73 protein-coding genes and 1 tRNA gene (2 of these 74 running past the window's edge) are annotated in these 54,322 nt (G+C 31.0%); 36 read left to right on the top strand and 38 right to left on the bottom strand.

Annotated features, from left to right (window positions below):
• Positions 1–849 carry the 5' portion of a potassium channel family protein gene (locus AC6EIZ_RS02165; protein WP_498511989.1) on the bottom strand. It extends 192 nt beyond the left edge of the window, so 849 of the gene's 1,041 nt are visible here — the first part of the coding sequence; it begins with the start codon at positions 847–849; its stop codon lies off the left edge, out of view.
• 151 nt (positions 850–1,000) lie between these two features.
• Here AC6EIZ_RS02165 and AC6EIZ_RS02160 point away from each other — a divergent pair, with 151 nt between their 5' ends.
• Entirely contained in the window at positions 1,001–1,222 is a 222-nt protein-coding gene (locus AC6EIZ_RS02160) for a hypothetical protein (protein ID WP_498511987.1), read from the top strand.
• Between the two features lie 129 nt (positions 1,223–1,351).
• Here AC6EIZ_RS02160 and AC6EIZ_RS02155 read toward each other — a convergent pair whose 3' ends face one another.
• Complete coding sequence (locus AC6EIZ_RS02155) at positions 1,352–1,537, bottom strand: translation initiation factor IF-2 N-terminal domain-containing protein (RefSeq protein WP_498511985.1); 186 nt, start codon at positions 1,535–1,537, stop codon at positions 1,352–1,354.
• Positions 1,538–1,685: 148 nt separating this feature from the next.
• Here AC6EIZ_RS02155 and AC6EIZ_RS02150 point away from each other — a divergent pair, with 148 nt between their 5' ends.
• Entirely contained in the window at positions 1,686–1,820 is a 135-nt protein-coding gene (locus AC6EIZ_RS02150) for a hypothetical protein (protein WP_498511984.1), read from the top strand.
• A gap of 51 nt (positions 1,821–1,871) precedes the next feature.
• Here AC6EIZ_RS02150 and AC6EIZ_RS02145 read toward each other — a convergent pair whose 3' ends face one another.
• A complete protein-coding gene (locus AC6EIZ_RS02145; RefSeq protein WP_498511983.1) occupies positions 1,872–2,108 on the bottom strand; it encodes a hypothetical protein in 237 nt (78 codons plus the stop codon).
• Between the two features lie 156 nt (positions 2,109–2,264).
• Between AC6EIZ_RS02145 and AC6EIZ_RS02140 the strand changes: the two genes are divergently transcribed.
• The 3 genes from AC6EIZ_RS02140 to AC6EIZ_RS02130 all read left to right on the top strand — a co-directional run bounded on the left by AC6EIZ_RS02140 (position 2,265) and on the right by AC6EIZ_RS02130 (position 3,383).
• On the top strand, positions 2,265–2,480 hold the full coding sequence (locus tag AC6EIZ_RS02140; protein ID WP_498511981.1) for a Nif11-like leader peptide family natural product precursor: 216 nt from the start codon (positions 2,265–2,267) through the stop codon (positions 2,478–2,480).
• 324 nt (positions 2,481–2,804) lie between these two features.
• On the top strand, positions 2,805–3,137 hold the full coding sequence (locus AC6EIZ_RS02135) for a hypothetical protein (protein WP_498511979.1): 333 nt from the start codon (positions 2,805–2,807) through the stop codon (positions 3,135–3,137).
• A 60-nt stretch (positions 3,138–3,197) separates the two neighbouring features.
• A complete protein-coding gene (locus AC6EIZ_RS02130; RefSeq protein WP_498511977.1) occupies positions 3,198–3,383 on the top strand; it encodes a hypothetical protein in 186 nt (61 codons plus the stop codon).
• Here the strand turns inward: AC6EIZ_RS02130 and AC6EIZ_RS02125 are convergent, their stop codons facing one another.
• Positions 3,384–4,133, bottom strand: a complete 750-nt coding sequence (locus AC6EIZ_RS02125) for an MBL fold metallo-hydrolase (RefSeq protein WP_498511976.1) — start codon at positions 4,131–4,133, stop codon at positions 3,384–3,386. It lies immediately after the preceding gene.
• 309 nt (positions 4,134–4,442) lie between these two features.
• On the opposite strand from AC6EIZ_RS02125, the gene AC6EIZ_RS02120 reads away from it, so the two are divergent.
• The 5 genes from AC6EIZ_RS02120 to AC6EIZ_RS02100 all read left to right on the top strand — a co-directional run bounded on the left by AC6EIZ_RS02120 (position 4,443) and on the right by AC6EIZ_RS02100 (position 7,957).
• Positions 4,443–5,162 (top strand): SDR family NAD(P)-dependent oxidoreductase, encoded by a 720-nt coding sequence (locus AC6EIZ_RS02120; protein WP_498511975.1) that lies wholly within the window; start codon positions 4,443–4,445, stop codon positions 5,160–5,162.
• A gap of 107 nt (positions 5,163–5,269) precedes the next feature.
• Entirely contained in the window at positions 5,270–5,962 is a 693-nt protein-coding gene (locus tag AC6EIZ_RS02115; protein ID WP_498511974.1) for a Type 1 glutamine amidotransferase-like domain-containing protein, read from the top strand.
• Between the two features lie 116 nt (positions 5,963–6,078).
• Positions 6,079–6,255, top strand: a complete 177-nt coding sequence (locus AC6EIZ_RS02110) for a hypothetical protein (protein ID WP_498511972.1) — start codon at positions 6,079–6,081, stop codon at positions 6,253–6,255.
• A gap of 192 nt (positions 6,256–6,447) precedes the next feature.
• Complete coding sequence (locus tag AC6EIZ_RS02105; RefSeq protein WP_498511971.1) at positions 6,448–7,665, top strand: fatty acid desaturase; 1,218 nt, start codon at positions 6,448–6,450, stop codon at positions 7,663–7,665.
• A gap of 109 nt (positions 7,666–7,774) precedes the next feature.
• Entirely contained in the window at positions 7,775–7,957 is a 183-nt protein-coding gene (locus tag AC6EIZ_RS02100) for a Nif11 family protein (RefSeq protein WP_498511970.1), read from the top strand.
• Positions 7,958–7,978: 21 nt separating this feature from the next.
• Here the strand turns inward: AC6EIZ_RS02100 and AC6EIZ_RS02095 are convergent, their stop codons facing one another.
• The gene (locus AC6EIZ_RS02095; RefSeq protein ID WP_498511968.1) at positions 7,979–8,230 is read right to left on the bottom strand and encodes a hypothetical protein; all 252 of its coding nucleotides are present in this window, start codon (positions 8,228–8,230) and stop codon (positions 7,979–7,981) included.
• A 940-nt stretch (positions 8,231–9,170) separates the two neighbouring features.
• On the opposite strand from AC6EIZ_RS02095, the gene AC6EIZ_RS02090 reads away from it, so the two are divergent.
• Positions 9,171–9,314 carry a hypothetical protein gene (locus AC6EIZ_RS02090; RefSeq protein WP_498511966.1) on the top strand — a complete coding sequence of 48 codons (144 nt, stop codon included), beginning with the start codon at positions 9,171–9,173 and terminating at the stop codon, positions 9,312–9,314.
• Positions 9,315–9,333: 19 nt separating this feature from the next.
• Positions 9,334–9,504, top strand: a complete 171-nt coding sequence (locus AC6EIZ_RS02085; protein ID WP_498511965.1) for a hypothetical protein — start codon at positions 9,334–9,336, stop codon at positions 9,502–9,504.
• 28 nt (positions 9,505–9,532) lie between these two features.
• Here AC6EIZ_RS02085 and AC6EIZ_RS02080 read toward each other — a convergent pair whose 3' ends face one another.
• Complete coding sequence (locus AC6EIZ_RS02080; protein WP_498511963.1) at positions 9,533–10,570, bottom strand: NmrA/HSCARG family protein; 1,038 nt, start codon at positions 10,568–10,570, stop codon at positions 9,533–9,535.
• A gap of 216 nt (positions 10,571–10,786) precedes the next feature.
• Here AC6EIZ_RS02080 and AC6EIZ_RS02075 point away from each other — a divergent pair, with 216 nt between their 5' ends.
• Positions 10,787–10,987 carry a hypothetical protein gene (locus AC6EIZ_RS02075; RefSeq protein ID WP_498511961.1) on the top strand — a complete coding sequence of 67 codons (201 nt, stop codon included), beginning with the start codon at positions 10,787–10,789 and terminating at the stop codon, positions 10,985–10,987.
• A gap of 21 nt (positions 10,988–11,008) precedes the next feature.
• Here AC6EIZ_RS02075 and AC6EIZ_RS02070 read toward each other — a convergent pair whose 3' ends face one another.
• Together AC6EIZ_RS02070 and AC6EIZ_RS02065 are read right to left on the bottom strand one after the other, a co-directional pair.
• On the bottom strand, positions 11,009–11,410 hold the full coding sequence (locus AC6EIZ_RS02070) for a hypothetical protein (protein ID WP_498511959.1): 402 nt from the start codon (positions 11,408–11,410) through the stop codon (positions 11,009–11,011).
• Positions 11,411–11,439: 29 nt separating this feature from the next.
• Positions 11,440–11,568: a hypothetical protein gene (locus AC6EIZ_RS02065; protein WP_498511957.1), complete on the bottom strand. Its 129-nt coding sequence runs from the start codon at positions 11,566–11,568 to the stop codon at positions 11,440–11,442.
• Positions 11,569–11,643: 75 nt separating this feature from the next.
• Here AC6EIZ_RS02065 and AC6EIZ_RS02060 point away from each other — a divergent pair, with 75 nt between their 5' ends.
• Positions 11,644–11,865, top strand: coding sequence for a hypothetical protein (locus tag AC6EIZ_RS02060; RefSeq protein WP_011295183.1), 222 nt, complete (start codon positions 11,644–11,646; stop codon positions 11,863–11,865).
• 286 nt (positions 11,866–12,151) lie between these two features.
• Positions 12,152–12,301, top strand: coding sequence for a hypothetical protein (locus AC6EIZ_RS02055; RefSeq protein WP_498511956.1), 150 nt, complete (start codon positions 12,152–12,154; stop codon positions 12,299–12,301).
• Between the two features lie 56 nt (positions 12,302–12,357).
• Here AC6EIZ_RS02055 and AC6EIZ_RS02050 read toward each other — a convergent pair whose 3' ends face one another.
• From AC6EIZ_RS02050 to AC6EIZ_RS02025, 6 genes are all read right to left on the bottom strand, one after another.
• Positions 12,358–12,969: a uridine kinase family protein gene (locus tag AC6EIZ_RS02050; protein WP_498511954.1), complete on the bottom strand. Its 612-nt coding sequence runs from the start codon at positions 12,967–12,969 to the stop codon at positions 12,358–12,360.
• A gap of 60 nt (positions 12,970–13,029) precedes the next feature.
• Positions 13,030–13,212 carry a hypothetical protein gene (locus AC6EIZ_RS02045; protein ID WP_498511952.1) on the bottom strand — a complete coding sequence of 61 codons (183 nt, stop codon included), beginning with the start codon at positions 13,210–13,212 and terminating at the stop codon, positions 13,030–13,032.
• A gap of 57 nt (positions 13,213–13,269) precedes the next feature.
• Positions 13,270–13,497, bottom strand: coding sequence for a DUF2862 domain-containing protein (locus tag AC6EIZ_RS02040; protein WP_498511950.1), 228 nt, complete (start codon positions 13,495–13,497; stop codon positions 13,270–13,272).
• Positions 13,498–13,537: 40 nt separating this feature from the next.
• Complete coding sequence (locus tag AC6EIZ_RS02035; protein WP_269605681.1) at positions 13,538–13,828, bottom strand: DUF1330 domain-containing protein; 291 nt, start codon at positions 13,826–13,828, stop codon at positions 13,538–13,540.
• 186 nt (positions 13,829–14,014) lie between these two features.
• Entirely contained in the window at positions 14,015–14,242 is a 228-nt protein-coding gene (locus AC6EIZ_RS02030; protein ID WP_498511948.1) for a DUF6447 family protein, read from the bottom strand.
• Between the two features lie 45 nt (positions 14,243–14,287).
• Positions 14,288–16,024 carry an ABC transporter ATP-binding protein gene (locus AC6EIZ_RS02025; protein WP_498511946.1) on the bottom strand — a complete coding sequence of 579 codons (1,737 nt, stop codon included), beginning with the start codon at positions 16,022–16,024 and terminating at the stop codon, positions 14,288–14,290.
• A gap of 38 nt (positions 16,025–16,062) precedes the next feature.
• On the opposite strand from AC6EIZ_RS02025, the gene AC6EIZ_RS02020 reads away from it, so the two are divergent.
• From AC6EIZ_RS02020 to folP, 3 genes are read left to right on the top strand one after another with little or no spacing between them, the layout of a single operon-like run.
• Complete coding sequence (locus AC6EIZ_RS02020; protein ID WP_498511944.1) at positions 16,063–16,281, top strand: RNA-binding S4 domain-containing protein; 219 nt, start codon at positions 16,063–16,065, stop codon at positions 16,279–16,281.
• Positions 16,282–16,290: 9 nt separating this feature from the next.
• Positions 16,291–17,031: a triose-phosphate isomerase gene (gene tpiA, locus AC6EIZ_RS02015; protein WP_498511942.1), complete on the top strand. Its 741-nt coding sequence runs from the start codon at positions 16,291–16,293 to the stop codon at positions 17,029–17,031.
• Between the two features lie 40 nt (positions 17,032–17,071).
• Complete coding sequence (gene folP, locus AC6EIZ_RS02010) at positions 17,072–17,851, top strand: dihydropteroate synthase (protein ID WP_498513157.1); 780 nt, start codon at positions 17,072–17,074, stop codon at positions 17,849–17,851.
• 6 nt (positions 17,852–17,857) lie between these two features.
• Here the strand turns inward: folP and AC6EIZ_RS02005 are convergent, their stop codons facing one another.
• Entirely contained in the window at positions 17,858–21,871 is a 4,014-nt protein-coding gene (locus AC6EIZ_RS02005) for a magnesium chelatase subunit H (protein ID WP_498511940.1), read from the bottom strand.
• 113 nt (positions 21,872–21,984) lie between these two features.
• Between AC6EIZ_RS02005 and dapB the strand changes: the two genes are divergently transcribed.
• The 4 genes from dapB to AC6EIZ_RS01985 are packed head-to-tail and all read left to right on the top strand — an operon-like array spanning position 21,985 to position 24,861.
• Positions 21,985–22,833 carry a 4-hydroxy-tetrahydrodipicolinate reductase gene (gene dapB / locus AC6EIZ_RS02000; protein WP_498511938.1) on the top strand — a complete coding sequence of 283 codons (849 nt, stop codon included), beginning with the start codon at positions 21,985–21,987 and terminating at the stop codon, positions 22,831–22,833.
• A 12-nt stretch (positions 22,834–22,845) separates the two neighbouring features.
• Positions 22,846–23,493, top strand: a complete 648-nt coding sequence (locus tag AC6EIZ_RS01995) for a DUF8619 family protein (protein WP_498511936.1) — start codon at positions 22,846–22,848, stop codon at positions 23,491–23,493.
• Between the two features lie 33 nt (positions 23,494–23,526).
• A complete protein-coding gene (locus AC6EIZ_RS01990) occupies positions 23,527–24,639 on the top strand; it encodes an FAD-dependent monooxygenase (RefSeq protein WP_498511935.1) in 1,113 nt (370 codons plus the stop codon).
• Positions 24,640–24,651: 12 nt separating this feature from the next.
• Entirely contained in the window at positions 24,652–24,861 is a 210-nt protein-coding gene (locus AC6EIZ_RS01985) for a DUF2949 domain-containing protein (protein WP_498511933.1), read from the top strand.
• On the opposite strand, the gene AC6EIZ_RS01980 is transcribed toward AC6EIZ_RS01985, so the two are convergent.
• Positions 24,858–25,376, bottom strand: coding sequence for an adenine phosphoribosyltransferase (locus AC6EIZ_RS01980; RefSeq protein ID WP_498511932.1), 519 nt, complete (start codon positions 25,374–25,376; stop codon positions 24,858–24,860). The genes AC6EIZ_RS01985 and AC6EIZ_RS01980 overlap by 4 nt on opposite strands.
• 84 nt (positions 25,377–25,460) lie before the next feature.
• On the opposite strand from AC6EIZ_RS01980, the gene AC6EIZ_RS01975 reads away from it, so the two are divergent.
• The 4 genes from AC6EIZ_RS01975 (at position 25,461) to AC6EIZ_RS01960 (ending at position 27,912) form a co-directional block, all read left to right on the top strand.
• A complete protein-coding gene (locus AC6EIZ_RS01975) occupies positions 25,461–26,057 on the top strand; it encodes a DUF3038 domain-containing protein (RefSeq protein ID WP_498511930.1) in 597 nt (198 codons plus the stop codon).
• 9 nt (positions 26,058–26,066) lie between these two features.
• Positions 26,067–26,675: a DUF4335 domain-containing protein gene (locus AC6EIZ_RS01970; RefSeq protein WP_498511929.1), complete on the top strand. Its 609-nt coding sequence runs from the start codon at positions 26,067–26,069 to the stop codon at positions 26,673–26,675.
• 224 nt (positions 26,676–26,899) lie between these two features.
• Positions 26,900–27,550 (top strand): methyltransferase domain-containing protein, encoded by a 651-nt coding sequence (locus tag AC6EIZ_RS01965; RefSeq protein WP_498511927.1) that lies wholly within the window; start codon positions 26,900–26,902, stop codon positions 27,548–27,550.
• Positions 27,551–27,603: 53 nt separating this feature from the next.
• Positions 27,604–27,912: a TlpA family protein disulfide reductase gene (locus tag AC6EIZ_RS01960; protein ID WP_498511925.1), complete on the top strand. Its 309-nt coding sequence runs from the start codon at positions 27,604–27,606 to the stop codon at positions 27,910–27,912.
• Here the strand turns inward: AC6EIZ_RS01960 and AC6EIZ_RS01955 are convergent, their stop codons facing one another.
• From AC6EIZ_RS01955 to AC6EIZ_RS01945, 3 genes are all read right to left on the bottom strand, one after another.
• Complete coding sequence (locus tag AC6EIZ_RS01955; RefSeq protein WP_498511923.1) at positions 27,913–28,161, bottom strand: hypothetical protein; 249 nt, start codon at positions 28,159–28,161, stop codon at positions 27,913–27,915.
• Positions 28,162–28,190: 29 nt separating this feature from the next.
• Positions 28,191–31,697: a transcription-repair coupling factor gene (gene mfd, locus AC6EIZ_RS01950; RefSeq protein WP_498511922.1), complete on the bottom strand. Its 3,507-nt coding sequence runs from the start codon at positions 31,695–31,697 to the stop codon at positions 28,191–28,193.
• Between the two features lie 62 nt (positions 31,698–31,759).
• Entirely contained in the window at positions 31,760–32,419 is a 660-nt protein-coding gene (locus AC6EIZ_RS01945) for a hypothetical protein (protein WP_498511921.1), read from the bottom strand.
• Between the two features lie 83 nt (positions 32,420–32,502).
• On the opposite strand from AC6EIZ_RS01945, the gene AC6EIZ_RS01940 reads away from it, so the two are divergent.
• A complete protein-coding gene (locus tag AC6EIZ_RS01940; RefSeq protein ID WP_498511919.1) occupies positions 32,503–33,225 on the top strand; it encodes a TerC family protein in 723 nt (240 codons plus the stop codon).
• Here AC6EIZ_RS01940 and fmt read toward each other — a convergent pair.
• From fmt to AC6EIZ_RS01895, 9 genes are all read right to left on the bottom strand, one after another.
• The gene (fmt, locus tag AC6EIZ_RS01935) at positions 33,222–34,232 is read right to left on the bottom strand and encodes a methionyl-tRNA formyltransferase (protein ID WP_498511917.1); all 1,011 of its coding nucleotides are present in this window, start codon (positions 34,230–34,232) and stop codon (positions 33,222–33,224) included. The genes AC6EIZ_RS01940 and fmt overlap by 4 nt on opposite strands.
• Positions 34,229–35,617, bottom strand: a complete 1,389-nt coding sequence (locus AC6EIZ_RS01930) for a TldD/PmbA family protein (RefSeq protein WP_498511915.1) — start codon at positions 35,615–35,617, stop codon at positions 34,229–34,231. Before AC6EIZ_RS01930 ends, fmt begins: the two co-directional genes overlap by 4 nt.
• Before the next feature lies 1 nt (position 35,618).
• A complete protein-coding gene (locus AC6EIZ_RS01925) occupies positions 35,619–37,064 on the bottom strand; it encodes a TldD/PmbA family protein (protein ID WP_498511914.1) in 1,446 nt (481 codons plus the stop codon).
• Positions 37,065–37,199: 135 nt separating this feature from the next.
• Positions 37,200–37,679: a DUF2996 domain-containing protein gene (locus AC6EIZ_RS01920; RefSeq protein WP_498511912.1), complete on the bottom strand. Its 480-nt coding sequence runs from the start codon at positions 37,677–37,679 to the stop codon at positions 37,200–37,202.
• Positions 37,680–37,749: 70 nt separating this feature from the next.
• On the bottom strand, positions 37,750–38,343 hold the full coding sequence (locus tag AC6EIZ_RS01915; RefSeq protein ID WP_498511910.1) for a hypothetical protein: 594 nt from the start codon (positions 38,341–38,343) through the stop codon (positions 37,750–37,752).
• A complete protein-coding gene (locus AC6EIZ_RS01910) occupies positions 38,340–38,948 on the bottom strand; it encodes a flavin prenyltransferase UbiX (protein WP_498511909.1) in 609 nt (202 codons plus the stop codon). The genes AC6EIZ_RS01915 and AC6EIZ_RS01910 overlap by 4 nt, the downstream gene beginning before the upstream one ends.
• The gene (locus AC6EIZ_RS01905; protein WP_498511907.1) at positions 38,949–41,258 is read right to left on the bottom strand and encodes an RNB domain-containing ribonuclease; all 2,310 of its coding nucleotides are present in this window, start codon (positions 41,256–41,258) and stop codon (positions 38,949–38,951) included. It lies immediately after the preceding gene.
• Between the two features lie 84 nt (positions 41,259–41,342).
• Positions 41,343–41,636 carry a TMEM165/GDT1 family protein gene (locus AC6EIZ_RS01900; protein WP_498511906.1) on the bottom strand — a complete coding sequence of 98 codons (294 nt, stop codon included), beginning with the start codon at positions 41,634–41,636 and terminating at the stop codon, positions 41,343–41,345.
• Between the two features lie 16 nt (positions 41,637–41,652).
• On the bottom strand, positions 41,653–42,000 hold the full coding sequence (locus AC6EIZ_RS01895) for a TMEM165/GDT1 family protein (protein ID WP_498511904.1): 348 nt from the start codon (positions 41,998–42,000) through the stop codon (positions 41,653–41,655).
• 308 nt (positions 42,001–42,308) lie between these two features.
• Here AC6EIZ_RS01895 and psb30 point away from each other — a divergent pair, with 308 nt between their 5' ends.
• Positions 42,309–42,392 carry a photosystem II reaction center protein Ycf12/Psb30 gene (gene psb30 / locus AC6EIZ_RS01890; protein WP_071813363.1) on the top strand — a complete coding sequence of 28 codons (84 nt, stop codon included), beginning with the start codon at positions 42,309–42,311 and terminating at the stop codon, positions 42,390–42,392.
• 2 nt (positions 42,393–42,394) lie between these two features.
• Here the strand turns inward: psb30 and recJ are convergent, their stop codons facing one another.
• Positions 42,395–44,284 (bottom strand): single-stranded-DNA-specific exonuclease RecJ, encoded by a 1,890-nt coding sequence (recJ, locus tag AC6EIZ_RS01885; RefSeq protein WP_498511903.1) that lies wholly within the window; start codon positions 44,282–44,284, stop codon positions 42,395–42,397.
• A 61-nt stretch (positions 44,285–44,345) separates the two neighbouring features.
• Here recJ and AC6EIZ_RS01880 point away from each other — a divergent pair, with 61 nt between their 5' ends.
• Both AC6EIZ_RS01880 and AC6EIZ_RS01875 read left to right on the top strand, forming a co-directional pair.
• Positions 44,346–45,092 (top strand): HAD-IA family hydrolase, encoded by a 747-nt coding sequence (locus tag AC6EIZ_RS01880; RefSeq protein ID WP_498511902.1) that lies wholly within the window; start codon positions 44,346–44,348, stop codon positions 45,090–45,092.
• A 3-nt stretch (positions 45,093–45,095) separates the two neighbouring features.
• A complete protein-coding gene (locus tag AC6EIZ_RS01875) occupies positions 45,096–45,425 on the top strand; it encodes a DUF565 domain-containing protein (RefSeq protein WP_498511901.1) in 330 nt (109 codons plus the stop codon).
• A 6-nt stretch (positions 45,426–45,431) separates the two neighbouring features.
• Here AC6EIZ_RS01875 and rpmF read toward each other — a convergent pair whose 3' ends face one another.
• On the bottom strand, positions 45,432–45,611 hold the full coding sequence (gene rpmF / locus AC6EIZ_RS01870) for a 50S ribosomal protein L32 (protein WP_498511899.1): 180 nt from the start codon (positions 45,609–45,611) through the stop codon (positions 45,432–45,434).
• A gap of 168 nt (positions 45,612–45,779) precedes the next feature.
• On the opposite strand from rpmF, the gene ftsH reads away from it, so the two are divergent.
• Positions 45,780–47,507 carry an ATP-dependent zinc metalloprotease FtsH gene (gene ftsH, locus AC6EIZ_RS01865; protein WP_498511896.1) on the top strand — a complete coding sequence of 576 codons (1,728 nt, stop codon included), beginning with the start codon at positions 45,780–45,782 and terminating at the stop codon, positions 47,505–47,507.
• 17 nt (positions 47,508–47,524) lie between these two features.
• Here ftsH and AC6EIZ_RS01860 read toward each other — a convergent pair whose 3' ends face one another.
• A complete protein-coding gene (locus AC6EIZ_RS01860) occupies positions 47,525–48,121 on the bottom strand; it encodes a peroxiredoxin (RefSeq protein ID WP_498511894.1) in 597 nt (198 codons plus the stop codon).
• A 123-nt stretch (positions 48,122–48,244) separates the two neighbouring features.
• Between AC6EIZ_RS01860 and AC6EIZ_RS01855 the strand changes: the two genes are divergently transcribed.
• Positions 48,245–48,655: a hypothetical protein gene (locus AC6EIZ_RS01855; protein ID WP_498511892.1), complete on the top strand. Its 411-nt coding sequence runs from the start codon at positions 48,245–48,247 to the stop codon at positions 48,653–48,655.
• A gap of 146 nt (positions 48,656–48,801) precedes the next feature.
• Here the strand turns inward: AC6EIZ_RS01855 and AC6EIZ_RS01850 are convergent.
• Positions 48,802–48,875, bottom strand: a tRNA-Met gene (locus AC6EIZ_RS01850).
• A 454-nt stretch (positions 48,876–49,329) separates the two neighbouring features.
• Between AC6EIZ_RS01850 and AC6EIZ_RS01845 the strand changes: the two genes are divergently transcribed.
• Positions 49,330–49,506: a hypothetical protein gene (locus AC6EIZ_RS01845; protein WP_498511890.1), complete on the top strand. Its 177-nt coding sequence runs from the start codon at positions 49,330–49,332 to the stop codon at positions 49,504–49,506.
• Positions 49,507–49,697: 191 nt separating this feature from the next.
• On the opposite strand, the gene AC6EIZ_RS01840 is transcribed toward AC6EIZ_RS01845, so the two are convergent.
• The 3 genes from AC6EIZ_RS01840 to AC6EIZ_RS01830 form a co-directional block, all read right to left on the bottom strand.
• Positions 49,698–50,228 (bottom strand): pyridoxamine 5'-phosphate oxidase family protein, encoded by a 531-nt coding sequence (locus tag AC6EIZ_RS01840; RefSeq protein WP_498511888.1) that lies wholly within the window; start codon positions 50,226–50,228, stop codon positions 49,698–49,700.
• A gap of 127 nt (positions 50,229–50,355) precedes the next feature.
• Positions 50,356–50,496 carry a hypothetical protein gene (locus tag AC6EIZ_RS01835; protein ID WP_498511887.1) on the bottom strand — a complete coding sequence of 47 codons (141 nt, stop codon included), beginning with the start codon at positions 50,494–50,496 and terminating at the stop codon, positions 50,356–50,358.
• Between the two features lie 15 nt (positions 50,497–50,511).
• Positions 50,512–50,736, bottom strand: coding sequence for a hypothetical protein (locus tag AC6EIZ_RS01830; RefSeq protein WP_498511885.1), 225 nt, complete (start codon positions 50,734–50,736; stop codon positions 50,512–50,514).
• Positions 50,737–50,852: 116 nt separating this feature from the next.
• Here AC6EIZ_RS01830 and AC6EIZ_RS01825 point away from each other — a divergent pair, with 116 nt between their 5' ends.
• Positions 50,853–51,038 (top strand): hypothetical protein, encoded by a 186-nt coding sequence (locus AC6EIZ_RS01825; RefSeq protein ID WP_498511883.1) that lies wholly within the window; start codon positions 50,853–50,855, stop codon positions 51,036–51,038.
• Positions 51,039–51,471: 433 nt separating this feature from the next.
• A complete protein-coding gene (locus tag AC6EIZ_RS01820) occupies positions 51,472–51,627 on the top strand; it encodes a hypothetical protein (RefSeq protein WP_498511881.1) in 156 nt (51 codons plus the stop codon).
• A gap of 1,183 nt (positions 51,628–52,810) precedes the next feature.
• On the opposite strand, the gene AC6EIZ_RS01815 is transcribed toward AC6EIZ_RS01820, so the two are convergent.
• Complete coding sequence (locus tag AC6EIZ_RS01815) at positions 52,811–53,020, bottom strand: hypothetical protein (protein WP_498511879.1); 210 nt, start codon at positions 53,018–53,020, stop codon at positions 52,811–52,813.
• A 512-nt stretch (positions 53,021–53,532) separates the two neighbouring features.
• Positions 53,533–53,712 carry a hypothetical protein gene (locus AC6EIZ_RS01810; RefSeq protein WP_498511878.1) on the bottom strand — a complete coding sequence of 60 codons (180 nt, stop codon included), beginning with the start codon at positions 53,710–53,712 and terminating at the stop codon, positions 53,533–53,535.
• Between the two features lie 219 nt (positions 53,713–53,931).
• Between AC6EIZ_RS01810 and AC6EIZ_RS01805 the strand changes: the two genes are divergently transcribed.
• Positions 53,932–54,117 (top strand): hypothetical protein, encoded by a 186-nt coding sequence (locus AC6EIZ_RS01805; RefSeq protein ID WP_498511876.1) that lies wholly within the window; start codon positions 53,932–53,934, stop codon positions 54,115–54,117.
• A gap of 10 nt (positions 54,118–54,127) precedes the next feature.
• Here AC6EIZ_RS01805 and AC6EIZ_RS01800 read toward each other — a convergent pair whose 3' ends face one another.
• Positions 54,128–54,322: the 3' end of a tRNA (cytidine(34)-2'-O)-methyltransferase gene (locus tag AC6EIZ_RS01800; RefSeq protein ID WP_498511874.1), read on the bottom strand. The gene runs 306 nt beyond the window's last position; the window shows 195 of its 501 coding nt (coding positions 307–501); its start codon lies off the right edge, out of view; the stop codon is at positions 54,128–54,130.

The following is a 54,322-nucleotide window of genomic DNA, read 5'->3' as shown; positions in this document are numbered from 1 at the left end:
GGTTTTACTATTGAAAATTTCAATTTTATTTACATTTTCTGTGAGCTTGAATTCTTCTATTTCGCAATCAGAACCTGCAAGTAAATCTATAAAATCTACAGCTATAGGCCTTAGTGCAGAGGAGGCCATAGTCCTTCCTGCCGCAACATATGGACTAACTACTGCATCGGCTCCTGCTAGTTTTAATTTATTAGCAGCTTCTTCGTTCGCTGCCCTTGCGATTAATCTACAAGTTTTATTAAGTGCTTTAGCACTAAGAACAACATATAAATTTGCAGCGTCACTTGGAAGTGTCACCACTAAACTGCGACAATTTTTAACTCCAGCTACTAATAATGTTTCGTCCATTGTTGCATCTGCCAATAGTACGTTTAACCCTTTCTCCTCTGCTTCGGTTTTTCTTGAAGAGTCTATTTCTATTATTAGGGTAGATATTTTTTCAGTCTTTAATTGATCAGCAATTTCTTTCCCTGTACGACCGTAGCCACATATAATCACATGATTTTTCATTCTTCTAATTAATCTCCTTAATCTGAGTTCCTCTAATTTTAGGAAATATCCTAATTCAGACAATTGTATAAATCTTTGAAGAGTTAATTGAACGACGAATAATCCTCCTCCGATAATTAAGAAAGTTACTATCCGTCCGGCTGAGCTCAAAACTTCAACTTCACCAAAACCTATTGTTGTAATGGTTATCAATACCATCCACAAACAATCTCCCCAGTCCCAACCTTCAGTAATTCGGTATCCCAAGGAACCGAATAAAAATAAGAATATGAGTAATGAAATTGGAGCTGTCCAGACTTTTAAATAGCCTTTGAATTTATTTGTTTTTATCAGATTCAATTTAGTTCAATTTTCCCAATACTTATAGTATAGAGAAGAGTGAATTAAATAATTTTCTTTTTTATAGATATAAGTCTTTCCATTATATAGTCATCTCATTCAATCATTACTTATAGTATGATTGAATTAAGTATGTTAGTAATTATTAAATATGCAAACTCCTACTTCTGAAGACAAAAAAGAACTATGTAAGGATGCTTTCCAAGATATATCAGCAATTCTTGCAGGTTTACGCGATCAAGGTTTATCTGATTTCGAAATTTTTGAGTTTGGCAAATCTCTAATTGATCATTTTGATCCAATTAAAATGGAAAATTTAAAAAAAGATTCAGATTATCAAGATGCTTTATTTAGAGAAGCTAATGATTTGTAAAAATATTATTATATTCCTTGCTCATCTTCTTTTATATTCTTCGCCTGTGCATCTTTTTTGTTAAAAATGAGAAATTAGCTTTATAAATTTGATAAGTCATAATCGTTTAAATAATTATTTCTCATAAATTTATTCCTTTGTAATTGTTTTTTGAATATAATCAATAATTTTTTTGCTCTGTTCTATTGATAATGACGATAGAGCTGATGAAGCAGGTATTTTTAGAAGTGTGCATGCAGCAATTATCTCTGGCGAATCAACACCAAGGACTTCTGCAAGTTCCTTTACTCTTAATCTTGCCACATTAAAAACCATTTAGATAGATGATCTTATAAAGACCTACGTGTTTATTTTTTTATTTTATTGCTATGTGTTGAATACTAGAGTTGAAATTCATTAAATGAATGATGATAATGATTTGAAGTTGACACTTCGCAAGGTTGTATCGAACGCGGTTCTGCGAATGGAATCTGCCTCAGATGTAAATGTGAGAAGGTGTATATTTCAAGAATATAAGGAGTGGTTGGGAAGTTCTATTGATGATTGGGTTTTGGCATTGCCTAATGATTGGGGTAAGTCTGATGCCAATTTTTATTAGAATAATTAAATACTAATTTGATTTCTATCATTATTTTGTATTTATTGTGAATTAATTAAAGTTTTTTTGTGCACACTCGTAGCCTGATTCTCTAATATCTTTATTTTCATCAATAATTGCTTTCAGAGCACAATCGCAATAATTAGTTATTGAAGCTTTTGAAATCGACTTAGTTGATGGATTGCTTAGAGCGCTAGAAACACAGTCTTTCATTTGCCTGTCAGGATATGCATAAACTGATCTGGCAAAAGAAATCATAACGACAGCAATAATTAGGATTTTTTTCATTTTATTTTAATAGAAAATTAATTATACATTTATGATAGAACTTTAACCTATTTAATTTTAAAATTTTTATCCTTTATTATTAATTTATTCATATTTAAATAATTAGGTCTTTTATAATATAAAGTGTAAAATATGTTTTTCAATTTCATTTCTTAAATGTCTTTAGATCAATTAAGAAGATTTTTAAAGGAAATGCAACATGATGAATCATTAAAAGATCAAGTACTTGCTTCATCAACAGCGGATGACGTTGCACTTATTGCCTTACGGAGAGGTTATGAATTTTCAGGAGATGAATTACTACGATTTTCAGGGAAAAAAGTTGGAAGAGTTACAGTACAAAAAAATGATGTTCCAGGAGAATATAATTAAATGGTCTATTTTCTTTTACTGAGCTCTCTAACTATTCCATCCCACTTCATAGCCGCTTTAAGATAAGCATCTCTTTTTCGTCTGTAGATTAAATAATTGAAAAAGCTTATTGTAGAAATAATTATAATAACTATTACAATAATAGATTTCATTTTATAATATTTTTATTCCTTTCAATTATATAGCTTTTTAACTAATATGTGATTTACACATCAATAAGATATTGCTTCTTAATAATATTAAGTGTTGATACTCATTTTAGCACTATATTTTCCCATATCTTATGACTTTCAACTAGGATGTAAGCTAATTATTACCATATTTATGGATATCACATTAATAGCTATTGCTATTTTTATTTTGATTGCAATAGTATTTCTTGTAATATTTTTGTTTAAAAGTATTAATAAAAAATCATTTACAGCAGAAGATGGTTCTCTTTTTGATAACCAGACTGATCTAGATTTATATCAGAGGCTACTTGACAAGACAAAGCCTTTATTTATGCCTAACGATGAGAATGGCTCTACCAAGCAAATACTAGGATTTGATAAACTTTTCTTGTCAAAATTAACAACAGAAGGTTTTCCAGATTTAAAATCCCTAATAAAATATCGTAAGCAATTTCAGTCTTTATCAGATTTAATTAATACTTAGATTAATTTCGATTTATTATCATTGCTTTATACTAATATAATAATAATTATATTAGTTTCAATGAGTAAAGCAAAGCATACTGACGAACAACTCTCTGAGATGAGAGAAGATGCTTTTGTAAATATCAAAGAGGCGTGTATGAGACTTCAAGAAAGAGCAAAGTGTGGGAACGATGTTGTGATTAAAATGTTAAACGAGGTATCTCAATTTTATATTACGCAAGAAGAAAAAACAAATGATAGTTAACTAAGCCATATCTCGACTTTTTAATTTGTATTCTTTAAATGGTTTAGGATTTATAAAACAAGTACTATTATCCTTGACCAAATTGATATCTTCAGATGAGCCATCTACTTTGATTATATTATTTATAATACCTGTAAATGTAATATCCCCTCCTGTTGTACTTGCCAAAATTGTTGTTGGATTAAATAACTTTAATAATTGAGGAAGTACAGTTTTACCTTTAATAAATTTACCTGCGAGAGGTAATGAAAAATCTACTACTGGTGTTATTAATAAATCTATATTTCTAGCTTTGATATTCTTGTCTAGAAAACCATGTGGCTCGATATAAATTGAATCTAATGCCGAATCGATAATGTAGCCATTTTCAATATTTGGGACTGATGCACCTGATGTGGCTTGAATATTTATGTTCTTACTTTTAAAAGTTTCTCCAGGCTTGAGTGTATGTATTTTGTTAAAACCTATTTGCCTTACAACTTTGCTCGCTGCTTGTGATGCAACAACTGAGATACTTTTATCAATTTTTTCTAGTGTTGGAGGATGTGCATGATCCGGTTGGCCTTGAGTAAGTAACAAAATATCTATATCGCTAGGAACGTCGCTTTCTTTGTCCAATTTCCCTTTTATTAGCCAGTCTCCAGGTGGGAAGGTCAAATCACCATTCAACCAAGGATCAATCAAAATTCTTGTTTGACCCAAATCAACAAGCCAGCCATTTGCTCCATAGTAAGTCGCTTTTATAGCCATTGTTTTTGCTTTCAATATAACTATCGTTATTTAAAATGGTGGATTATTAGAATGTGTTGATTTATCTTTTTTTATATCAATATATTATTATTATTATTATTATTATTAAAATCAATAATATTACAAGTGCAAAGTTTTTCATATATTTTTGAAATTCATACAACCAATCATTTTCCATAGTATCAATACTTTTAATCATTATATACATCCAACTATTATGTTAGATAATTAATATTGTAATACGTCATATTTTCGCAACCCTCGATTCAGAAAATATTTATCTAGTATTTAATTATATCTTTTAATATCATGAAAATTCGAGATTGGGAAGGAGTAGCACTTATTATTGGTGCCGGAGATATTGGTAAATCTATTTCTGAATATTTGAAGACTGTATCACCCAATTTAGAAGTAATTGTCTGTGGTAGAAATGTATTTGATAAAAATGATATTTATTTAGATTTGGAGGATGACCTTTCAATTTCTGCTTTTGAAAAAAAAATTGCCCTTTTTATTAAGCCGCTTCGTCTAGTAATCAATACAAGTGGCTTTCTTCACTCAAATCTTGTTAAACCTGAAAAAAGACTTTCACATATAAATCGCTCTAACATCATTAAAAATTTTTCGATTAATTCTATTGCTCCAATTCTCATTGCTAAAAGTATAGAGCAGTTTATTAGACCAGAACTTCCCTTTTCATTTGCTAGTTTAAGCGCAAGAGTTGGTAGCATTGGAGATAATAGGCTGGGTGGTTGGTATTCCTATAGAGCTTCTAAAGCTGCTCAAAATCAATTTTTAAAAACTCTTAGTATTGAATGGCGTCGAAAATTTCCATTCTCAATCGTATCTATTTTGCATCCAGGTACTTGTGATACGAAATTATCCAAACCTTTCCTATCAGCTGTTCCTAAAGGTAAACTTTTTACTCCTGCTCAATCAACAGAATATATGATTAGAATTATTTCTGAACAACAACCATCTGATTCTGGTAAGTTTTTAGCCTGGGATAAAAGTGTTATCGCTTGGTAAACCTTATGTTTTATCAGTTATAATTATTTTATTTATACGATTTGATTTAATAAACTACTTTATGAATGTTTTTGGATGTACCATATTTTGAGTTTTAAATTAAGTTCTTGAAAAAGCATATTGTTGCAATTGGTGGTGGTGGCTTTGGTAGAAATAATTCATCTAATCTAATCGAAAAATATATACTTAATCTTTCAGGAAAGACTAGTCCAAAAATTTGTTTCCTACCCACAGCAACTGGAGACAATGATACATATATAGTTAGGTTCTACTCAATATTTTCCAACTTAAATTGTAAGCCAAGCCATATTGAATTTTTTAAAAGAACTCCAGATATAAAAAAACACATTATGGAGCAAGATGTTGTGTTCGTTGGCGGTGGAAATACGAAAAGCATGCTTGCAATTTGGAATGAATGGGGGATGTGTGAATTACTTCATAATGCTTACAATGAAGGCGTTGTAATGAGTGGTGTAAGTGCAGGCGCAATTTGTTGGTTTACAAGTGGTATTACAGACTCATGGAAAAATGAATTAAAGATCTTACCTTGTTTAGATTTCATTAGCGGGACTTGTTGTCCTCATTATGATGAGGAACCTTCTCGTATTCCTTATGTAAAAAAAATATTACTTGAAGAAAAAATAACTAATTGCATTTCTATAGAAGGTGGTTCAGCAATTCACTTTATTGACGGTAAACCATTTAAAAATGTAAGTTTTGAGAAAAGTAAAAATACATATAATGTTTTTATCGATAATAATGATGTAGTAGAGAATCCTTTTGATAATATTCAACTATAGATTAATTATCAATAATTTACATTTGTTTCTTTATTTATGAAATCTATTTATATTAAAAAAATTACAATTATTTATTACTAACTAGAATGTCTTTATTTTTATTGTCATTTTCAGAGATGGGTCTAAGTTTACCCCTAGTAATTATATTAATTATCTTTGGTGGTTTTTTCCTTATTAGCTTTTTTATAACAAGTCCTAACATGGATACCAAGGGTTTATTAAGAGTTCTATATTCAAAGCCCGTTAGGAAGGCCGATGGTTCTGTTGAGTATCCAGAAAGTAGAAATAAATAAATTTATACACATTAGCATTTGTTATGAATTTTTCAGGTCCTTTTACCGTTGATTTTCAACGAAAATAAATTGGTTTTAATTAGATTTTATGTATATTAAGGAACTATCTTTTGTGAAAAATAAAAATTCCTATAGCCTCATAGCACTCTTGAATAGTAACGTCGTATATGAACCATAATCATGTTATAAAAATTGAAAAAAAGCTTACTTACTAATTTCGAGACAGTCAATAACGAAAATAATAATAAGACTTTTTTACCATCTGGTTTAAATGGGAAAGCATTAGAAATTTCACTGGATGATATCCCCTCTAGAAAAGAAGTTAGACAAGCAATACCCAAGCACTGTTTTACTCGTCAGACCAATAAATCTCTTTTTTATCTTTCTAGGACAGTAGTAATTCAGATCTTGGTTGTTTTGCTAGGTCTCTCTATTCCTCTAACTAAAGAGATGATTCCAGTTTGGATATTATATGCATTAGTCTCTGGTACAACGTCAATGGGGCTATGGGTTTTAGCTCATGAATGTGGACATGGTGCATTTTCTGATAATCGGAAATTAGAAACAATAGTTGGATATTGTCTTCATTCTTTTTTACTAGTTCCATACTTTTCATGGCAAAGGTCACATTCAGTACATCATGCCTTTACCAATCACATAACTGATGGAGAGACTCATGTTCCTGTTGTGATCTCGGGGGATGGTAAATCTGAGAAACAAGGAGGGGAAAATGAAATGGAGTCATCATTATTTTTTGGAAAGTTTATTTATGGCTTTAATCAACTATTCCTTCACTTGATTCTTGGATGGCCGGCATATTTACTTCTTGGTAAAACAGGTGGACCTCGCTATGGGACCAGTAATCATTTTTGGCCAAAAGCCCCCTTTTCGAAAAAACTATGGCCATCCGTATGGGCAAGAAAGGTATGGATATCTGATTGGGGAATTGGTTTTATGTTGCTTTTATTGTCTTTTTGGTCCTTGATTTTTGGACTAAATTCAATGATTAGTCTCTATTTAGGACCTCTAATAGTTGTTAACATTTGGCTAGTGATTTATACATGGCTCCACCATACTGATACTGATGTGCCCCATCTCGGTGCCAGTCAATTTTCCTACATGAGAGGTGCATTCTTATCTATCGATAGACCCTATGGAAGAATATTAGATTTTCTTCATCACTCAATAGGCTCTACGCACGCTATTCATCATATTGAACCAACAATTCCTCACTATCATGCAAAACTAGCTACAAGAATATTAAAAAATAAATTTCCAAAAGTATATTTATACAATCCCACTCCAATTCATAAGTCTCTTTGGCATATAGCTACAAATTGCGTGGCAGTAAAGAAAGATTATAATATTGATAGATATGTTTGGAAACAACCCAACTTATCTAAATCTTAATAATCATTATAAACATTTTAAATATTACATTTAAGTGATTTGTTCTAGTTATTTTAGCTATTTAGATTAAAAGATAAATAATTTATTTATAATCAATTTTTTATAATAAATGTCAAAACAAGATTTTGAAAGATTCCTCCATAAAATTGATCAATTAAATAAATTGGTTGAGATAATTAATAAATCGCCTGAAAAATATCAATCAATTATTAGTTGTAGGACACATGATGAAGTAGTGGAACTTGCAAAGCAATGGGGATTTGAAATTGGAAAGAGATGGGGAGATTACTAGGCTTTTCCAAAAGTGTAACGACTATTGACCTCCACCGTTACAGCTCCATACCTTTGAGGGGATTCCTTGAGTATTCTTCCCATCGATACGAAATGTTTTCGTTATGCATTCATTTTGTGAGTCTGCCCATGCTGAAATCGGCTCCAAATCTTTTGATATAAGCTTCATAGATTTTGATACTGAAATTATTGATACTGAACTGAATATGAGAGATAAAGTACTTAATCCTGCGAAAACCAAGTATTTGTTATTGTCAAAAAATTCTTTGAGCATCTGTAAAATGGTTGTTTACAAACAACATTACTTAAGAATTAGAGATTAATCAGATTAAGTTATACTTCGAAAATATTAGAGATTGATAAATTTTTATTTAACTGATAGTACTCTATTTTTCATGAAAAGAGTTTAGTTTTTTTTTTCAAAAAGGTCTAAGATCTTTTTTAATCTATCTGTGTTTTCAAAGTTAGGACTTGCTGTAAGAAAAATCACTAAAACTATCATTAGTATACCAACGCTAGATACGCCCAATAAAAGTTGCTGGAAAGGATCTAAAGAATTAAGCATTTCTATTAGCTGTAAAAATTTGTTAATTTTGTATTAATGATAATTTAACGAAAGCCTTTATATAGCTATGGAAACTTTATGTTTTAGTTCCTAGATATTTTTTAGTTCTTTTCTGTTTTTTTAGGCCATCTTGCCTTCAGATTAAGAGGGTTTTTGAGATTTATTTCTACAGGTTGCCCTTGAGCTAGCGATATCAATGCTTTAAACGCCCAGCCACCAAAAATTAATATTACTGAGATTAAAATTATATAACTTATGTTAGTTAACATAAAACGTAAATAATGCCAATTATAATAATATCTTATTTACTAATTTTAATTTTGTAAATAATAAACTATTTTCTTATATATTAACAAATTCTATGTTCTTTCTTCTTGCTTGTCTATTAATCATTTCTTTTGTATTAGATTCTTACATGCTGAATACCAACAATCCTTAACCATCTAGCTAGTTATAAATACTTATTAGAGACGTCGTTTTAATGCCTGATTGTGTTTGATCAACCATTTTATTATTATTATTTTTTTAACTTTTGTTGATTTTTTACCGATTTAGTATGAATATAAAATTGTTAATATTTTTTTGAATGATCAACAGTACCTATTTATATCCCTTTTTTATATTAATTATAATTTCATCTCTATTTTTTTTGTTTCTGAATTTTAGAACTGGTAAAAACGAAATTAACAATAAAATTCTTTTAAAGAATTTATTAGAAGGTTTAGATATGGATTTACCTGAAGAATTGAAAGCTTTAGATAATTCCTCTACTGATCCCCAGAAGCTATCATAGTTTTAACGGATGCAATATAGTGGTAAATTTTCAATTTGATGATACTGAAACTTCAGGAATTTGGTGGTCAACTAACGTTTCTATTAGAGATTTATGCATAGAGCTTAAAGAGGACACATCTTGTGATGATAATGAAATTGCAGAGCTACTTAGATCTATTGCAAGTTCAATAGAAGTCAATGGACTATAAATTTATATTATCGGTTGTATCAACCCAATTATTTATCCCATTGTAGTTTCCATTGAGATGATTTCCAATGCGTTGACCATGAATTTCTTGACTTATTCTGATTTTCAATTTTTGCTATCAGCCAGTCTTTAAGAGATGTGGGAACAATATTTAACTCGTTCTGGATTTTTTTTAATTTATCCATATCCGCTCCATACCCTGATTTTTCAATCCAATCTGCCATCACGCCAATGTCATATTCCAAAAGCTTTATTGCGACTCTCGGAATCATCATATAATTAGTTTGAATTCCTTCTGAAGCAACTATTGTTTGAAGCGTCATCGCCATTTCTTTGCCTGTTAGCTCTTCACCTGCAATATTGATAGATTGATTTTTGTATTTCTCTGGCTTCGATAAAACTCCTCTTACCCATTTACCTATATCCTCAACTGCGATTGTTTGCCATTTAAAATCCCCTCCGACTATTCCAGGAAAAATTTCCTTAGAAATAGTATATCCAGGTAATTTATTTTCAAAGTTTTCAAAGTAGCTTACTGGTCTTAATATCGTAGTAATATTTTTTAGTTCCAATTTTTGGATATATTCTTCTATATCCCATTTACTCGTAAAATGTCCTGGAGCCAAATGATTTTTTAGTGGATCTTTTCCTTTACTTATTGAGCTGAAGATAAAATGATTTAGCTTACCTTTTTCGTATGCAATTTTAACTTGATTTATCAGGTTAAAACCTTGCTGCATTTCATAAGACCTAACAATACTTCCTCTAAATAATTTCCAGCCTTTTGTAGGAGTTGTATTTCCAAAGATCACGTCTACTCCGTCAAAGGCTTTATTAAGGCTTTCAGGGTCCAATAAATCACCATTAACTAGTTCAACGTTGTTGAAGCTTCCAAGTTCTAATGCTTTTGAGCTTTTGAGATCTCTGGTGATTGCACGTATTTGATACTTATTGGTTTTACTTAGTTCTTTGATTACTCCAATTCCTTGCCTGCTTGTTGCCATAGTGACTGCTATGACAGGTTTCTTGCTTTCTCCTAACTCAACAATTTCCCCTTTTTCAAGCACAACTAAAAACCTATTAATAAGGAATGTAAAGCATAAGTGAATTTATGTAAAGTTGCGTCGCTTTTTGGAAAGTGACAAATATTGGGCTGGATAGGCAAGTGATTTCTCCTCAAATAGATATAAAGTCATCTGATTGGTTTCGTAAAGGAATGTTTTATTTACTTTTATAGATTCCAAATCTTGGCTATCTATTTATTAGTACTAAGTTTAGTCATTATGGCAAATGAAGTTCTTGCAAAAATTGATCGACAAAACATTATTTTTGATGTCGTTGATGGTATTCCTCCATCTGGAGATGAAAGCGAAGAAATTAGATCATTTCGCTCTCAGATAGAATCTGACAATTTGATGCTTGAATATTCGGCCGAGGAGTTGGGTTTTAATAATGTATTGTTTGAATATCTTAGTCAGGGATAACCATTTATATCAATTGATCAATCAATCTAGTCCTTGGAATAATTCTTTGTGGACAGCAAACGTATGGTATAAACATGTTCCGTTTTCTGGTGATAATCGTTCGCCGTCTTTATTCCATGCTAACGAACAGACTAGATCTCCATCCCACTTTACATTGTGCTCATTAATTTCCTTAGACCAGTTTCTGACATTACTAAAATGTTCTGGCATAAAGTTACCTATCTTTCTGCAGATTTCACATAGAACAGATAATATTGGTGGCTTCGAATCTAATTTCAGATCTTTGGTAAGTGAAGGTTGAGTAAATACACCAACATATCTAATGTGATCAATTATCTTTTGCTCTTTCTTATTTAACTTGGCTTTTATACATGCTTCTTCAAACTCATCGACGGGTGTAATTGGACGTAATTTAGAAATCACTTCAATACTTTAAATTATCTTTAATTATTTTATATTATCTGATTTTCTCCTTTTTTTATTTTTTCAACGTCATAGACCATTAAATTATCTTCCTTCACTTTTACACTTTTTTTGAACCAATCAATCTGTTCCCAAGCAGCAGATTTGTCTCCATTCATTAGTTGTAGATTTACGATAATTTCTTCATGATTCTCTTTGCAAACCCAGTCATAGCTTACTTAAAATATAGTTAAATGTTACAAATTAAAATATCAATGGTCATATTCCCTAATGGCTGGTATTTATATTGGGTCTTACTAAAGAACATGCTTCCTTTAACTTTCGCTGGACTACTAAGTACCCCAGCTCCTACAGCACCAATCGTAGGTATTGCGTTTATGGCCCTATTCGGAATTATGGCTGTGGTGGTTGGCCCTAATTACGATGGTTTTAATGATCCAAATACATCTAAATAATTAGATTAGGTTCTAAATTAAGTGGGTTGATATGTTTTGCATGTTTTCCCACTTTTTTTTGTGTATAAAAAAATAGTTTCAACTGTAGTGATTCCTTAAAACCATTTTGCAAATCTTGTGTGTACGTTTAATAAATAAATATGTATAGAATTTTTCTGGCTTATAAACAATAGTTTCTAGTGTGTGTATCATAATGTCTATTTTACCTTTTTTGGTTCAAAACCAGTTACTAATTAATTAATTTTTTCCTTTTTCTGCTATTTATAACTAGCTTTATTTATCTTTTATGGGCAATTTGTTACTTGCTGGCCTTACTAGTACTCCAGCCCCAACGGCAGTTCTAGTTGGAGTTGCCTCCATTGCACTATTTGCGATTGTTGGATTAATGGTTGGTCCTGATTACGATGGTATGAATGCTCCAGAGGTTAAAAAGTAGATAATTTTAATTCTATTATTAAAAAATAACTAAGAAAAATATATTAATTATTTTTCTTAGTTATATAAATTTTTTTGTAAATTATAAACAAATTTATTATAAGAATTGATGTCTATTGGATTTATTTTCAATACCTTATTCTTATTAAGAAACTTTTTTACATTTGCATAAAATAAATACCAGGACTTATTGAATTTTTTATAAACTTCATTAGTATCTCTACCTCTTTCAATTCGATCTCTTATTAGTCTTCTTTTAAAACAAATTTCTTTTTCCTCTTCACATAAAATGTTAATAGTATCTTCATAGTTTAAATCTAACCTATGAGCAAAGATTCCTTCTAATATTAAAAATTGATTTTCACCATTATAGTTAATGCTTGTATTTGATTTTGACGAATGTTTTCTCTTAAAGTCATATTTATATAATGTTATTAATCTATTTTTATTATCTATTGATCTAAGAGCTTTATTTATTTCTTTTCTTTTGATACTAATAATTCTATCATAAATATCATATAGAAAGATTGATAAAAAACGGATTAATATGTTATCCCTATAATACGAATCAGTTTTTATAACTATAGAATTATAAAATAACTTTGATAATTTGCTAGTTAAATATGACTTACCAGAGCCAGATGGCCCAGTAATTAAAATAGTTTTCATTATTTACTTTGTCACTTATGCTTCTATATTCTATTATATATTTGTATTAAGGAAAAACTATTAGCCAGTTTTATTGTAATTAAGTTCTTCGTTAGTCCAATTTCTATTGTTAAATCTGTTTTCAATAAATCTAAGAACAAGTATTATTACAGGAATATGCATAAGTCCACCAATTGCGACTGTGATTTGGTTGTAAGGCATAATCATTTCTATTTGTTTATCTAAATATAATTGATTAAACATTTTTTATCTTAATATGTATCTTTTGGTCACATAAGATAAATTTTGCTTAGGTATAAATTACATTATTTCAGATAATTCCTTTTCGAAAAACCAATTTATTTCACCATTTGTAAGTTTAACCACTAGACCAAATTGATTTCCATCTACCATTTTATATCCAACTAGTTCGACTACTGGCTCCTGTTTTATAATTTCTAGAATAGTTTTTGGTAGTCGATCTTTTACTTCATTGATTTCAACTTTTAGCTTTTGTCCCTTTTGAAGAGTTGTGGAATCCCTTATCATAATTAACTTTCCTATTTATTCATTTTTATGATTAATTCAGTTATCCAATTATTGATAGGGATAATTGATTTTCTATTCCACTATATTTAATATATTCTTGAAATTCAGATGAGTTAAATGCTTTTTGAGCAGCGGCTTTAGATTCAAATTCAACTATTACCCCTAATTGACCACCATCCCATTCGTTTAAATCTGAGTTTTGATTTACATCTTTAGCAATTATTGTTCCACCAACTGATCTAAGCCACGGAACCACGGTTTTTACGTATTCGATGAATTGTGCAGTGCTTTCAATTTTGGCCTGTTTGAGCCAATAGCCTTTAGTTCCCATCTCTTAATATTTTGTTTAGATTCTCTCATATCTTTGCCACTTTTTGCTCGATAAAGGAAATTAATTAATGATTATATTCATAAGTATATTTACTGTTTTGAGGACTCATGCCTGTTGTGTTAATTGTTTAATAACAAAATATATTCCTAGATTGAAAGTAAGAATTCCTTATTAACTTTTTAGTAACTAATTTATAGGATTTATTGTTTCAAGTTTTGCCTTTAACTCCATCGCAAGGTGTTGCCGGCCGACTGCGAGTACTTTCAAGGTGTCTTCATGCATCCTCAATTGAGCATCTGCAACTTGCATTCCTTTAACGATTTCCTGTAGTTCTTTGGGCAAGTTATTAAGATCATATTTTTTATCCTCAAATGTTAAAATTGCTTCCCTTTCATTTGATGCACTATTTGTCATTCATTTAATATTTAATTCAAATATAATATAGCACTGGTTACATTCTTAAATGCTCTGAATAAATTGTTTATCGCAAAACTCTTTATATCTACCTTCTCTATTAATTAATTCATTATGGTTGCCTACTTCACATATTTTGCCTTTCTCTAAAACCGCTATTTTATCTGCCTTTTGTATGGTTGATAATCTGTGAGCAATTACCAATACTGTACGACTATTCATAGCTTGCTTAAGACCCTTTTGAACTGATTCTTCCGCTTCCGCATCCAATGCGCTGGTGGCTTCATCTAATAATAATATTGTTGGATCTCCTAGTAATGCTCTTGCTATTGATATTCTCTGAAGTTGACCTCCCGAAAGATTGCTCCCTCTTTCTTCTATAAATGTTTCATAACCATCGGGGAATTGCTGAATAAAATCATGAGCATTTGCAATTTTGGCAGCTTTTATTATGTTGTTTTTAGTTGTCGGCCTTCCAAATCTTATGGCCTCTGCAATTGTACCTGAAAATATAAATGTTTTTTGAGGAACTATACCTATTAATCTTCTTAAATAATTAGTATTTAATTTATTTAGATTGTATTCATCAACAAATATAGAACCTTTATTAGGTTCTATGAATTTTAATATCAATGAAAAGATTGTACTTTTGCCAGCGCCTGAAGGACCAACTAAGGCAATAATTTTACCACTATCTATATCTAAACTTACATCATCTATTACGTTATTATCACTACTATATGAATAGAATACGTTCTTAAATGTTATATTTCCTTTTATTTTACTAGGTATAATTCCTCTAGATGATGTTGATATTTCTTGTGGTTTAGTTGTTATTTCATTTAATCTTCTGAGAGATGCTTGTGCTTGCTTTAATTCGTTGTAGTTTGTAGTTATATGGCTTATTGGATCAATTAACATTATTAATGCTGTGAAATAACTACCAAATTCTTCGTTAGACATGCCTCCAGTTTGTATTCTATAAGTTCCAATTGCGAGGATACTTAAAATACCTATTACTTCAATTAATCCAACAATTGGATGTTGAAGTGCTACTAGCTTAAGCATATTAAACTTAGCTTCCTTATGTATTTTAACCTTTGTATCAAAATCTTTTTGCAACCAGTCTTCTACTGCAAATGCTTTAACCATGGGTAGACCTTGAATTGCTTCTGATAGCAATCCTGCTAAAGAACTAATTTTGTTTTGACTTTTTTCAGATGCTTTTAATACTCTTCCTCCAAAATTACTAACTAATAATGCAATTAAGGGAGCTAATATGATTGTTGCAAGTGATAAGTTCCAGTCAATAAAAATCATATAACCAAATACAGCTAATAATTGCAATATCGATGGTGTTGTATCTTGAATAGATTTATAAATAACTTCCCCAACTCGATCAACATCCTCCGTAAGTCTATAAGCAATGTCTCCAGATGAGAGCTTTTCGATGAAAAGAATATTACTTTTTTGAAGTTTTCTAAATAGTGTTGTTCGGAGTTCTTGGCTTAATGCTAAAGCAGGTTTTGCTAGTAGACTATCTTGTAGATATTGGGATGTTTTTTGAATTATAAAAATAATTAGTGCTTGTAAAATTACGTTTAAAACTTGTTTGGTATTTCCTTGCCCAATTGCAGGGATTAATCTTCCTGATAACCAAGCGAGAATTGGCCAGCAAATTACATATACAAACATGCTTACTCCACCCAGGAGCAAGATTGGCAAATGTCCTTTGAGTCTTCCTATCAGGTAAATGAAATTTATTTTGTTTTTTTGTGTCATTCCATCAAACTATCATTGATTAATTTAAAAGCACGTAAATGAAATTAGATCAATTTTTAAAATTTATTGGGATTGTTCAGACAGGAGGAGAAGCCAAATTGATTATTAAGTCAGGGAAAATATCAGTCAATGGCATAGTAGAAAACAGAAGAGGTAGAAAATTAATTGATGGTGATCAAATTATTTTTGCAAATGAAACATACATTGTTCCAAATTCTGATCCTCTAGGCCGTAAGTTGGCAAGGAGCGAAAAATGAGGAGCTAGCGTGCGTAAACCGGTCATCGCAGGTAATTGGAAGATGAACATGACTTGTACTGAGGCGATTGAGTACATGCGTGTATTGATACCTTTATTGAAAGATATACCAAAAAAAGATAGGGAAGTGGTCATTGCACCACCATTTACTGCCCTATACCCTCTCTCTGAGTTTATTAAGGATGCAAGTGACTATCTTTCTTTGTCTAGTCAAAATGTTCATTGGGAAGATAGTGGAGCCTATACAGCCGAAGTGTCCCCTCTCATGCTTAACGAGCTTTCTGTTAAATGTGCAATTGTTGGACATAGTGAACCAAGAAAATATTTCAGTGAAAGTGATGAGCAAATAAATAAGAGGGCGCAATCGGCTCAGGATCATCAACTAATTCCAATTGTTTGCGTTGGTGAAACTATTGAACAAAGAGAGCTGGGTGAAGCAGAAAGGGTTATTAGAAGGCAAATTGATCAGGGTCTTGAAGGTATTGATGTAAAAAGACTCATAGTCGCTTATGAACCAATATGGGCCATAGGAACTGGTAAAACATGTGAAGCAAATGAGGCTAATAGAATTTGTGGACTAATTCGTAAATGGACTGGTTACGAAAACGTAATTATTCAATACGGTGGATCAGTTAAATCAAATAATATTGATGAGATCATGTCTATGTCAGATATTGATGGTGTATTAGTTGGTGGAGCCTCTTTAGATCCTACAAATTTTGCCAGAATTGCTAACTACCAAGAAATATAATAATTTTTTGCCAAAACATTTGGAAAGAGATACCCATTTAATGGCAATATTAAACATCACTGAAGATTCATTTAGTGATGGGGGAATTTATATTGACTTACCTTCTGCAATTAATCATGCAGCATTATGTATTAAACAAGGCGCACATATTCTAGATATTGGAGCACAGAGTACACGACCTGGTGCATCAGAGGTAGGAGCCGAAATCGAGATTAAAAGATTGGTTCCCATAATAAAAGAATTAAAATTATTACATCCCCATATTCCAATTTCTATAGACACCTTTCATCATACTGTCGCTGAGAAATCATTAAATGTTGGTGCCGATTGGATTAATGATGTCAGTGGTGGTAGACATGATCCTGAAATGTTTAATGTTATAGCTGATAAAGATTGCCCTTATGTTTTGACTCATAGTCGAGGAAATAGTAAGACAATGGATTCTTTAGCTATTTATTCAAACGTTGTCCAAGAAGTGAAAAATGAATTATCCAATCAAATTGATTTGGCATTATCTAAAGGTATAAAAAATGAACAAATTATTATTGATCCTGGAATAGGTTTTGCAAAAAATGTCGATCAAAACTTAACTTTGCTGCGTCATTTAGAAGAATTTGTATCTATGAACAAAAAAGTATTAATAGGAGCCTCTAGAAAAAGGTTTATCGGGTCCGTAATTAATGAACCTGATCCTAATAAAAGAATATTTGGGACTGCGGCAGTTGCATCTAGGTGTGTAATTGCAGGTGTTGATATTTTGAGAGTACATGATATTGAACAAATTTATCAAACTATAATAATGACTAGATCAATTATTTAAATATATCTAATCTTCTGTCGTAACACCCTCGATTCTATCTTCCACCTCTTGATAAAGTTCTTTTAATTGTTCAATATTTTCATCAGATGTTTCCCAATAGCCCCTACCATTAACTTCTAATAGTGTACCAACTATTCTTCTAAAACTATGAGGATTCAATTCCATTAATCTTTTTCTCATCTCTGGATCATTTATAAAAGTTTCATTTGATTCTTCATATACAAAATTATCAACTTGTCCACTAGTTGCACTCCAGCCTAATGTGTAATTAAGTCTATTAGATACCTCCCTTACACCCTCATATCCAGACTTGAGCATTCCTTCATACCATTTAGGATTAAGTAATTTTGTTCTAGAATCTAATCTGATAGTTTCACTTAATGATCTGACTTGAGCATTGGCAGTAGTTGTGTCTGCTATATAACTACTTGGTGCTTTACCATCATCTCTAAGATTTTTAATTAGGTTTGTAGGATCAGAGTCAAAGTAATGACTTACATCTGTTAATGATATTTCTGATGAATCAAGATTTTGAAATGTAACATCAGCAGTTTTCATTACTGATTCAAATACATCTCTATTCTGATTCATCTCACCTGGATTATCTGCATTGAATGCATAAGTTTTTCTTGAAAGGTACATTTCTTGTAATTCATTTTCTTCTTCCCAAGTTGAATTTTCTACTGCCAGATTGACATTTGAGCTATAGCTTCCACTTGCATTTGAGAAAACTCTGCTAGCTGATTCTCTAATACTTTTTCCTTCCTTTTCTGCCTGCTCTAGGGCATGTTTTCTTACGAAATTTTGATCAAGTGGTTCATCTGCCTCTGCAGCCATTTTTACAGCTTGATCAATTAATGCCATTTGATTAATAAAAAGATCCCTAAAAACACCCGAGCAGTTAACAACCACATCAATTCTGGGTCTTCCAAGTTCCTCAAGTGAAAGGAGCTCTAATTTGTTTACCCTTCCAACTGAGTCTGGTTTCGGTTTAACACCTACAAACCAAAGGATTTGAGCTAATGATTCACCATACGTTTTAATGTTGTCCGTACCCCAAAGTACGCAAGCAATAGTTTCAGGCCATGTGCCTTGCTCCTCTTTTTGTCTTTCAATAAGCTTGTCAACAACACCTTTGGCTGAAGCCACAGCAGCTACAGTTGGTATTGATTGAGGATCTAATGCATGGATATTTTTACCACTTGGTAATACTCCGGGGTTTCTTATAGGATCTCCCCCAGGACCAGGGATAACATAATCACCATCCAGTGCTTTAAGAAGACTTTCCATTTCTTTATCTGCACATATTTGTTCTAAGCAAAATCTCAAATAGTCAAACAATTTATCAAGTGAACTTGAATCTACATTTTTAAAACCAGATTTTTTAGTCGATGCTTGCCATGGGGATGGGATTGAGAAACCAATTCCTCTCAAAAACTCAACAATTAGAGTCCAAATATTTTTCTTCATATTTACTCTTCCATCTCGTCCTGTTAAGGACTTAACCATTGAACCAACAGCTTCTCTTGATGTTTCTGTAATTAATTTATTAAGTTCAACATCCTCTAATTTTCCTTTGTTATTACCTGCATAGACTTCCTCAATAGTTTTTCCTTTTGCTTCAGCTAATAAACCTGGTAAAGATCTAATTCCATCATCTTCTCTTTCTATGGATGCGATACTTACTAACGTTGCAATAGCCTCTTCAGCAGTAGCTGGTTTTCCAATAGTGTGTAAGCCGCAAGGTAATAATCTACTTTCTATTTCCATTAATTGTTTATAGACATTTCCTACTACTAAATCTCTTTCCTCTATTTCTAATTCGGAGGCATCTTTTTCAGGTAGTTTAACATCTTCATCAAGATTACATTTTTTTGATGTTTCAACTATTGCGTTAACTATCTGAATTCCTCTTCCACTTTCTCTCAATTGTTGATAAGAACCAACTAACTCTCCAAGTTCTTTAAGTCCTTTATATAGTCCAGCATTTTCAGCAGGGGGAGTTAAGTAACTAATTGTTGATGCGTATCCTCTTCTTTTGGCGATTGTTGCTTCAGAAGGGTTATTTGCTGCATAGTAATAAAGATTTGGTAAACCTCCAATTAATGAATCAGGATAACAAGTCTCACTCATACCCATTTGTTTACCAGGCATGAATTCAAGCGATCCGTGGGTTCCAAAATGTAAAACTGCGTCTGCCTTCCAAACTTTTTCTAAATAAGTGTAATAAGCTGCAAATCCATGATGAGGACTAGCACTTCTGGAATAAAGCAATCGCATAGGATCTCCTTCATATCCAAATGTTGGTTGTACTCCCACAAAGACATTTCCGAATTCTTTTCCGTATATAAGAAGATTTTGTCCGTCACTATTTAAATTTCCCGGTGGCTTACCCCAGTTTTCCTCAAGCCTCTCTGAATATGGAGTTAATTTTTCATATTCTTTAACGCTCATTCGATGAGCTATTGATAGTTCAGGAGAACCTTGTAAAGCTTCAGGATCATTTATTAATGTTTCCATAAGTTCTTTTGGGTTTTTAGGTAAATCTTGTATGTCATAACCTTTTTGCTTCATTTCTTCTAAAACTCTATATATGGAGCCAAAGACGTCTAAGTAAGCTGCCGTTCCAACATTTCCTTTATCAGGTGGAAAACTAAATACAGTAATAGCTAATTTTTTTTGATTACGTTTTTTAATTCTTAAAGATGACCATCTAATAGCTCTTTCAGCTATTGCGTCTACTCTGTCTTGGAGTGTATGTGCTTTACCAGTGGCATCATCTCGACCTGATAAAACTATTGGCTCAATAGCTCCATCTAATTCAGGAATTGCAATCTGAAGTGCAACTTGAACTGGATGAAGACCTAGATCACTACCTTCCCATTCTTGAGTTGTTTGGAAAACTAATGGGAGAGCAACCATGTAAGGTCGATTGAGTTTCTTTAAAGCCTCAACTGCTTTTGGGTGATCTTGCCTTGCAGGACCACCTACAAGCGCAAAACCTGTAAGAGAGACAACGCCGTCTACAATTGGTTGGTCACTATTGATTGGATCGTAATAAAATTCATTTACTGGCTTCGAAAAATCTAATCCACCACAAAATATAGGTATAACTGTTGCCCCCCTATATTCCAGTTCTTGAATTACTGCAACGTAGTGAGCATCGTCTCCAGTAACAATATGACTTCTTTGAAGTACAAGACCAATTACTGGACCATTTTTTGCCTTATTCGATAAGTCATCTCTCGAAGCTGTCCAATTTAAATATTCTTTTTTATCCTCAAACATATTTGGAGCTAAAGGATGCCAAATTCCTAAATCTGGGAAGACTTCTGGCTCTGCCACTTGAATTTTCTCTTCTTCAATATTTAGTTCTGGAAATACATATTTATCTCCAAGCATAAGTAAAAAGTTTCTAAGATTATCCGGTGTACCTCCTAACCAATACTGAAAACTCAGCATAAAACTACGAGCGTCTTGTGCCTTGTCTACGGGAAGGTACTTAAGAATTGAGGGGAGAGTATTTAAAAGTTTCAACATTGAATCTTGAAAGCCAGCACCTCCAGATTCTTTCCTCTTCTTCATAAAATCGCCGATGATGCTTTTGCTTTGCCCTAACTGGGCCATAGAAAAAGTACCCAATTTGTTCAATCGCATTACTTCTGGCATTGATGGAAATACCACGGAAGCCTTAAGATTTTCCTTATGAGGTTCGACTGCTTCAACAACCTTTTGAGCCAAATCTTCAATGAAAATCAAAGAAGCTACAAATAAATCAGCATTTTCAATATCTTTTTTAAAGCTTTCATAATTAGCTTTATCTCTGAGTTCTTCAATTAAATATCCATTAAGTTCAATTCCAATAGGACCATTTTGTGAATTTAATGAGTTAGCAGCCTGTGTTAGAGCATTTTGATATTGTGGCTCAAGAACAACGTAAACAGCCTTCATCACTGCTTTATGGCTGTGATTCTCGACAGGTGAGACTCTGCGATTGGCTGAGCGAACCTGTGTAAACATCTTTTCTGCTATCGGAATTCGACCAAGCCTAGTGTTCAGTGGCCCTTTAGTGTGTTATTTAGTTAATGCGTGTTACAAGGGATATCAAATATGATTGTAAAAAACGAAATTCAATGAGTTCAGCTAATCAATCAATACCAGTTTTAGTTGCAGGAGCTTTGGGTCGAATGGGATCCGAGGTTATTAAAGCAATTAATTCATCCAAAGATTATCAACTTGTTGGAGCAATTGATAATCAGAAAGAAAAAGAAGGTCAAGACATAGGCTCTTTACTAGGTTTAGAGCCACTTGATGTATTCCTTACAAGCGATTTCGAAGGCTCTTTGTGTGCTGCAAGCCAAAACGTCCCTAAAGATGGTTCAAATAATGGTGCTGTTTTAGTTGATTTCACTCATCCTAAAGTTGCTTATAAACACACCCGTACTTCAATTGCCTATGGAGTTCATCCTGTAATTGGTACTACTGGGATAACTACAGATCAATTAGATGATCTTGCTAAATTTGCTGATAAGGCTTCCCTTGGTTCAGCTATTATTCCAAATTTTTCAGTTGGTATGGTTTTGCTACAGCAAGCTGCCGCTGCAGCAGCTCGTTTTTATGAGTTCGCTGAACTGACAGAAATGCATCACAACAAAAAAGCTGATGCACCTAGTGGAACCTGCATTAAAACTGCTGAACTGATAGAGGAGCAACGATCAGTTTTTAACAAATCATTAGTAAACGAAGAAGAATTTATAGAAGGTTCTCGAGGTGGATCACGCCCTAGCGGCTTGAGACTTCATTCAGTACGATTACCCGGACTTGTTGCTCACCAGCAAGTCATGTTTGGTTCTAATGGTGAGACTTATGAGTTAGCCCATAATACAATTGATCGTTCTGCATACATGCCCGGTGTGCTCTTAGTTGCTAAAAAAATCAGATCCTTCAAAAAGTTGGTTTATGGACTAGAGAAAATCCTATAGTTACTCATACAAATGTTATTTCCGATTAAGAAAAATGAGATAAATAAGTTGATCCCTTCAGTGGCAACAGGGAAGCAATTCAATGCAGCATTGGGTAATCCTCAGAAGATTTTTCAACGAATTATGATATCGGCCATTGGAGGCGTAATTACTTTGCTGATAAGCCAAAGTCAAATAACAAGCCAATTTTACTCTTTATGGTTGATTTTAGGTGTGATTATCCTTTTATATATTTTATGGGGTCCAATACTTGAAGCCAGTAGAAAGAATTCTAGGTTTAAAAGTTTCTCCTTTTCAGCATTAGTTGATGGTTATATTTCTAATGTTTATGTTGAAGATAGGGTAGAAAATCAACAGGAACAGGCGAATAGAGATGGAAGGTTAGAGGTGTTAGAGAAAAAAAGAACTTGGGTCGTTTTAGATATAGAAGATGAGGACGGATTTATAGGAAATATAAGCTTTCCATTACAAAATAAGTTCAATATAATTACCAAAGGAATGAGAATTAACTGTGTTGTTTTTAGTAATAGAAGAGGCTTTGATAGGATTCAGGCTATTAGTGATGCTTGGTGTCCAGAGATAGATTTATGGGTAGGTTCTTATCCGTATCTTCTTCGTCCTGCATTTGAAGAATTTGTTAAAATGAGAATTTTAAATTAAACAAATTACAAAATAAATGTTATGGTTAAATCTATGAATATAGCTATTATTGGTTGTGGTTTGACTGGATCATTAGCCGCAATATCATTAGCAAAGGCTGGTTGTAGAATTGATCTTTACGAAAGATTATCAGATGAGGAACTTGTAAATAGAAATAGAACCTATGCTATCACTCATTCATCTAGAAAGATATTAGAAAAGATAGGAATATGGCCATATCTTAAAGACGACTTAGTACCTTTTCAATTTTTAAATGTAATCGATTATGAACTAAATAAAAAGATAACATTTCTCACTAAAGACCTTAGATTGGAGGAACGAAAATATTCAGCGGTTGGTTGGATTGCTCAACATAATAATATGATGAGAGTGATATTAGAATTTATTTTGAACAATGAAAATGTAAATAAAATCCCAACATCAGTTATCCCTAACACAAATAACTATGATCTAATAATAGCAGCAGATGGATCTAATTCATTAACTAAAAAGAAACTTAAGTCTCCATCATTTTGTTTTAATTATGATCAAACGTGCATAGCCGCTAAAGTACTTATAAGAGGTGCTAGTGAAAATGAGGCTTATGAGATTTTAAATTCTGAAGGTCCTTTTGCTGTATTACCTCTTGGCCAAGACATATTTCAGATTATATGTAGTCAATCTATAACTCAAGGTCAATATATTAATAGTCTGCCTAATTCATTGTTTTTAGATTATTTATCTACACTTCTCCCCTATGGTCTTGAACCAGATACTCTAATTGATGAACCAAAATCTTATCCGATAAAGTTTCAGATGAATTATTCATTTTTTTCTGGTAAATATATTTATTTAGGGGAGGCTGCTCACACATTTCATCCTGTAGGTGGTCAGGGTTTGAACTTATGTTGGCGCGACGTTAATAGTCTGTCTAACTTAGTTTCATTTCAGTTTTTAAGAAAATATAAGAGAATTATTCCCCTCGTTTATTCACTATCTAGGATATTTGATGTATTTTCAATTGCTGTATTAACTGATTTTTTAGTTAGGTATTCTAGAAGTAATATTAGTATTTTTTTCTTACCTCGAAAATTTGTTTTCTACATATTAAAAAATTCATTAATAGTTAGAAAATATATTTTGTGCATAATGACTAATGGATTATAAATTAATTGTTTAATGATTGACACTAGTAGACCAATTAATCCACCTTCCGAAGAATTATGTAATTTTATTGTAGATGAATTGGCAATAAGTCAGAGTGCATTGGAATTAGGAATTAAGAGATCACATTTAGAAAATTCTCCATTACCTATAGTAATGTGGAGTTATGGTTTGCTTACTCTTGAACAATTAAGGTTGACTCTAGTATGGCTAAAAGATAATTAGTATTTTATTATACTTTCAATTAATAGATTATTATCTAGATTTTTTCTACCATTAAGTTCGGTAAGTTCAATAAGGAAAGCGTATCCAATTAAGTTTCCACCAACCTCTTTTATTAATTTTCCTGCCGCTGATGCAGTACCTCCTGTCGCAAGTAAATCATCAATGACAATGATTTTACTATTTTTTCTGATTAAATCCTGTTGAACTTCTAATCTGTCTTTTCCATATTCAAGTTCATAATTAACCCCAATTACTTTCCCAGGTAATTTAGAAGGTTTTCTAATAGGAATAAAACCAATATCGAGTTTAAATGCAAGTGCAGATGCTGCAATAAAACCTCGTGCCTCTATACCAGCTATGTAGTCAAGCTTTTTTGAGGAAATTAGCTTTTGCAGAGGCATCATTAATTCATTCCATATTCTGGGCTCTTTATATATTGGATTTAAGTCTTTGAAGGCTATTCCTGCATTAGGAAAATTTTTTATTTCAGATATATATTTTTTCAAGCTTTCCATTTTTAACAAATATATATGGTGTGCGATTTTATAAAACCAACAATAAAGCTAGCTAAAGTTCTATGCCCTGTCATTATTAAAAATATGAAAACACCCTCTTTAGTGACTTCTCAGATTAGAGACTCTAATAGCCCCATCATATCTAGCAAGATCAAAACTAAAAAGTCTAATTTAAACTGGGTTATTACTAATGATGCTTCAAGAAAAATAGATTTTTTAATTTTAGTAATTGAAACTCTACAAATAAACGCTAACGATTCACTCTTGTTAGAGGCAAAAAACATTGGCTTATCGGATGATTTCTCTAGTCGAGTTCAATTTTGGAAAATGCGATGTACAAACCCCTTAAGAAAAACATACACATTTTCATCTCTTTCATCTGATCAAGTTGATTCCCTTGTGGAACTTATTTCATCAATGGCAGAAAACCTTTACCCACTAATTAGGCAGTTACTTTCATCTAAAGAATCAAAAACAATGAATAGGCATCGTTGGCTTTTGTTTAGTAGCCGCCTTAAGTCACTTATTCGCGAAAGGATGAATTTGCAGAGAAGTTTTATTATTTCCTTATTAAGTGACGAAAGTAATGAATACTTCAGGCATTTACTAGTTATTCTTTCCTTATCATGTGGGCAAGGAGGGATCAATCGTTTAAAAGCTTCTCTTTATTATCAATCATAGTAAATATAAATGATTAATTTATCTTATAGATTTGATCAAGACTCTACTTCATTGGAACTTTTTGGAATTCCAGATGTTTCTAATGGTGATTCAGAAAATACTATTGGAATATTAACTTCATGGTCATTAAAAATTATTGGTTCACCATTATTAGAGGGAGAGAAAGAACATCTTGATTACTTGATGCAAGTAATTCTTCAATATTCAAGATCATATATCTCTGGAATTAGAAAAACTTTTATTTCTGAAAATGAAGTAGTAAAAATATCTCCATTCGGTAATTTTCATAAACTATACCTTAAGAGTACGAGGAAAGATGTTAAGCCATTGGAAATTAGCATAGATGATTCAGAATTGTCTGATCTAACAAGATGTTTAGATCTTTTAAGGTTTGACCCTAGATTTAATTTAAGTTGGAATATCAAATCAGATGCACCTTTCAATAAAAGATATATCTTATCTAGTCTAGTTAGTCCTAAAAGACATTATAATTTTTTCTATTCTCTTTTTATATTTCTATCCACCAGTGCATTATTGCTTTTAATTCCTACTAACAATAAATATGAGTTTACAGAGCAAAGCATAAATTCAAATGTCTTAAACGATCAATCTAAGTAATTAGCTTTTTATATTTACCTATTTTCTAAACGTAATATATACATACTATATCAACAATATTAATAATTAGAAAATTGTAATCTTAATAATCGAATATTAATATATATAATTACTATTAAATTTAATTTTTTTCTATATTATAGTGTTTCCTATCTATCTCTATTATTTCTTTACATCACAATAAATTATAAATCATCTATTATACGTTTAGTGATTTAATTAAGATGGAACTCTCTAGTTACGATAGAGTAAAAATTGATATTGCAGATGATCAAATCTTTTATCAATATCCAAGATATGTTCATCACCTCAGCAATTCATTCAGATCAAGACTTACCACCTTGTACGCAGATTATCTCAAAGAGCATTACGTAATTCTAGATTTAATGACTAGTTGGGTAAGCCATTTGCCATCGAAGATTAGATATAAAAAAGTTATCGGTCATGGAATGAATGAGGCTGAGCTAAGTTCAAATAATCGTCTTGATAAGTATTGGGTCCAAAACTTAAATAGTGAACAAAATATGCCACTTGAAGATTCTTCTATTGATGTTGGATTAATTGTTGCTGGATGGCAATATCTTCAATTTCCTGAAAAGGTTTCTGAAGAACTATCAAGGGTTATTAAATCTGATTCATTATTGTTAATATCCTTTAGCAACCGTGCATTCTGGACCAAATCTCCTAATATTTGGACTTATTCTTCAGAGGAAAAAAGAATTGAATATGTAAAGAGTATTCTTACTACAAATGGATGGAGGATTGAAAAAATCTTCAAAGAAAAAACATATGAAGAAAAACTTTTTGGTTTTTTTTCCACTGAAAGTGATCCTTTCTTTTCAGTTATTGCAAGAAATAATAAGTCTAATAACTGAACTAGATATTTTTAAAAGGTATATTTAGTATTAGTTAACAATAAAATTTTATTATGTCCTGTTCTTTAATTAAATTTAGTTCTGAAGATTGTGGAACCTGTCACAGAATGAGCTTCTTTGATTCTAAAGTTGCTAATGAATTAGGTATTGAATTTATAAGTGTAAAACTTCAAGATACTGCGGTTTATAGAAAATATAGACCAATTCTATTAAAACAATATCCTACAAAAGAAGGTATGGGATGGCCTACTTATCTATTAGTTAGAAATCCTGAGGGAGAATTTGAAATTATTGGTGAACTAAAAGGAGGGATTGCTAAAGGTGATTTTAGAGAAAGACTAACTAAATTAATATCAAATTAATTAATTAACTGGTTGCATTAAGCCCCCGCTTCCAGAATCAGAATCATCGTCATCGTTGCCTGTGTCGACTGTTATGAGTGTATATATTCCTAGAGCTAGAAGACTTATCATTCCGCTAAAAATACTTAGCCCATATTGGTTAGAGCTGATTTCTATTACTTCTCCCAATTTAAAAATACTCAAATTTTGGAGACTATAGCAATTTTTTCCTTTAAAAGCGTTTGGCTCAACCAATTGATAGATTGACATGTCTCTTCTCTCAGAATTTACTTTGCTATTTAATGACTATTTATCGCAGAATTCATTAACTTTAGCCAATCTGTTAGTTGATCTAGAAGTTTATCACTATCCAATATGCCTAGACCTCGAATAGTAATTGTCGAATTCCGACTCCCTTTTTTATAAATAAACCTTCCATGAAGATGTTTAGCCAAACCTTTTCTTAATAATTTAAAAGCTGGCTCATCCATCATGGTTTCAAGCTCAACATTTGGTTTAGACAACTTAATTCTCGAGAAACCACATTTTTTGGCGATCAACTTTAATTTCATTACTTCTATTAATGATTCAACGGCCTTTGGTAATGTTCCATATCTATCAACCAAATTGCTAGCAAATTGAACTAATTCATCATTGTTATCACATTCTGTAGCTAATCTATAAGCATTTATCTTTTCATCTGGATCAGTTATCCAATCACCCGGGATAAAAGCAGTTACTGGTAAATCAATTTGGGTATCTTCTACAGAAGGGATATCTTGCCCTTGTATTTCTGCAATAGTTTCCTGCAATAATTCCATATACAAATCAAATCCTATTGTTTCCATTTGCCCGCTTTGTTCAATTCCTAAAATATTACCAACTCCTCGAATTTCCATATCCCTCATCGCTAATTGATAACCACTCCCCAAATTACTAAATTCTTTTATGGCTTTTAATCGTTGTATTGATGTCTCATTTAATTTCTCATTACTTGGGTAAAACAACCATGCGTGTGCTTGTACTCCACTTCGTCCTACTCTGCCTCTCAATTGATAAAGTTGAGATAAACCAAATTTGTGAGAATCTTCAATTAAAATAGTATTTACTCGGGGAATATCTAAGCCACTCTCAACAATAGTTGTACATAGCAAAATATCTGCATCTCCAGCATTAAATGCCAACATTGCATTCTCTAATGCTCCTTCTTCCATTTGCCCATGCGCTATTAATAATTTCACATTTGGAATCATAGTTTTTAATTTTTCTGCAACCTCATCTATCCCTGCTATTCGAGGAACAATATAAAAAATTTGACCGCCTCTATCAATCTCTTGAGAAATTGCGCTTCTTATTATTTCATTGTCAAGAGGTGCCAAATGAGTTTTAATTGGTCTACGTAATGGTGGTGGAGTAGTTATTAGACTCATTTCACGTACACCAGAAAGACTCATATAAAGAGTTCGTGGTATTGGTGTCGCAGATAGGGTTAAGACATCAACACTTTTTTTTAACTCCTTTATCTTTTCCTTTTGGTTAACTCCAAAACGTTGTTCTTCATCTATCACCAGAAGACCTAAGTCCTTATATATTAATTTTTTATTCAAGAGCTGATGAGTACCAACAACAGCGTCAATTTGCCCATCTTTAAGTCCACTCAATATTTGTTTTCTTTCATTACTAGTTTTAAATCTATTCAGTAATGATACCTTTATCGGGTAGGGAGCAAATCGATCTGTGATTGTTCTCCAGTGTTGTTGAGATAATACTGTTGTTGGAGCTAACAATGCTATCTGTTTTCCTGAAGTAATAGCCTTAAAAATTGCTCTTATTGCTACTTCTGTTTTGCCAAATCCAACATCACCACAAACTAATCTATCCATAGGCTTTTCACTTTCCATATCAGATTTAACTTGCTTTGTAGCTTTTGCTTGATCCGGTGTTAGTGCGTATGGAAATGAGTCTTCTAATTCACTTTGCCAAGGTCCATCATTTGGAAATTTGAATCCTTTTTCCTTACTTCTTTCTGCATATAAATTAATTAAATCAATAGCAACCTTTTTAACTGACTTCTTTGCCTTTTCCTTTATTTTGTTCCAATTGGCTCCTCCTAGTTTATTAATTGTTGGAGTCTTTGAATTTGAATTTCTATATCGACACAAACTACCAAGTTGATCAGCCGCAACACTAAGTTTTCCATCCATGTATTTTATTACCAAATAATCTCTAGATTCATCATTAATATTTAACTTCTGAATTTTCTGAAATAGGCCGATACCATGATTTCTATGAACAACGTAATCACCAGGTTTCATTTTATTGGGATCTATTCTCTTGCTTTGTGATTGTTTTCTTCTTCTTACATAGCCTGCACTAGAAATATGATGTTGCCCAAAAAATTCCTTATCTGTTATTAAGGCAATTTTCCATGTAGGAAGTAAAAATCCTTCAATTTCGCCTTCATTATTATTTTTAATTGATACTGGTATATTGTCATCTATTACACTTTTAATAGGATTAAAATCTATATTATTAGGTATGAATTTTGAGATACACTCATGTTCTTCTAAAAGAGAAACTGCTCGGCTAGGTTGTGCCGAAATTATCCAGATTGAATATTTTTCTTTTATATAGTCTTTAATTGATAAACTTATTTTTCCATATTGATTTGGAAGCCATTGATGAATTTTACTGGAGATATTAAACACATTAGCTTTTCCTGAAGTATCTTCTAAATCAGTCACATCTATTCCATTAAACTCATTAATAGATTCATAAATATCTTTTATTGCTTTATGAAGATTTGGCTTATATATATTCTCTAATAATACTTCAGCTTCTAAATTAGAAATAAAATCCTTATAACTTTCGTCTACAATATTATGCCAAGCATTTCCATGAGATAAACCTTGAAGCCTTTCTTCAACTACTATAAATGTATTATTATCTAGGTAATCTAATAACGAAGATGGTTTATCAAAAGCTACTCCTAAATATTTTTTAGCAGAGGGTAATTTATTTGAATTTACTAACTCAGAGTACTCATCATCTGTAAACAAGCAAGAAATGTCCTTATCATTTATAGATATAAGCTCTTTAATAATTAGAGGATCAAACCCTGTTGGAGTAATACATATGTTATCAATTTTTTCTAATGATCTTTGTGTTATTGGATCAAATTCTTTAATCTTTTCTAAATGATCACCAAATAATTCCAATCTAATTGGTAATTCACTACTTACAGGATAAATATCAATAATGTCTCCACGTCTAGTCCATAATCCTTCCTGATCTATATTGTTTGAATTTATATATCCACATTCAGTCAATCTCATTGATAACTTTCGTAGGTTGACTTCTTGACCTACTTTTAATTTTATACATTTTGATTTAAGATAATCATAAGGAGGTAAATGTGGTTGTAATGATCTTTCGGTTGCAATTATGGCAATATTCTCATCATCTTTTAATTCCATTACATCACTAAGAACTTGTAATTGTCCCCATATGATTTCTGATGTTACCTGTATAGAATCATATGGAGACACCTCACTCGTAGGATATAGACATGTCTTAGTCCAACCACAATCCCTTACAAGTGGAAACCATCTTGTAGCATCTTCTAATGTTGGTACAATAACTAATAATGTTTTTGATTCTTTTTTTGCAAGAGAGGTTGTAATTAATGCTTTTGCTGTTCGGCAAGCTCCAGTTAATATTAATCTTTCATTTCTATTAGATCGTGCAAATAACTCATTTGTTAACTGATGATTTTCTAGAAACTTTGCTATAGACTCTAATGACACTATTCCATTTTACTCAATTTATTATTGTTACCATAACATTTCTTTTGTCTTATTGAAAAGTCTTAACGAGCTAGATATTGACTTCGAATTGACTTGAGCTTTGAAACAAAAGATATTAATTGTTCTTGATTTAGTTCCTTCCTTGTTGAAACATTAAATTCCTTTTGTAAATAGTCCCTTCCTTGAGCATTATCCCATGATATGTCCTTAAGTATGCTATCAGACTCTTCAATTAAATTGTTAATATTTATTGTAAATTCATTAGATTTAGATGTTATCTCTATTTCCTTCAAAAGATTTAGATACTTTAAAATATCAGTATACTTAGTTATTTTGTTTCGACTATTATAACCTAGATTGTTTTCTAAAAAACTTATTTCATCATTTCTAGACCATTTTAATCTTGCAATTTCTAAATCTATTTCTGTTAGTTCTTTACTCCAATCACTTGGTTCCTGATTGACATTAGTTTTTTCACTTTTAGGTAATTCGACTACCAATGGGGTTTTAATTTTCTCATTATTAATTGAGTTAATATTCGACTCATCATTAATTTCTATGTTTAGCCTTTTATTAAGTCTATATATAGCCTTATCTTCTGCATCTTCTACAGTTGGCCCTTCAGCCAAAGCACTACCCATATTTTTTTCGTTAAGCCAGCCATTCACTTGTACAACGGCCTTATTCTCAGTTAGGTGACAAAGCTTCGATTCAATCCTCATATCTCTTTTGAATTACCCTAATTAGAATTATTAGGGTTAACATAAACCAAAGGTAGTCTAAATGGTTCTTTTTTCCTAATTTAATGGATTCAGCATCTCTTAGATCCTTAACACCTTTACTTGATGGTATCGACAGATGGGTTGAATTAGCACCTCTTTTACCAATTATTATCTCCTTAGAGCTTGTATTGTCAGCTGATAATGCTGTGGCTCTAGCATCAATAACTAAGAGTTTAAAAAGTATTGATCTCCAAAAGAAGGCACTTAATATAGGTATATTCATAGCTTTATTGCTGAGAATTCTTGTAATTCTTACTGCTCAATTCTTTTTAAACTTTTGGCCAGTCAAGCTTGTTGGTGGTATTTATTTAATATCTCTTTCAATTTCAAAGTTTATTTCCATTAATGATAAATCCTCAATTGATACTGAAAAAACTAATAAACTTAACTCTAACAATTCATTATTAAAGGTTATTTTTCTATTGGCTGTAACAGATTTAGCATTTTCAATTGATAGTGTTACTGCTGCTGTAGCAATAAGTGACCAATTTTTATTAGTTATTACTGGAGCTATCATTGGTGTTATTGCATTAAGGTTTACCTCTGGTTTATTCATAAAATGGCTAGAAATATATATTAATTTAGAAAAAGCTGGCTATATTGCAGTTGCTATAATTGGATTAAAGTTAATAATTCAATTAATATTTTTCCAATTAGTTATACCTGAGTACTTATTCTATTTATTAATGCTGTGTGTTTTTCTTTGGGGTTTTTCATCCAAAGTTAATACAATTGATAATATTTAGTTTCCAAAGATATTTTTAATGCATAGGTTTGATTGAACAGATAAGGTATAACTGTCTGTTGTCTTTTTACCTTCTAATTGGCCATATTTAATTTCTAGGGGATAATCAAGAGTCATTATTGTTATCCCAGTTTGTTTATTTAACAAAATAATTTCTCCTGGTTGTTTATTTTTAGTTAACTGATTATAGATATCTTGTCTTTCTAGGAATTTTTCTTTATTTGTTATTATTATAGCCTCTAGTATTTTTACTCTTTTACCATTGTAAAACGTATATGCGTTTGGATAAAGTCCCTTAATTTTCTTTAGAATTTTTCTCGCTGTTTGATTCCAATCTATTACATAATCTTCCTTTTTGATTTGTCTGGCATAACTTGGATTACGATTAAGTTTACATTGATCGACAGCTTTTAATTCTTCTAGAATTGAGGACCTATTTAGGCTTTTACACTTCTTTATTCTTTCAAGTGATTTAACTAATAACTTAGAGGATATGTTCGATAATCTATTTGTAAGTATCTCAAGATTGTCTGAATCATTGATGATCGTTGACTCTTGTTCAATAACAGGACCTGTATCTAATCCTTCTTCCATCGACATAATACAAATACCAGTGGTTGAATCATCATTGATGAGGCTCCACTGAATTGGAGCAGCGCCTCTCCATACAGGTAATAAGGAAGCATGACTATTCCAGCATCCGAGTTTTGGGAGATCTAATATTTCTTTTGGAAGAATTTGACCAAAAGCTACAACTATAAAAATATCAGCGTTCAAACTTATGAGCATATCCTTTGTATTTTGATCCTTGCTTATTGATTGTGTTGTAAAGACAGGAATACCTAAATCGATTGCTGATTGTTTTACAGGAGATGGTGAAAGCTTTTTCCCCCGACCTCGCTTTCTATCTGGTTGTGTAACTACAGCATTTACTTCGTGTCCAGCCTTTACTATGTTTATTAAATTTTCGGCAGCATATTTAGGGGTTCCCCAAAAAACTATCTTCACGCTTCACCAGTTATTGAGATGTTATCCACCCAAACATATGGACTAATTCCTTGATGTGTCACTATCTGTTCTCTTTCAATTTTAACAATACCTTTTAATACTTTTAAAATATCACCAGCAACTGTTGCTGCTTCTATTGACGTCTTTTTACCATCATTAACTATCCAACCATCAAAGGGTAACGAAAAAGAGCCTTGGCTAGCCTTAACTCCAGAGTGAATAGCAGAAAGTTCATCTATTAATATATATTCTTTAGTTGTTTCCTTAATACTCAGACTTGGTTCCTTATCAATTTCTTTTATACTCTTGCTTACAACCAACCAATCTGGAGAAACTGACACCTTGGCTCCTAAACCTGCATGGCCAGTGGGATTAACTCTAAATTTTCTTGCAGTGGCCTCTGAATGTAATAAGTTGGTTAAAACACCACCAGTTATTAAATTGATATTTTGAGTTGGAGTTCCTTCACCATCAAAACTAAATGCTCCAACATTTTCTGGATGAAGACCTTCATCGCTTATGTTTAAATTAGAAACAGAAATTTGAGATCCTATTGAATCTTTGTTCATTAAACTTAGACCGTCAAGAATCGAACGTGCATTAAACATTGAACTAAATGCAGTAATTAATTGAAGAAAGGCTTCAGGTGAAAAGCAAACTAAATATTTATCGGTATCTATGGATTTATAATTTAAATGACTGACTAACTTATTTGACGTTTCTTTTATACAAGAATCTATTTGAAGGTCTTCTAAATTTGAGCTTAATCTAATTCCTCCTGCACTCCTTGGTTTTTTACCCTTTTCTTCAGCCTTAGCGTACAAGTAAATTGATGTTTGTGAAAGTTTCATATATCTATTAGCACCTTCACTGTTTATATAGATTCTTTCCATATGAGTTTCACTCAATCCGTTATATGGAACAGAATCAATTGAAACATGTGTGTTTATTAATTGTTTTTCAGCCTTTTTTAAGACAGAGAGTAATTCATCAATTGAATGCGTTTTACTAACGCTACAATCAACTTGATTTAATGGTGACTTTGCTAAAGATGAAAAATTTGGTGATTCCTTTTCATTACCAAAAAGACTTGCTTGAATAGCTCCTCTCATTGCTTTTTTAATTCCTTCGCTTGTTAAGTCAGAAGTACTAGTTATTCCAACCTTATTATTTTTATTCCATACTCTTAATGTCATTGAATTTCTTTGAGAACCTTTTAGCTGCTTAGCATTTCCTTGTTGAACTTGAACCGATATATCTTTACTAGAGGATGCTCCCACATCCCATTTTTCAATCTCAGACTCTTTACTAAATTTGACTAAAAGGTTATTCAAGAGTTCAGGATCTAGTTCACCACTTTTATTATTAGTATTTAAATTATTCATATTATCTTCCCCCTACTGTGATTGAATCTACTTTTATATGAGGCTGACCAACAGTCACATTTACACTTCCACTTACAGATCCGCAAAAACCTGCTGCAAGATCCAAATCATTCGCACACATTGAAATTCTTGGCAAAATTTCTTTTGCTTCACCAATTAATGTTGCTCCTTTAACTGGTTTATCAAGTTTTCCATTTTTAATTATATAGCCTTCTTCAACTGAGAAATTAAATTGACCTGTTGGACCAACACTACCTCCCCCCATAGATTTGCAGTAAAGTCCATTATCAACGCTTTCTATTAATTTTTCAGGAGAAAAATCACCTGGTTTGATGTATGTATTTCTCATCCGACTTGCAGCTGCAAATGAGAAATTTTGTCTTCTTCCACTACCTGTCCTTGGATGACCAGTTCTTAATGAGCCTGCTCTATCAGAAATAAATTTTTTTAAAATACCATCTTCAATAAGTAATGTATTTTGAGGTTCCATTCCTTCATCATCCATAGAAATTGAACCAAAGGCGTAATCTGATAGTCCTTCATCAACAGCACTTACTGCTTTATGGGCAATTTGCTTATCGATGCTGTCGTGAAATGGTGATGTCCCTCTCTCTAATTGAGTGGTTTCAAGGAGATGACCACATGCTTCATGGAAGATTACACCTCCAAATTTATTAGCTAAAACAACAGGCATTTGACCTGCTTGAACATATTCTGCGTAAAGCATTTTTTGAGCACTCTCATTTAATTCTTCTGCACTTTTATCAATATTCCAGTTTCTAAGATCATCAGGGTTGCCAGAACTACCATATCTTCTGGCAGAAGTTGATCTGTTTTTATCTTTTTGCGCTATCACATTGATACCTACTGTTTGATGTAGACGAATGTCCCTAGCAAATACACCATCAGATGCAGCAACAAGAACTTCCTGCCAGTTTCTTGAATAACTTGCTCTTCTTACTTGCAAATTTTTATTTTTATCAGCTAGTGATTTATTAGCTTCTAACAATTTGATTGTCGATTCATTTAGATCTGGCGTATCCAGTAACCAGTTATTCTTTTTAACTCCATAATCTTTCAGGTTTGTTAAACCAGCAAATTTGTCATTATTTTTTGAACCAATTTCTAACCCTAACATTCCTAAAGCTTGGTTTAAGGCAAATAGGAGACCAGCGTTGGTCAAATCGTTGGTACTTACAAATCCGTCTTTTTTTCCCAGAAAAACCCTTATACCAGCACCAACACCGAAAGATGGACTAACATTAGAAACTTCATCTTGCTCTGCCAATAGCGAGATATTATCAGATTTCTCTAGAAAAATTTCTATAAGGTCTGCTCCAGCTGATCTGCCTAGAGATAATAATTCTTCAATTTGTGGTTTTATTGTGTCGTCGAAAGTATGAAATAATAAATTATCATTTTTTTTAGTAAGTAATGAATTAGTCAATTTCTTTTTTTTTATATTATGGCATTTAATCGGCATAACTGCGTATTAAACATAATGAAAAAATATCTAATGTTATTATTTAATAATAAATGAAAATAATATATGTCGATTAGTTAAATGGTTAATTAAGAATAATCAATTAGCACCAATCCATTTTTGTCCGTTTAGTCTTTGAAGAACTCTTGAAATCAATAGTACTAATGTAGTCTTTTTTTCGTCAATTAGAAAAGATTCGACAATACTAGGTTTAGAATTTGACTCTGCTAATAATATAGTCTTATCAGAGGTTATTATATCATTGTTAAAGCAAAGCCAAAATCTTCTTTGTTCAGATAGTTCACAAAAAATCATCCAACAATGGCCGCCCACTACTGGTCGTTCACCTTCTATTAATTTAATATTATTAACAATTGTCCCTTTCTTTTGGATAGAGTTCTTTAACTCTGGAATTAAATGATTATTTATAAATTCTTGAAATGGCTTATCTTCTAATTTAGGAGGCTTAACAGCTTTTTTAGGAGCGGGTGCAGCTTCTGTCTTATTGACAGTTTTTGATTCAGCCTTGGAAGGTTCGTTTTTTGAATTTATTTCGCTTGTTGGTTTTGTATTTTCCATAAAAAAATTTTAGCAAATTTACTAAAAAACTAGCTAAGTTATTTTAAATTAAAAATATTTTATCTATATATTACCAGTTTAAAAAGGATTCATCGTTCCAATCAGGAAACTCTGAGATATCAGAACTGTTATTCTTGCTTTTTATTTTCTGTTCAGCATAAAAATCATCGTCAATATAATTTGGAAAATCCGAATAATCGGATTGATTATTATCATAAGCATAAGCATTTGTATTTACTCTTTCAGTTTTGCCAATTACTCTAAAACTTGCATTTAATGTAGGAGAAGAATCGTTGATATCCCTCTCTATTAATGTTTTCTCATAATTATCACCAATAAATCTTTCTTTGTATTCAATTGTTGGATTATTGTCTTCATAGGCTTGGTATTCAATAGTTGGCTTTTTAGTTTCATTCGCATTGTATTCACTTAAATTTTTTGTATTTAATCTATTAATCTTTGCAAGATTAGTTGTGACAAGATACGAAAGTATAAAACCAGTTCCTGATGATAGTGCAAGATATGATCCCAATGAAAGTGTTGGAGTATTCCAAATAAGTATTTTTAACTTTGTTGATTCTTTTTGATTAGCTAGGTTTAAAAAAATTATTAATAATAAAGTTGATAAGAATGGAAAGGCTTTAATTATATAATTTAGATTCATTTATTTGGCCCTTCCCATCTCTTTACGTTTTTTAATTCCTCACCAAGAGAATCAAACAGTCTTACAACTATAAAATCGATTAAATCATCTATTGTCCTTGGATTTGTATACCAGGCAGGGATGGGTGGAACAATTAATGCTCCTGCAGTAGCTAAGCGCTTAATATTGTCTATATGTATTAAATTCAATGGTGATTCTCTTGGTGAAATAATTAGTGGTCTATTTTCTTTTAAGTGAACATCAGCACATCTTTCTATTAAATCCAATGAAAATCCAGAGGCTATCCTGCCCAATGTTCCCATAGAACATGGAACAATTACCATTCCTTTTGTTTTATGACTACCACTTGCAATAGGAGCTGAATGATCATTCCATCTATAACATTTTAAAATTCCTGATTGTACACTTAGTTTATTTCTCCAAAATTCTGTCTGCGCATTTGGTTCTACAGGGATATTAATATTACGTTCGCTTTTGGCTACTTCATATGCGCCTTTACTTAATATTAAATCAACAGATTTATTATTTTCTAACATAAGCTGCACTGATCTCTCACCTATTTGCATAGCCGAGGCTCCAGTAATTGCAATAACAATACTTTTCATTTAAGCTTGATTATTGAATTTAATATCTTTAACAATATCAATATTAGTTTTTGATTCGGTATCAAACTTTTTCACAAGTTCTAGATCAATTTGATTTTTTAAAATATCTACTTTTAAAACTTTAACATTTACCTTTTGTCCAAGTTGATATGTCTTTTTATATTTTCTTCCCACTAAAAGATTTTGTCTTGATCTGTATTCATACCAATCATCACCAAGTGTACTTACATGAACTAATCCTTCAGCAGTTATATCATTTATTTCAGCAAAGAAACCATAACTTTGAACGCCGGTAATAATTGCTGTTACTTCTTTACCTATAATTTTTTGAGCTTCTCTACTCTGAGCAATTGAAATAATGTTATTCCTAAATGATTTAGATTTTTTTCTTATTTCATTTAAATTTTGAATTAACTTTAAATTGGCTTGATTAGCAATATTCCCAGAAACCTTAGATGAGAATATATCCCAATTTACATCATTCCAACTATCCTTTTTTCCCAATTCAATCGATTTTTTACTTCGACTAGTGGATTTGTTTTTGCCATCTACTAATAATGAACTTAAAATATATTGATTGAATATATTCCAATAGTTTAATGAAGGACAACACCAGGGAGCCTCAATATTATCTTGTGGTAAAACAATATTTGAATCTTGACTGTCTAGTTGAGTATTAAATTTGTAAAGTTTTAGATGTATGCCTGGAATTATATGCTTCATTAGTTTATGAAGTATTTTCTTTTCTGCACTCGTCTCAAATGATTTTATTAATTGATGTGTCGTAGCAGAGCCATCAATATTAACTGTAATCTGATTATCTAATGCTAATACTGATTTAGTTAATTCATTAATAGCTGATTGATCAATTTCCTCATGTTCCTTATAAATAAAAGGTAATTTATAGCCAATTAAATGTTTAGCTAGAATATTATTAGATAACCTGATAAAGACATCCATTATTGACTGTGAATCTAAAGAATCATAAGATTTAGTCCATCCATTAAAGTCTCTACTCGGAAAAGCTTTTTGTAATTCATTTAATCTTTCTAGATTGGGTATATGTTGATCTAATTTAATAGATAAATTATTACTACTGTTAATTAGTTTTGAAGCATAAATAATGGTATAAATGACATCTAAATTATCCTTAACAGGCTTTAATGCAATTGGTACAGACTTAGAAGTTGGCTTTCTATTGTTAATAGCTTTAAGGTGCTTTGGGGTAATGATTTTTACAGGTTTAATGATAGTGAGTGAAAATTTCCAATCAGCTATTTTACCGTGGCTATCGATATCTATCATTAAGGATATTGCTTGACATTCCTCATTGAGCTTGAATTGAGAAGACGAGTTGAGTGATTCATTAAGAAATTCAAGCCAATTATTTCCTAAACAAATTACTTCGCCTTTCATTTTCAGATATTCGTCTAACTTTCCGCCAATATTAATTCTTTCGGAAACAGTTGGTGAATGAAGCCATATTCTATTACCACCCTCAAAAGGCTGCGCATAAATTGCCGGTAAAGATGGTGAATTAGGACATTCCCAACTTTCAAATAAAAGTGAAGGTTGAGAGGTTAAGTTTTCTCTTCCTTTTATTGAAACTTTCTTTGGTGAAATTTTAGGAAGGTCAAAATTCCTCGTAATATTGTTCTTAGAAAGCAATATTTCAATGTCACCATCTACCCCAGCTTGTGTTGACAACTCCCTAATTATTGAACCTTTTGCATTAAATTGAGCAATTGGATACTTGCTTATTTTTATTTCATAAATTAGCTCTTTGCTAGCTAACTTATGATGATTATTAACATCGTTATCTAACTCTATAATTACTGGTATTCTGTCATCCAATGGGTAGCCCTTTAAGCCTCCCGTCAATTTGTCAATTTCAACTTTTGCAAGCAAAATATTATTACACCTTTCCAATACACATTGTATGGAACCCTCAGGAGCCCTTCTTTTAACTCCTGGTTTTGTGATTAATACAATTACAGAATCACCATGCCAAGCATTATTCAAATTAGATTCTCTAATGTATATATCTTCACCTTGATCTTCTCTGACAACAAAACAAAAACCTTTACTGCTACAACGAACCCTACCTCTAATAAAATCAATTTCGTCATTAATGTACAGTTTCTCATTATTAATATTTTGGACTAAACCAAGCTTTGTAAGTGCATTAATTGCTATTCGTAAATTATCTCTATCCTGTTTTTTTGTAAGCTTTAAGGATTTTTCAAGTTTGGATAAATCTAAACCATCCTCTCTCTCTAGATTTTCAAGTATTTTTAAAACAGTTGTCATAGTAACGGTTGATAATTAACTTAATTCATTGAATTCAAGTCTTGAAGTAAAAGACTATATATAGTTTAGAACAATCCATGATTACTAGCTATCACTAATATATTGCTTAGTACATTCTGCTAAGAGGTTTATTCCAATAACTAAGAATACTGTTCCTGAAAGCAGTTTAAGTAAGAAAGGTGGTATCAGATTAGCAATAGAACCACCTGCCAAAGCCCCCAAAAGAGTAGCCAGTATTAGAGCGATTGAGGATCCCATGAATACAGCTAAGGGTTTATTAGTTGTACTACTTAAAGTTATTGTCGTTAATTGAGTCTTGTCACCCATTTCAGCTAGAAATACAGTAACAAATGTTGTGAAAAGAAGCGTAAGAATCATTAAAATAATTCAAATTCTATTTTTGTAAAAATTCAAAAAAACCTATTGTTACAAGGTATATTCCTAAACTTAACATAATTATTCCTGAAACTACTATGAAATTTTGTCTTGGGAAATTATTTGCGATCCATCTTCCAATAAGTACTCCAAGAAGACTTGTTGATATAAGTGCTAGTGCCGCACCAAGGAAAATAATTATTGGTCTACCTGACTGAGCAGATAGCATCAATGTTGCAAGCTGGGTCTTGTCACCTAACTCAGCCAAAAAAATTGTACTAAAGGATGTAATTAACACGCTTATAAAAGGAGTAGAATCCTTTGAGTCACTATTATCTTCTTTAGATTTTGGATTAGGTTGCCCCATTCACTCCCCTATAGTGATGTTATCTTTTTTATGTCTTTTCAATTATTACATCTTAATATATAAAACTTATAAACAATCAATTTATCGATATATTCGCTTTTTTAATAAAGATTTTAAAATAATCACTAATTCTTATACTTGACATATCATAAATAAACTAAAAATAGAAATTCTAATTTTCTGGGAATTCAATGCATATTCTCATAATATAAAAATCCAAGGATTTGTAGTGAAAATCAAAGATTTTTAATTATTGTGAAGTATCGTCATTTTATTTAGTACAATAAAAAACAAATATTTTAAACATCATGGGAAACCTTTTGCCTCTAGTAGCTGTCTTTTTAGCTGGTCCAGCAATCATTGCATTGATATTCTATAGAAGAGGTGTTTAAAGCTAAGCCGCTTTACCAAGAGCTATCTCTGCAAAACTAAGAATTTTTTTAGCAAAGACCTCTTGCTTTTTATTTAGATTTAAAGAATCTGCTGATAATCCTGAACTTATAAATTGATCTTGATCGTTTGTTATAAAAATATCCATATTTTCTCTTATTTCACATTTATAAATTCGATTGTGTATTTGTAAGTCTATTACTTTATTATATTTTTTTATATCTATCAGATTTAATTGTATATTTTGTTTTGTTTTCCATCTATTTATTTCGATGTAGAAAGCAATATCTATTAATTCATTATTTTTTATTTCTCTAGTTGCATTCCATTTGATTGCTTCAATAGATCCGCTTCCATCATTTAATATCATTTTAATGTGGTCACCCCTAAGCTTGTATATATCTAAAACTCTACACTTTCTTGTCCAGAAAATCGGTGCTGGGTTCTTCATCCCAAAAGGTCCCATTAAAATAAGTTGCCTATAAAAATCATTATTTATATCACCAATTTTTATACAAGCATCTGGCTTTATAAATTTGTCTAAATTACAATTTTTAAATTCTCTAAATGCTATATCGTTTAACTTTGACTTAAGTTTTGAAATATTTTCTTCTTTGATTGTAAATCCTGCAGCTGCCGAATGTCCACCATGAGCTATAAGAAGATCATTACATTCATCTAGTGCCAAATTGACCTTTAGATGATTATTTGATCTTATAGAACCTCTGTATAATCCATCATTAGCTAATGAAATTATAGCGGAAGGTAAATTAAACTTATCAACAATTCTTGCTGCAACAATACCAATAATTCCAAGATTCCATTCCCTATTTGTGAGTACTAAAAACTTTTCTCCCTTGATATATTGGATTTGAGCTAGAGACAAAGCTTCTTTTTCAATTGTTTCGCATAATCTTTTTCTTTCTTTATTCAATTCTAAACATTCTTTAATATCTTTACTAATAGAGTCTTTTGACTTATTAGATAGAAGAGAGATTATAAGTTTTGGGTCTCCAATTCTTCCTACAGCATTTATTAAAGGAGCAATTTTATAGCCTATGTCATCAGGTGTGATTGCAATTCCATCAATTGATAGTTTTTTAAGTATAGATTTAATGCCAATATTATTTGTAGTTCTTATTTGTGGTAAGCACTCTTTTAGAAATTTTCTATTAGCACCCTTAAGAGGAGCCATATCTGCTATCGTTCCTATGCAAAATAATTCATTCGCTGATAATTTTTTTAAATCGTAATGTAATTTACTACAGATATTTCTTGCTAGAATATATGCAATACCAACACCAGCTAGATACCTATAGGGAGAATTTATAGGTGATTTTTCTGGATGAATTATAGAAAAAACATCTATATTAATATTAGGTATTTTGTGATGATCAGTTATAATTAAATCTATGCCATAATCATTTGAACATTTAATTGCATTTAATGCTGAAATACCATTATCAACTGTAATTACTAACTTTATTTCTTTTCTATAAATTTCATTTACCATTTTCACGTTTAATCCGTATCCATCATCCTGTCTAGATGGAATAAATGGGATTGGCTTCGCACCTAGCTTTAATAATAATTCAACTAAAAGTACTGTACTTGTTATACCATCAGCGTCATAATCACCACATATTGCAATTTTTTCATTTCTTTTGCAAGCTTCAATTATTCTTTTAGTCGCTTTGTTTAAATCACTGAAATGATCCTCTGGATTAGGAAGATCTGATGGATTTAAATATGCATCCAAATCGTTAGATAAATCAAGACCTCTTCTACATAAAACTTTCTGTAAAGTGTAATTTATTGAGCAATTATCTATCTCTGCATCATTTATGGGCCTTGGTAAAATCCACCTTTTGATTTGTTGATTATCTGTTGTCAAAAGCTTAACCTAGATTAAATCCCTAGTATTCATAATTATATTTGTATTATGGATAAATTACATGAATAAGTTAGAAGCGGTTTTTTGGGATGTTGATGGAACTATAGCTGACACAGAATTGTGTGGGCATAGAGTAGCTTTTAATTTAGCGTTTAAGGATTTTGACTTGAATTGGTTTTGGAATGAGATCAAATATTTAGAACTACTTAAGGTTGCAGGAGGATTAAATAGAGTCATCCATTTTCGAAACGAAATAAATAGTGATCTTAGTGATGAGCAATGTTCCAAAATCCAATCAAGAAAGCGTATACATTACAAGAAATTAATTGAATCTGGAAAAATTAAACTTCGAGATGGAGTAATAAGGCTTATTGAAGAACTGTCTAGTTTTGATATTGAACAATATATTGTCACCACAAGTGGCAGAGGTTCTTTGGAACCATTTTTAAATACAACTTTAACTTCACATTTAGATTTCTTCTCAGGAATAATTACACATGAAGATGTGAAAAGACACAAACCATTTCCAGATGCTTACAACTTAGCAATTCAATTAAGTAGCAAGTCACCTTTTAATTGCATAGCTATCGAGGATTCTATGATTGGTGTTGAGGCCGCAAAGGCAGCAAATCTGAATTGTCTATTAACATTACCTCCATGGTCTACTTCTATTCATAATATTTCAAAAAAAGCCAATGCTTGTGTTAATGGCCTTGGCAATATTAATAATCCTTCTAGAGTTATTTATGGTAAGAGACTAACTAGAAATAGTGTTGACTTATCATATTTGACTCAAATTATTAATTAATGTATGCAGAAAACCAAATTTAGATATTTTCTAAATACTTTTTTTAGTTTTATTAATCCAATTATTGCGGATTCATGGCGCAAAAGAAGTTACCTATTGCTGTCTTTACTTATTGGTTTCTACTGTACAAATAGCCTTATTTCATTTTTATTAGATCGATCGATTAATACTATTTATATAGTATTAATATTAATATTAATTATGGAGTGTGTAATACGTTCATCACTTTTATTAAATTATCCTAAATTATCAATATTTATACTATCTATTAATAACTTTAGAATAGGTTCTACTTATGCTCTGATTCTTGAAGCATTTAAACTTGGTTCTTGATTAACCTTAATCAGTCTCATCTTCTGAAGTCTCGCTCATGGGATAAACAAATCCCTGAGCTCTTCCAGTGAGAACTGATTTACCTATAGACAAAGCCTTTTCAGCTGCAACAGCAGCTTTGCCTTTCCAGATCGCATGCCTTTGATTTCGCTTCCCTTTAGATGTTTTTTTCTTTGGAACCGCCATTTTCTTTCAACAATATCTGATTTTTCATTTTATAACGTCATAGTCCAATTTTTCAAACACTCCTAAAAAATCTAACTTCTTGTCTATTTTTCGATATAAACTCAACTTGATAAACATTTTGACTATAGTTTATTTACAAATACTTTGAAATAGTGAATTAATTATCAAATGAGTAAAAGTTATAGTCAATTATTAAAGGATATTGAAAGTGGACAAATTACTTCTATTACGTTAATTCCCAATAGAAGAGAGGTGCTGATTGAATTTATTAATGGTGAAAAGCAAGTAGTGCCAATATTTTACAATGATCAGAAAATACTTAGATTATCTGAAGAATATAACGTACCGCTTACAGTAAAAGATATACGCTCAGAACAACGTTTAGCTGGTTTTATTACCGGAGCTGGACTATCCCTAATATTTGTTATATCTCTTTCGTTTTTAATCAAGAGGTCGTCCAAGATATTAAATAATATGCAAAGTTTTTCTCGTAGTTCGTCTCAGATAAAGGAAAATGATGATAATAAAATAACTTTTGATGATGTAGCTGGGTTAAATGAAGAATCCGATGAGTTAAGAGAAATAGTTGCTTTTTTAAAGAACCCACAGATTCTTATTGATCTTGGTGCGAAAATACCAAAAGGTGTTTTATTAGTTGGCCCACCTGGTACGGGAAAGACTTTATTGGCTCGTGCAATTGCTGGAGAGGCAAATGTCCCTTTCTTTTCGATATCAGCATCAGAATTTGTTGAAATGTTTGTTGGTGTTGGAGCCGGACGAGTACGAGATCTTTTTAATAGAGCAAAATCAAAATCGCCCTGCATTATTTTCATAGATGAAATTGACTCAATTGGACGTCAAAGGGGCGCTGGAATAGGAGGGGGAAATGATGAGAGAGAGCAAACATTGAACCAACTTTTAACTGAAATGGATGGCTTCGCACCTAATAATGGCGTTATTGTAATAGCAGCAACTAATAGACCAGATGTATTAGACAGGGCTTTAACTAGACCTGGAAGATTTGATCGTCGTATCTACATCTCTCTTCCCAATAGAAAAGCGAGACACAAAATTTTATCTGTACATGCAAGAACAAAGCCTTTATCCGATTCAGTAAATCTTGGCGATTGGGCGTCTAAGACTCCTGGCTTTTCAGGTGCTGATTTGCAAAATCTATTAAATGAAGCAGCAATTCATGCGGCAAGAAAAAATAAATCAACTATAAGCAGCATTGAACTTGATAATGCTCTTGAAAAAGCACGATTTGGCTTACTTTCTAAACCACTTTCTGATATCACAAAGAAAAGGCAAATAGCATATCAGGTTATTGGTAAAACATTAGTATCTTTATTAATACCTTCACAAGATAAATTAGAGAAAATATCATTATTTAAGTCTCTTGGAGACATATCTGGAATGACATACTTCACACCTGATGAGGAGACAATAGATAGCGGTCTTATTACTAGAAATTATATCTATAACAAGATTGTTATTTCAGTTAGTTCTAGAGCAGCGGAAATAATCGTTTTTGGATCTAATGAAATATCTCAGGGATCACAAAAAGATTTTCAAGATGTTTACTTTTGGGCTAATCAAATGGTTACAAAATTTGGTTTCTCTGAACTTGGACCAATTGCATATGAATCAGAAAAAGATTCAATTTTTCTTGGAAGAGATTTTATGCAAAATAGAAAAGAGTATTCTCAAAAAACTAGCAAGGAAATTGATAAACAAATAATAGCTATTGCTAAAAATGCTATAAACCATGCAATTAAGCTTCTTTCAGATAAAGTCCTTCTAATGGATAAGTTAGCTGATGATCTAATTAATAATGAAACACTTGATGCTGAATATGTTATTAAATCACTAAACACCTACATTGCTAGCAATTGATCAATGAGGCTCTTTATTTAAAGTGCAGAAAAATATTCTTTACTTCCTTTGGGATCTTCCTTCATAGTTTTGTCTCCAGGTGTCCACCCAGCAGGACATACCTCATCAGGGTGAGACTCTACATACTGATATGCTTGTAAAATCCTTAAGGTTTCGTCAATATTACGACCAACAGGAGCTTTATTGATTGTTGAATGCATAATTATTCCATTAGGATTAATTATAAATAAGCCTCTGTCAGCTTCTCCGTCTTCGTTTAGAACATTATAGGATTGACAAATTTCGCGTTTAAGATCTGAGACAAGAGGATAAGTAATATCTCCAATACCACCTTCATTTCTTGGTGTTTGAATCCAAGCTAAATGTGTAAATTTACTGTCAACAGATACACCTAAAACCTCAGTATTTTTGCTACTGAAATCGCTATATCTATCGCTAAATGCTGTGATTTCGGTAGGGCAAACAAAGGTAAAATCTAATGGATAGAAAAACAAAACAACGTACTTTCCTCTGTACTGAGAAAGAGTGATGTCCTTAAATTCTTGATCAACAACTGCAGTAGCAGCAAAATCAGGTGCTTGCATTCCGACCCTTAGGCACTCATTTGTCGTCATGAAATTTGATGCGTATTTTAATTGGTTTATAGGGTAGAGAATTTACCCATTGCCTTGTTATAATTTATCATGTGATCACCAAATAATCTTACTGCTTTTTTCTAAACGACAATAATCTATAAAATGAATGATCAAATAAGTTGGGAATCATCCCTAATTAAAAAATTTAGTGCTTCAAATCACTTTAAGTTATTAAATCAGTTGAGAAATGAAGTTAAAAAGTATCCACTAAAGAAGAAGAATACGGCATCATTAGAAAAAAAGGATTCTAACTATTTGAATAAAAGTAAGCTAAATAATGATCAACAACAAAACCAATCATTATCTAAAAAATCAAATCTTACAAATAGTAACTATATTAATAATACAACTATCAGTTTTAATAATTCTAAGAATTTTTCAATATATAACAATACTAGTAATGACTCAATAGTCAATAAGAATGAAAATTTATCAGTTGATCAATCAAAATCATTAGAACCCTCATTATCTCCATCAGACAAAGATCCACTCAATCAAATTGATATAAAATAGTATATATTTCTATATTAATAGTAAATAGAATATAAGGAAATAGTAATGACAACTATTATTAGAAAAGTTCTGTTTCTTAACTTGTCAGAAAAAAATAGGGCATCAATCTCCAAAAAATTATCGTAATATACCTCTCCTTCAACCAATGTCAGTGGAGAGACTTGAACTCTCGACCTCAGCGTTATGAATGCTGTGCTCTAACCAGCTGAGCTACACTGACATATGTAACCTTTTTAAATTACAGATTGTCGTTTGCTTTTTTAGAGAAAAAACCGCATTAGAAAAGTCTTGTAATTTTTAGTCAAAAGGTACAAGGTATATAATAATTCAGGATGGTCATCAACGGAAAGAAATCTTTAGATATCATTTTATTTTAAGGTTTCAGAGTTGACCAAAACCAAACCATCTCTGGGTTTCTAATGATATTGAATAAATATGACTAAACTTCCATACCAAAGTATAGATAATCATTGGAAGACATCTCCATAATATATTTAAAAATTAAACTCGTGACTAAAAACTTGATCTCTAATAGACCATTTAAGTACTTTTTACTTTATATAAAAATCATGTAATGTATTCTCACAAGTTCTAAAGCAAAAAGAAAGAGAATATTAAAATTTTTACAAAAGATAAAAAACCATACTAGATATTAAAAAGATAATATAAAAGTAATGAGTACTAATTACTTACAGGCATACCAATCCTCTGTCGATTATTCAGAACAAATATCCTCGACAAAGATCTCAAAAGTTTCATATCTATTAAAATTAAAAGCTCAGTGTAATTCAATATCAGATTTAGATAAAAAGCACAAAGCATGGGGACAATGGCAGTTAATATTGAAGTAAGAGATAAATAAATTATATTAATATTTAAAATTATTATTATATAATCACTTTATTATCTTTTCATATTATTAAATAAATTCATATCATTTAGATTATTTAATTAACAAAATTACTAGTATTGATATCAATCTAAAGAGAGTGATAGGAACATATTGAAGCTGCTTGAATAGCAAGCTCCTTCATCCTTACTTTTAAGGGTTAATACGCTCTTCAATCCATTCATTGCTCCTTATCCATCGCCTTCTAATATGAATAGGTTTATCAAGAATCAATTGATCAACTTGATAAATTTTAATTTTAAGTAAACAAAAATTATCGTTCTTTATTAAGTTTTCTTTAGAATTTACATACCCCTTGTTGTCACAAACGAAGTTATCACCAGGATATGGCCAATTAAACATTAATTTAGAATTATCACTAAGTTTGTTCCAATGATGAAAAGAATCATTACCAACATAAATTCTAGATGTTCCACTAAGCCTAAATTGATTTTTTGCTCTAAAAAAAAGCCAGCATATCTCAACATTATTATTTGATTCTAATTCATGATATTTTTGACTTCTTTTATCAGTAAATATTTCCATTTCGAAGGAATCACTCCATCCTCTAAAAACAACAGTTCTAACTCTTGGCTTGTTATCGGTTGAAATTGTGGCTAATTGAAGCCAATTACTTTCATAAAAATTGCCCTCTTTTTTCTGAGCAGAAAAAATTTCTGACAACCAAGGAGGTTTAAGAATAATTTTTTTAAATATAAATACTTTTCTATATTAACTTATATTTTAAATAGATTACATAAAATATACTTATAACAAAGGCTAGTAAAATTAATAATAATCATAAAGTTTGTTATGGTTCTTCCTCGTCGTTTCCAATTCGTATCTCAACACCTACAAAAGTTCCAAATAAAACAATAAATAATCCAATTATTGACTTCCATACGCCAAAATGAATTACTGAATCAGGTGATTGAAAGAATTCTGGAATCATTCGTCAATAATACATCTATTTTTCCTCTTCCCAATCTTCTTCAGCTTTATCAAGAATTTCCTCGACGGTATTATCAAAGGTTTCGGCTACTGAACGCAACATTTTCGAAATGGTTGAATCAGGGCAGGCGATATCCATTTGGATATTTTCCGCACAGTCTTTTATTTCTTCCCATGCATCTACCAAGACTTGAGAATCTACCGGTTTCCAATCCTCTGCCATAGACAATCTCCTCAACAAGGATAGTAAAATGGATAGTCATTTACTATTTGATTTTAGCTTTTGCTTCGCCAAAAACTGTCTTGATTTCTAGATTTAGACAAAAGTATCTATCTCGAATGTTAATTTGCGTTGATATGAAAAATAACTGCGCAGATATTAAGAGTCTTCTTGCCAAAGCAGAGGCATCACTGAATGAGACTTATAAACTACAGCAAGTTTTAGCACAAATAGAGGCCAACCTATCAAGAAAAGAAAACCAAAAAGTCTCTGAGAAGACAAAAAAATATAGAATACTCATTTCAAGAAGTTTCAAACCTTGAATTCTTATTTACGTATTTAGAAAAACACCTATAAATAAATATAGAGATCAGTTTTTTATCATGCTTTTACCTAAGCCAATTAGACCTGTTGATTCGGAGAAAAAAGGTAAAGACAATTAAAAAAGCTAACTAAATATTAAACTTTACAAAAAAATCAATAGCTAAAATAGATAAGAGTATCATTTTCAGAAGATTAAGGTACTCTTTTTAATTTTATCATTTCAATTTATACTGAAAATTTTGAATAAAAGCAATTTAAATAAATAAAAAGTAATCAAATAATTTATTGGCAAATCGTACATTATCTAAAAATACACATACAAGCTATTGACATCGAGAAAATCATTGGCAAATTTGTTTTTGTCTATTCTTTATTAAATTCTTAAACAATTTACTTAATTATTTAAGAAAATTCTGATTTTTCATTCTCTCTATGAAAACTGCATCTAAAGAACTTCAAAAGCTTAGATTTATCGCTGAAAGCTCATTGAATAAAACTGCTGAGCTTCAGCAGTTACTAGCCCAAATTGAGGCTACTCTATCAAGAGCAGAACTTCAAAAGGTTATTCAAAAGACTAATAAAAACTAGGAAACTTGAATTAATAACATTATACGCACCATTTATTATTAACTTAACTAAATAATATTATATATATATTATTATTTTTTTTGATTACCAATCCAGTCATCAGGTTTTTTCATCATCCAGTTCATGATTCCTTCATTATCCATATTCTTAGAACTATATATAAAAGAGATAATAAATAAAATAGAAAACAAAGAGAGAACTAAAAGTGTGGTTTGTTTATACCCATTTCAGAGTAAGGAATAGCAAATGTTAGAGAGAGCATAGATCTCCTTAGTGGCTTATATAATGATGAAGAATAAGAGATAGGAGAAGTCCCGTCCAGATGCCTTTAATCCAACTTAAAACTATCATTTGATACATAGTTAGTCTAAAGTGATTTTGAATAGCGAGGATTGTGCGTTTATCTAGTCCTAAAAATGAGTACACTTTAAAATAGTCTAAATTAAATAATTTCCAATTCATATAAAACTGATATATTATTCGTTTTACATTATCATATAGTGTAAGTTAGAAAAAATTTATATCTATGTTATTTTACTAAAAATATAGATACAAATAGTGTGACCAAAGGCCAGAAATTTATAAAATCATTAAATGTTTATCATAGATAGATATCTAATATGCTTTCAAAGACAAGATTAGATAACCAACTATAACAATTAGATAGATCTCTATACAAGATATTAAATCGGGTTAAATACATAATTGACTTTTACTAATCAGTCATAATATTAAAACAGATAAATCAATTGAATGATTTTTTATAGCTATACTTTCAGAATTATATTAATACTTGATCTTTATTATGATTGAGGTGTCGGTAACAAATTGAATTAAAGGAGCGGTTAATTTTGAAAAGTATCTAATTTGAGTCTTTCTATTTAGTTAAATAACAAATTTTCGCATAAACTCAGTAACAAAGTTGTATCTACAATATATCAAAAAATAAGGGCTTGAAATCTTTATTACTCGTGTTAAATTAAAAAAAATAATTTTTTTTAGAAAGTTTATTGAATTTCCTTTAGAAATCAAAAAACATCACTTAAAAATTTCTATTCTGCCTTAAATGACCTGTTATTGCCAGCACTGCTTAGAAATCAAAAAACAGCTAGATAGAGCTGAAAAAATACAAGCTGATATATTTAAGGCAAAGAGTTATAAATTAAAGCTAAAATAGAATTTCTCATTTTTCATATGGAATAACAGGTATTTTTAATTTAAATTCTTTACCAATATTAATTGAGGCTTCTTTTTCAATATTATATTTTTTTTCATTTAATTTGTTTATTTCTTTTTTTGCCTCAATATTAACAAAAATAAAGTATATTACTATTAAAGTCAAATACGGAATTAAATTTTTTAGATTCTTTAGTATCATTGATATTGACCTCATCTTTTGAAAATTTAAGAATTTCAACAGAATTACTATAGTTGTTTAAATGTTTTTATGCAAATAATTTCCACTCCTGATTAATTTGTATAATACACTCTACGATTGATATTCTATGTCTAAATCAATCTCTAACACTTTAGTATCAAATAAGCTAGATTTATAAAAGCCGGGAAAAATGAATAATTGAATGAAGTTATAATACAAGAATAATAATTTGAATAAAAGCTACAATAATTTATAATTCTGAAAAAATATACTCACATTTATATTTAATCACATATATTATAAAAAAATATTTTATGTGCATAATATAGAATAGACAAATTATTTCAAATTAGTTTATCCTTAACTTCAATTAGATTTAAACTTACTACAATTATACTTTCTGGAAATTTCAATCACATTTATAAATTTTATGGTACTAAAAATATTATAGATCAATAATTCATATAGAATAAAAGAACAAAAACTTGATAGCTTTGTATATAATCCAGTGCCTAAGAATATGATGATTAACTTATTTTATTTGTGTAAAGAACATCATAATTTTTATTATCTCCTTCAATTGCATTTATCCACTCTCTAAATTCACTCTCAAGAGCTTGTTTATTCTTGCCATCTAGCTTAGATAGCCTTCTAAGCACAGAGTTAATAGTCACTTCACAGCTCCCAAGCAGGTTTGATTTTGACATTCTGGTTACTTAAATCAGTTAACTTTAATAGTAAAAAAAAAAAACTGTAGATTAGTAAATCCCGTAATTACTTAACTTTATCTTCAATTACATATGAAATAAAAAAAAAATTTTTAATTTTATTATTTTTACGTGTTATAAATTGTGATTAGTAATATCAATTATGTAATAAATTAAACCGAAAGACTCGAGTTCATGTTTTATAGTTATATAAACTCTGTGTTTTCAAAGCAATCTGGAGCTTTACAAGCAATTGAGGTAATGCTTATCGGATCACTTAAGCGTCTAAATAATCTAAAAGGTAAGAATAGGGAAGCACTTTATTATGAGTATAAAGAATGGTTAGAGGTAGATGATAATAATGTAATCAATGATGGAGTATTATATTGTATTTATCTTGGATAAAAAGAATAAGCTATTTTCTTAGTATATTTAATTGTAAACATGCAGAGTAACAAACAATCCCACATGCAACTGATAAATTCAAACTTCTAACTCCGCCTGTTTTTAAATGATTCTCACCTCCTGGCATAGGGATCCCAGCAACTATTTCACAATTATTCATTATTTTGTTGGGTAGCCCTGTATCCTCTCGTCCAAATAAAAAAAT

It is taken from the genome of Prochlorococcus sp. G4PB16, from assembly GCF_059772465.1.
This window is presented reverse-complemented; position numbering and strand designations above follow the sequence as displayed.

Bases quoted from the DNA above. Each gene is read 5' to 3' on its own strand.
- AC6EIZ_RS02160 (WP_498511987.1), top strand. From the start codon at position 1,001: ATGCAAACTCCTACTTCTGAAGACAAAAAAGAACTATGTAAGGATGCT.
- AC6EIZ_RS02155 (WP_498511985.1), bottom strand. From the start codon at position 1,537: ATGGTTTTTAATGTGGCAAGATTAAGAGTAAAGGAACTTGCAGAAGTC.
- AC6EIZ_RS02150 (WP_498511984.1), top strand. From the start codon at position 1,686: ATGGAATCTGCCTCAGATGTAAATGTGAGAAGGTGTATATTTCAAGAA.
- AC6EIZ_RS02145 (WP_498511983.1), bottom strand. From the start codon at position 2,108: ATGAAAAAAATCCTAATTATTGCTGTCGTTATGATTTCTTTTGCCAGA.
- AC6EIZ_RS02140 (WP_498511981.1), top strand. From the start codon at position 2,265: ATGTCTTTAGATCAATTAAGAAGATTTTTAAAGGAAATGCAACATGAT.
- AC6EIZ_RS02135 (WP_498511979.1), top strand. From the start codon at position 2,805: ATGGATATCACATTAATAGCTATTGCTATTTTTATTTTGATTGCAATA.
- AC6EIZ_RS02130 (WP_498511977.1), top strand. From the start codon at position 3,198: ATGAGTAAAGCAAAGCATACTGACGAACAACTCTCTGAGATGAGAGAA.
- AC6EIZ_RS02125 (WP_498511976.1), bottom strand. From the start codon at position 4,133: ATGGCTATAAAAGCGACTTACTATGGAGCAAATGGCTGGCTTGTTGAT.
- AC6EIZ_RS02120 (WP_498511975.1), top strand. From the start codon at position 4,443: ATGAAAATTCGAGATTGGGAAGGAGTAGCACTTATTATTGGTGCCGGA.
- AC6EIZ_RS02110 (WP_498511972.1), top strand. From the start codon at position 6,079: ATGGGTCTAAGTTTACCCCTAGTAATTATATTAATTATCTTTGGTGGT.
- AC6EIZ_RS02100 (WP_498511970.1), top strand. From the start codon at position 7,775: ATGTCAAAACAAGATTTTGAAAGATTCCTCCATAAAATTGATCAATTA.
- AC6EIZ_RS02095 (WP_498511968.1), bottom strand. From the start codon at position 8,230: ATGCTCAAAGAATTTTTTGACAATAACAAATACTTGGTTTTCGCAGGA.
- AC6EIZ_RS02075 (WP_498511961.1), top strand. From the start codon at position 10,787: ATGGCAAATGAAGTTCTTGCAAAAATTGATCGACAAAACATTATTTTT.
- AC6EIZ_RS02065 (WP_498511957.1), bottom strand. From the start codon at position 11,568: ATGAATGGAGACAAATCTGCTGCTTGGGAACAGATTGATTGGTTCAAA.
- AC6EIZ_RS02060 (WP_011295183.1), top strand. From the start codon at position 11,644: ATGTTACAAATTAAAATATCAATGGTCATATTCCCTAATGGCTGGTAT.
- AC6EIZ_RS02055 (WP_498511956.1), top strand. From the start codon at position 12,152: ATGGGCAATTTGTTACTTGCTGGCCTTACTAGTACTCCAGCCCCAACG.
- AC6EIZ_RS02050 (WP_498511954.1), bottom strand. From the start codon at position 12,969: ATGAAAACTATTTTAATTACTGGGCCATCTGGCTCTGGTAAGTCATAT.
- AC6EIZ_RS02045 (WP_498511952.1), bottom strand. From the start codon at position 13,212: ATGTTTAATCAATTATATTTAGATAAACAAATAGAAATGATTATGCCT.
- AC6EIZ_RS02040 (WP_498511950.1), bottom strand. From the start codon at position 13,497: ATGATAAGGGATTCCACAACTCTTCAAAAGGGACAAAAGCTAAAAGTT.
- AC6EIZ_RS02035 (WP_269605681.1), bottom strand. From the start codon at position 13,828: ATGGGAACTAAAGGCTATTGGCTCAAACAGGCCAAAATTGAAAGCACT.
- AC6EIZ_RS02030 (WP_498511948.1), bottom strand. From the start codon at position 14,242: ATGACAAATAGTGCATCAAATGAAAGGGAAGCAATTTTAACATTTGAG.
- AC6EIZ_RS02025 (WP_498511946.1), bottom strand. From the start codon at position 16,024: ATGACACAAAAAAACAAAATAAATTTCATTTACCTGATAGGAAGACTC.
- AC6EIZ_RS02020 (WP_498511944.1), top strand. From the start codon at position 16,063: ATGAAATTAGATCAATTTTTAAAATTTATTGGGATTGTTCAGACAGGA.
- folP (WP_498513157.1), top strand. From the start codon at position 17,072: ATGGCAATATTAAACATCACTGAAGATTCATTTAGTGATGGGGGAATT.
- AC6EIZ_RS02005 (WP_498511940.1), bottom strand. From the start codon at position 21,871: ATGTTTACACAGGTTCGCTCAGCCAATCGCAGAGTCTCACCTGTCGAG.
- dapB (WP_498511938.1), top strand. From the start codon at position 21,985: ATGAGTTCAGCTAATCAATCAATACCAGTTTTAGTTGCAGGAGCTTTG.
- AC6EIZ_RS01995 (WP_498511936.1), top strand. From the start codon at position 22,846: ATGTTATTTCCGATTAAGAAAAATGAGATAAATAAGTTGATCCCTTCA.
- AC6EIZ_RS01990 (WP_498511935.1), top strand. From the start codon at position 23,527: ATGAATATAGCTATTATTGGTTGTGGTTTGACTGGATCATTAGCCGCA.
- AC6EIZ_RS01985 (WP_498511933.1), top strand. From the start codon at position 24,652: ATGATTGACACTAGTAGACCAATTAATCCACCTTCCGAAGAATTATGT.
- AC6EIZ_RS01980 (WP_498511932.1), bottom strand. From the start codon at position 25,376: ATGGAAAGCTTGAAAAAATATATATCTGAAATAAAAAATTTTCCTAAT.
- AC6EIZ_RS01975 (WP_498511930.1), top strand. From the start codon at position 25,461: ATGAAAACACCCTCTTTAGTGACTTCTCAGATTAGAGACTCTAATAGC.
- AC6EIZ_RS01970 (WP_498511929.1), top strand. From the start codon at position 26,067: ATGATTAATTTATCTTATAGATTTGATCAAGACTCTACTTCATTGGAA.
- AC6EIZ_RS01965 (WP_498511927.1), top strand. From the start codon at position 26,900: ATGGAACTCTCTAGTTACGATAGAGTAAAAATTGATATTGCAGATGAT.
- AC6EIZ_RS01960 (WP_498511925.1), top strand. From the start codon at position 27,604: ATGTCCTGTTCTTTAATTAAATTTAGTTCTGAAGATTGTGGAACCTGT.
- AC6EIZ_RS01955 (WP_498511923.1), bottom strand. From the start codon at position 28,161: ATGTCAATCTATCAATTGGTTGAGCCAAACGCTTTTAAAGGAAAAAAT.
- AC6EIZ_RS01945 (WP_498511921.1), bottom strand. From the start codon at position 32,419: ATGAGGATTGAATCGAAGCTTTGTCACCTAACTGAGAATAAGGCCGTT.
- AC6EIZ_RS01940 (WP_498511919.1), top strand. From the start codon at position 32,503: ATGGATTCAGCATCTCTTAGATCCTTAACACCTTTACTTGATGGTATC.
- AC6EIZ_RS01930 (WP_498511915.1), bottom strand. From the start codon at position 35,617: ATGAATAATTTAAATACTAATAATAAAAGTGGTGAACTAGATCCTGAA.
- AC6EIZ_RS01920 (WP_498511912.1), bottom strand. From the start codon at position 37,679: ATGGAAAATACAAAACCAACAAGCGAAATAAATTCAAAAAACGAACCT.
- AC6EIZ_RS01915 (WP_498511910.1), bottom strand. From the start codon at position 38,343: ATGAATCTAAATTATATAATTAAAGCCTTTCCATTCTTATCAACTTTA.
- AC6EIZ_RS01910 (WP_498511909.1), bottom strand. From the start codon at position 38,948: ATGAAAAGTATTGTTATTGCAATTACTGGAGCCTCGGCTATGCAAATA.
- AC6EIZ_RS01905 (WP_498511907.1), bottom strand. From the start codon at position 41,258: ATGACAACTGTTTTAAAAATACTTGAAAATCTAGAGAGAGAGGATGGT.
- AC6EIZ_RS01900 (WP_498511906.1), bottom strand. From the start codon at position 41,636: ATGATTCTTACGCTTCTTTTCACAACATTTGTTACTGTATTTCTAGCT.
- AC6EIZ_RS01895 (WP_498511904.1), bottom strand. From the start codon at position 42,000: ATGGGGCAACCTAATCCAAAATCTAAAGAAGATAATAGTGACTCAAAG.
- psb30 (WP_071813363.1), top strand. From the start codon at position 42,309: ATGGGAAACCTTTTGCCTCTAGTAGCTGTCTTTTTAGCTGGTCCAGCA.
- AC6EIZ_RS01880 (WP_498511902.1), top strand. From the start codon at position 44,346: ATGAATAAGTTAGAAGCGGTTTTTTGGGATGTTGATGGAACTATAGCT.
- AC6EIZ_RS01875 (WP_498511901.1), top strand. From the start codon at position 45,096: ATGCAGAAAACCAAATTTAGATATTTTCTAAATACTTTTTTTAGTTTT.
- rpmF (WP_498511899.1), bottom strand. From the start codon at position 45,611: ATGGCGGTTCCAAAGAAAAAAACATCTAAAGGGAAGCGAAATCAAAGG.
- ftsH (WP_498511896.1), top strand. From the start codon at position 45,780: ATGAGTAAAAGTTATAGTCAATTATTAAAGGATATTGAAAGTGGACAA.
- AC6EIZ_RS01860 (WP_498511894.1), bottom strand. From the start codon at position 48,121: ATGACGACAAATGAGTGCCTAAGGGTCGGAATGCAAGCACCTGATTTT.
- AC6EIZ_RS01855 (WP_498511892.1), top strand. From the start codon at position 48,245: ATGAATGATCAAATAAGTTGGGAATCATCCCTAATTAAAAAATTTAGT.
- AC6EIZ_RS01845 (WP_498511890.1), top strand. From the start codon at position 49,330: ATGAGTACTAATTACTTACAGGCATACCAATCCTCTGTCGATTATTCA.
- AC6EIZ_RS01835 (WP_498511887.1), bottom strand. From the start codon at position 50,496: ATGATTCCAGAATTCTTTCAATCACCTGATTCAGTAATTCATTTTGGC.
- AC6EIZ_RS01825 (WP_498511883.1), top strand. From the start codon at position 50,853: ATGAAAAATAACTGCGCAGATATTAAGAGTCTTCTTGCCAAAGCAGAG.
- AC6EIZ_RS01820 (WP_498511881.1), top strand. From the start codon at position 51,472: ATGAAAACTGCATCTAAAGAACTTCAAAAGCTTAGATTTATCGCTGAA.
- AC6EIZ_RS01815 (WP_498511879.1), bottom strand. From the start codon at position 53,020: ATGAGGTCAATATCAATGATACTAAAGAATCTAAAAAATTTAATTCCG.
- AC6EIZ_RS01810 (WP_498511878.1), bottom strand. From the start codon at position 53,712: ATGTCAAAATCAAACCTGCTTGGGAGCTGTGAAGTGACTATTAACTCT.